This is a genomic window from Candidatus Edwardsbacteria bacterium, assembly GCA_031082425.1.
Taxonomy (GTDB): domain Bacteria; phylum Edwardsbacteria; class AC1; order AC1; family EtOH8; genus UBA2226.
In genome coordinates this window covers 1-47,183 of record JAVHLB010000013.1, presented here as the reverse complement: position 1 = coordinate 47,183, position 47,183 = coordinate 1, and the positions used below count along the sequence as shown (strand labels likewise).

Genomic DNA, 47,183 nt, shown 5'->3' with positions numbered 1-47,183 from the left:
CTGCTGAAAAAAATCCTGAAAAAATCACTGCCCATAGCCCTTACCGGTATCGCCTTATATATCTCCAACTGGTTCGGAGTGATTTATCTTACCACGACTGGCGTCAGCCAGGACCTGACCTATTATTTTTTAGCGGGAAAGTTCGCCGGGGCTCATTTAATTTTGATATCCATGTTGTACTTTGCCTATATCCCAGCCTTATCAAAAATGGACCATCCCCGGCTTGAAATTTTATTTAAAAGGTGGCTTTGGGTTGTGCTATTATACGTCGTGTTGTCATCCCTGACTGTAATTTATATATTACTTCCTTTGATCACCAAGTTTTGGGGACCTGAATACCAAAGGGTACAGATCTATTATATAAATTATATTCCCTGGATACTTTTTTCCTGCATCAGCTATTATTCCGGAATGTTCATCTATGCCCGGGGTTTGGTATCTATTATAGGCAAATTTCAGATAATATTGGCAATTTTCACCTCTTTTAACATCATTTTGGGGTATAGTAAATGGGGGTCAATTTCCCTGCCATTGGCTGAAGCTTTGGCAATGCTGATTGCAGGAATAGGTCTATATGTTTTTTGGCAAAGACACTGCAGAAATGTAACTTAAAGAAACACAATGTATTAAATGACAGGGACCCGCGCTCTTTATTTTAATGATAAAGAGCGTTTTTTTATTGTATTTTATTCTTAAAATTATAAAATATTTTCATTTATATAACATTTTTTAATCCCTTGACTATGATAAACATTCATGCTAAAATGTTCTTTTAATATAATACTTCACATGAAGTTGCGCTGATTTCAAAGGATATAAAAAGAAAAACAATTAAACTTTCGGGAAAATTGCTTAAGCGGGTTTTGGCGGTTAAAAACAGATCATAAATTAACCAGATATTTCAAATTTGTTAAATCGAGGATGAAATAAGATGCGATCAATCATGAAAAATATAGTTGCCTTGGCGATCCTTTTGTTTTTCCAGAACGCTTCGGCCCAGGATGCAGCTAGGGCAATTACTGATGCCGGGCTAGATGCCGAAGTCAGCAAGGCCGGTTTGACCGTTCCCGATGCGGTGGAAAAGGCCAGAGATGTCGGCTACACCGACCAAGATATCCTTAATGCCATAGAAAAGACCAAAAATGAGGGGAAGGTTGCTGAAGAGGCGGCTTCGGACTCGGAAAAGAAGAAGGCCAAGGAATCTTTGGGCGGGTCTCAAGCCTTTCGGGAAATGCAGCATGCTGTCTTTGAAAGTTATAACATAGTAAAAACACCAAAATATAGGCTGTTTTCCCTGCCTCCTTTCGGGTACGAGATATTCAACAACCCGGCAATAACCTTTGAACCGCTGGACTATGCTCCGGCCGACCCCAATTACCAGATCGGGACCGATGATGAGCTGATGGTCAGTCTCTACGGCGAAGTGCAGTATTCGGGAACCTATAAAGTGGATAGGGAGGGTAAGATCAATCTTCCCGAAGCCGGAATGGTGATAGTCAACGGGCTGACCCTGGCCGAAGCCCATAAGAAGATCGTGGAGCGCCTGTCCCAGATTTACGCCGGCATCAGGTCCAAAGCCATATCGGTGGATGTGACCACCGGAAAATTGAAGAGGATAAAGATCTTCGTCCTGGGCGAGGTCCAGCAGCCCGGCGGTTTCCTCATCTCCAGCACCAGCACCGCTTTTACCGCCCTTTATTACGCGTCCGGTCCCACCAACCAGGGATCGTTGCGAAAGGTCCAGGTGCTTCGCAACAACAAGACGATAGCAACCATCGATCTCTACGATCTGATCCTGAAGGGAAAAAAGGACAGCGATATCCGGCTGCAGAACGGAGACGTGGTGTATGTGCCGCTGGCGCCCAGGAAGGTGGCCATCCCCCGGGGGGTCTACCGCCCCGGCATATATGAGCCCCTGCCCGGCGAGGGATTGAAGGCAGTGCTGGCCCTGGCCGGAGGGCTGCGCCCCGATGCCTATACCGAGATCATCCAGATAAACCGCACCGGCCGGGACGGACTGGTCACTTTGATAGATCTTTCTTACCGTGACATAATGTCAAATCCGGCCGAGTACCAGCTGGAGAACGAGGACGTGATCGGCATATACAAGGTGCCCGAGGGAATAGACAATATCGTCACTATCGACGGGTTCGTCCTGATGCCAGGGCCCTATGAGATCACCGACAATACCACGGTCGGGGAATTGGTAGATAAGGCCGGTGGGCTATTGAAGATCGCTTACCGTCCCAGGGCCGAGGTGTCCCGGATGCTGTTCTACGCCCGGCCGGAATCGACGGTCACCTTCATACTCAACCTGGACAGCGAGACCGACCGGGCCTTTCCCTTAAAATCCCGGGACCGGGTGATCGTCCGCCAGGACCCCGACTACCAGTTCCAGAAAAGGGTGACCATCGACGGCATGGTGTATTTCCCGGGATATTACTCCTTGTCGGCCGAGGGAGAGCGTCTTTCCAGCATCATCAAACGGGCCGGAGGGCTTAAGCCCTTGGCCTATCCCGAAGGCAGCATCTTCAGCCGGGCCGGGGAGGGCCAGATCGATGTGAACCTAGCCAAGGCCCTAAACAGGAACGGCAGTCTGCACGATGTCGTGATGCGGGACGGCGATGTGCTGTCCATCCCAGAAAGGCCGGCTACCGTCAATATCACCGGGGAGGTCCGCTTTCCGGTCAACACCCTCTATGAGCCCAACCACGGGTTCAAACATTATCTGGAAAAGGTGGGAGGCACCACCGAGGATGCCGACCGCAAAAGGATAACCGTCCGGCTGCCCAACGGGCGGAACATGAAGCCCAAAACCTTCCTGGGACTGTTCCAGCGCAATATCCCGCCGGGAGCCTCGATCATCGTACCCAAAAAGAAGGAAGGCGCCGGGGTCAAATGGAGCGAGGTTATTCAGAGCACTACGGCAATATTAACGACAACGGTGGTGATAGTGGTGGGCATCAAACAACTGCAGTAAATTATATACCCTCCTGTTTTAATTGCGTTTAGAAAGATTAATAACACATATAAAGGTTTATTAATGGAAAATCAGATAAGAGAAAATCAGGGCAGCTCTGCCTTAAAGTATATTGATATTATTCTCAGGGACTGGAAGCTGATATTTTTTATAACAGGAGCTATCGGCACTGTTACTCTGGTCCAACTGCTTTTTTTTACCAAACCGATATTTAAGGCCCAATTGACGATATTACCGACGGGAGAGGAGGCCGGGACATTTTCCGCACTGTCGGTAATGGCCAACGAACTGGGGGTGGACATTCCCGGGACCAAGGTCAAGATCAATACTCCCCAGATCTACCAGCGGATCATCGCCAGCCAGCGGATGACCGATTCCCTGGCCCAAAAGGCTTATCAGGGGAGAAAGGACAATGCCCCGCGGACCCTGGCCCAAGTGCTGGGTATCAAGGAGAAGAACCCGGAACTGATGGGGTATTTTCTTCATGAGGCGGTTATGGGCATGATCAAAATGCCCATCTCCATCAAGGAGGGGACCCTGGATATAATGGTGACCTTCAAGGATCCCGACATCGCCTCGCAGATGGCCAATTACATCGTGGAGCAGTTGGACACCTACAACAAATATTTCCGTAAAAGCAAGGCCGGCAACAATCGGAAATACATTGAAGAGCAATTGACTAAAGCCAGAGAGGACCTGAGGAGGGCCGAACAAAACCTCACCTTTTTTAGGGAAAATAATCGCCAGCTGATGTCGTCCCCATCGCTCCAGCAAGAAATGGTCCGCCGGACCAGGGATCTAAGGATTCAGGAAGAAATATTTGTGATCATAACCAAGGAGTATGAAAAGGCCAAGCTCCAGGAGATCAAGGATATCCCGATCATCGACATCGTAGAGAAGGCCCGGCCCCCGGCTGTCAAGAGCAACTCCCGGACCAGGGTGTTGCTGGCCTCCATAGCTTTCGGCCTGTTCCTGGGAATAGCCTTTAGCATCGGCCGGGAATACCTGAAAGAATCAACCATATTGAGGGATATTCAGGCTACCGAGGGCTACCAAATATTTGCCGGCGACATTAAAAAGATCGTCATTAAAATATTCCCCAAGCTCAGAATATGAACATCCTGGCCCTGATCCCGGCCCGCAGCGGGTCGAAATCGATCATCAATAAAAACATCCGGCTGTTGGGCGGGAAACCGCTCCTGGCCTACTCCATCGAACATGCCCGGAGATCAAAAAAGATCACCAGGATCATTGTCAGCACCGATAGCCGACGCTATGCAGCCATTGCCAACAAATACGGAGCCGAGACTCCTTTTCTGCGACCGCGGGAGATGTCAGGCGATCGCTCGACAGACCTGGAAGTATTTATCCATGCCCTGGAATGGCTGCGGCTCAATGAGGACTATCAACCGGAGATCTGTGTACATCTAAGGCCGACCTATCCCATAAGGAATTCCGAGGATATCGATAAAATGGTCCGGATCATTACTGAAAACCCAGGGATCGATTCCGTCCGATCCGTGGTACCGGCCCCCGAGACCCCTTTTAAAATGTGGTTCCGCGACGAAGCCGGAAAACTTTCACCGGTGATCAAAAGCAGCATCAAAGAAGCCTATAATATGCCAAGGCAATCGCTGCCCAAAGCATATCTGCAGAATGCTTCTATCGACGTGATAAGAACGAACGTGATCTTGAATAAAAGATCGATGACCGGCGATGTCATTCACGGGTACGTAATGGACCACTTTTGGGACATCGACCGGCCGGATCAGCTGAAGACCGTCAGAAAGATACTCAAGGCCAAGTGATGGATAAGAAGACATTCTGTTTCGACATTGACGGGATCATCATGTCGCTGGTTCCAGGCAACGATTACTCCCTGGCCCGGCCCCGGCCGGAAACGGTCAGCCTGATAAACCGGCTTTATGAACGGGGCCACCGGATAATATTGTTCACCGCCCGCGGCTATGTGACGGGGATCGACTGGACCGAGACCACCCGGCAACAGCTTGAATCCTGCGGCCTCAGGTACCACCAGCTGATGTTCGGAAAACCGGCGGCGGATTATTACATTGACGACAGGATGGCCAGTCTTGACCAGATAAAATCGATGCTGGATGACCTTGATAAATAACAGTCACTGGAGACGAAATGAAGGATATTTTTAAGAATCTGTACATTTTCGAAATGGCCAACAACCATCAGGGCAGCGTGGAGCACGGACTGAAGATCATTGCCGAGATGGGAGCGATAGCCCGCAAGCACGGCATCCGGGCCGGGGTCAAGCTACAGTACCGGGAGCTGGACAGCTTCATCCATAAGGACCATATCAATTCCGGGGCGAGCAAGCATATCAAACGGTTCCTGGATACTCGGCTGAACGCCAGCCAGTTCCAGCAGCTGGTGCAGGCCATCAAGGAGCAGGGGATGGAGGCCATCTGCACGCCATTCGACGAGCCCTCGGTGGCCCTGCTGGTGGAGCACGGCATCTCCATCATCAAGATCGCCAGCTGCAGCGCCAACGACTGGCCCCTGCTGGAAGAGATATGCCGGACCGGCAAGCCGGTGATAGCCTCGACCGGCGGCCTGACCCTGCCGCAGATAGACAAGATAGCCAGCTTCTGCGGCCACCGGCATGCAAATTTCGCCCTGCTGCATTGCGTGGGTGTCTATCCGGCCAGCAACCAGAACATCAATGCCGGGTTCATCGACAAACTGCGCAAGAGGTATCCCGGCACGGCCATCGGGTATTCCGGGCATGAGGCCCCGGACAACCTGGATGTGGTAAAGATCGCCGTGGCCAAGGGCGCCCAGATCCTGGAGCGGCACGTGGGGGTGGAGACAGATAAAATAAAACTTAACGCCTATTCGATGAATCCGGTCCAGACCGGCAAATGGCTGGAGGCCGCCCTGCTGGCCAGGGCCATTTGCGGCCCCGGAGAGGACAAGCAGGTCACCCGGGATGAGCTGGACTCTCTACGGTCCCTGATGAGAGGGGCCTTTGCCGCCGGCCATGTAAAAAAAGGGGAGGCCTTGTCCCGGGACAAGGTCTATTTTGCCATACCCTGCCTGGAGGGGCAGACCACGGCCTTTGAATATCACGAATCGATGACGGCCGCCGGCGATTACCGGCCCGACCAGCCGATAAAGGAGATACGCGGGGAACGGAGCAAGATCGACCTGGTCCGCAGCGTGGTCCACGAGGTGAAAGGCATGCTTAACGAGGCCAACATAGTGCCGGGCAGCGATGTTTTGATAGAGCTTTCACATCACTATGGGATCGAACGGATCAGGGAATACGGGGCGGTGATCGTGGACATCGTCAACCGGATGTACTGCAAAAAGCTGCTGATAGTCCTTCCCGGGCAAAAACACCCCACCCACCATCACAAAACCAAGGAAGAGACCTTTCACCTCCTATCAGGCGATATTGAGATAAATCTGGGGGACAACCAGCTGGTAAAAATGACGCCAGGGGACACCCTGCTGGTTGAACCGGGCACCAGGCACAGTTTTACCTCCCGCAGCGGGGCCATCATCGAGGAGATATCCACCACCCACATCAAAGGCGATTCTTACTACGATGATGACGAGATCAACAAAAAGGATCTGCTGGAGAGAAAAACCGTGGTGGAGAACTGGTGATATTCTGTATATGTTTAGAAAATTGCTTTCAAATATCTTTCACGGGGTTATAAATACCCTCTCAGATTATTCCAGTCTGCTATTTTCAAAAATAGGGCTTGAACCAATTATTATAACCACGCCATATGCTGCATTAAAACAGTGGGAATCAAAAACGCTCCAGGCAAAAAGGGCGGGGGGGGCGAAGAGGATTGCTATCATGGCAATTCGCAATGGGACCTGGGTGGAATGGGCGGTTTTTGCGGCGCATAAGATATATAACATGGGCTACCAGCCGGTTGTTATTTATGACGAGGGAGATGTGAAAAACATATATTTTCCCAATAAAGTATCCCCCACGGGCATAAATTTCTGGAAAGAGTTCCTATCCCTAGATTACATAGAAAAATATGATTTAAACTTGTATTTTGAAAGTGAGGATAAGAAAGAAATTACAGCATCGTATTTAGACTTTGTAGGCGAATATGCACACACCGTAGCTGCTTATAATTTACGAGTCGAAGAATATGAGTCACATGTAATGGTAGAAGATTATAAAAAGGAGTATGGCAACGCACAAAACATGCTTATGACAGCAGCAGTTGCGTTAAATAATTTGTTAAAAAATATACAGATTGATACTTTTCTATGTCCCTCTGGGTTAATAGATCAGTCGGCCGCTGCTTTGGAAGTAACAAAGCGATTAAATATTAGATCTATTTTCATTGAAGGATGGGCCATGAGGCCAGGGCATTTAATTTGGGCTTTTAATCGGCCAGCCCTCGATTATGATGTCGAGGGGTGGATGAAAGTATTGGGTGAATGGAATTCGGAAAAGGAAAAGGACTCCAACGATTTTAAAAAATTTCAGGAGCGTCTTTCATTGACTCGTGATGATGAGTGGTTAGAGAATTTTCATCCGGTGCAGAGAAGAACCAAGCAAGACAAATATTCCAGAGAACTTGAAGAATTTCTCATGAGACCAGGGACTCTTTTTTTATGCGGAACAAATGTGGTGGGCGACAGTGCCACATTGCGACGGGCGACAATATATAAAAACCAAAAAGAATGGTTATCCGGCTTAGTGGATTATTTTAAGAATCACCCAGAATACCGGTTGTTGATCAGAGCCCATCCTGACGAAGCCTGGCAAAAAGCAAAGGTCAAAATAGGCGATTATGTCGCAGAGTTGAAAAAAGGCATAAATAATATTTATGTAATAAAAGGCGATGAGGATATCAACACCTATTCATTGGCGGAAAGAGCTGATATTGGCTTAGCCTGGCTAAGCAATATTGGGGTGGATATGGTGATAAGGGGCAAACCGGTTATAATGGCTGCGAACCCTAAATACGGAAACCTGAATATTGTTGAGATTCCCAAAACAAGGGAAGAATACTTTAGAAAAATCGAACAAATGGCGGCCAACCCAACCCCACCATCTAAGGATGCAATAAACCGGGCAAAATATTATCAGAGGATCCTTTTCAAAGAAATGTCACTGGAGGCTATTGGTAAAAATTATTCATCCATTGAATACCGATTGGGTAAAAACAGAATACATCCCGATCAGGAAAAATTCTACAGAATATTGGTCGGAGAACTGGATGAAAAAGGCCGCAAAATGGCTTAAACGACGACGGATATCGATTTGAATCAAGAATTTAAAAAATATAAAAACATCTCCCTGTTCACTTCTTCGGCCGTTGTATTAAACATCTCCAGTTTGATCAGCGGGTTTTTGGTCTATCGCTGGATTGATCCCTATTACATCGGCATTTGGCAGACCATGATGCTGATTCAGACCTACAGCGCTTTCCTGCGGCTGGGGGTGATCAACGGGATGAACCGGGAACTGCCGTTTTGTTTAGGAAAGGGCGATACCGGGCAGGCCCATAAATACGCCGAGACAGCCCAGTACTACAGTCTGGCCAACATCATAATATTCGCCGCCCTGGCCATCCCGACGGTGTTCTTGGTCAACTTAAAGGCCGACTGGTATTTCCCGGTGATCAGCATAGGCGTTGTCATCTGCCTGAACTTCTACAATGCCTATCTGGCCGGGACCTTCCGGGCCAATGCCGATTTTGAGAAACTGTCATATATCCAATTTATCGATTCAGCCTTTCGGTTGATCAGTTTGGTTTTGGTTTTTCTTTATGGGTTCAAAGGCTATTGTGTTCGCGAGATCGCCATTACCACATTGATAACCCTGATAACACACTTATGGCGGCCGATAAAGGTTAAGCCGGTGTTTGATGGGACAATATTTAGAACATTGTTGAAAACAGGATTGCCAATATTTACCGGGTCATATTTGTTTGGGTTTTTCAACACCCTGCCGCGCTTGGTCCTTATTAAATTCGGATCGATAGAGATGCTGGGATTATACGCCCCGGTGCTTACCTTGATCGGCGCCATGGGCATAGTTCCCGATTCCATCGGAACATATTTGTATCCCAAGCTGTCTTTTCAGCTGGGGGCGGACAACGACCCCAAACGCATCTGGAGTCAGTCCTTGAGGGCACACCTGGCTTTATTGGCCATAGGGATCCCTTTGGCTGTGGCGGGGTATTTGACCGTCCCGTATATTATCGATAATTTTCTTCCCAAATACATCAGGACCAAAGATATAATAAATCTGGGACTGATGGCCGGGGTGTTCTTCAGTTTTAAATTCGGCTACACCATATTGATCACCCTTAAATCATGGGCCTATATGTCGGTCTATATAATTGCTTTTGGCCTTTGCCAATACTTTTTGCCTTTGGCGATGCTGAGATATCACGATCCGCTCAAGGCCGTGGTCCTGGGGCAGATGATATCGTTTATGGCAATGTATATGATGTCTTTAATTATAAATTACCTTGCTACCCACAAAAAAATATAATCTAAAACCTGTCATAATAGTTTGTTTATGCCAATTGTTGACGTATTAATAAAGGGGGAGAAGTGACAATAAAGAGAAAACTTCATAAAATAATGAATGGGTTTGGATTTGATATTGTTAGATACCAACCAAACTCAACTCCTGATGAAAAACTTCTTCAATTATTGACCTACTATAAAATAAATACAGTTATAGATATAGGAGCAAGCAATGGGGGATATGCAAAAAGATTGAGGGGATTGGGATACCGTAATAAAATAATATCCTTTGAACCTTTACGGTCTCCTTACGCAGAACTTGTTAAGTATTCCGAAAGAGATCCGTTATGGTATGTTCATAATTACGGATTTGGTAATACTAATATGTCATCTATCATTAATGTTGCAGAAAATTCTGACAGTAGTTCTTTGCTTGAGATGCTTCCAGCACACGAGGTGGCTGCCCCGCACGCTAAATATGTTGGAAAAGAAGAAATCAAGATAAAAAAATTGGATACTGTGTTTTCGGAATTTATAGGACCGAATGACATTGTTTATTTGAAAATTGATGCCCAGGGTTATGAACATATGATCTTAAAGGGCGGAAATAATTCGCTAGAAAAAATAAACACCATACAAGTAGAACTATCTCTTATTCCTTTGTTTAAAGGACAATTGACCTTTGATAATCTTATTGATTTATTAAAACAAAAAGGTTACACCATGGTATCAGTAGAACCGGGTTTTAGAAATAAACTCACCGGGCAATTATTACAGTTTGATGGCATATTTCACCGTTATTAAAACATTGATCGAGTTTTATGAACCAGGTTAAAGATAAAAAAGACGGATGGGTGTTTATATCTCTTGGAATATCATTCGCAATTTACGCTATTTTTCATTCATCTTTGTTTTTTGAAGCGCTCCTCGTGCCAGCACCCGGAAGAATAAGCATGACGGTTATTGGGTTGGGGTTTTTTTGTTTTGCGGTGTACTTAAGTACGCTTATTAGCAAGGGAGAGGGGGGATTAATTCCTCAGGAAAATCAAAAGTGGATTGTGCTTTTTATTCTGTCTTTTTTAATGATGCTGGCTGTTGGTCTTTATCTCAATAATCCAAAATATACTTTTTACACTGACATTGAAGGGGTAATAATTCTTTTTGGATCTATAATATTGGGAGTTAGAAGGAAAAACTGGGAACATTTAGATAAACTGTTTTTGTTTTTGTTGGCGTATGGAATAATTCTGAATGTGGCCTCACTGCCCATGATTGAATCGGTCGCCAGAGTCGATACAGAACATTCAGTGACCAACAAACTCCAAGTATTGATTTATCCGGTGCTGTTCTATATTTATTTGTATAAATATAGAAAAAATCGGTTTGATAAGATAATAATCATGAGCGCGTTCCTTCTTTTCATAATAGAACAGATCTTGTTTCAGAAAAGATTACCCAGCGCCAGGATAATATTCACTCTTTTTTTAATGACCTATATACAAAACTTGACCGTTAATCCTAGTTTTTGGACATTTTTCAAGAATACAATTAAACGATTTTTGTTGATAATTGTCCCGTTGATGGTTGCTATCCTTATCATCAGTAATATTATTAATTTAAAAATCACCGACTCTTTAAAGTTATACAATGAACGATTAACCGGAAATTATGGATTTGTGCATAATTTAGTTTATGATACAAGGTTATATATTGGCTATGTGGTAGTGGATAACCTGATCACCAGCAACAGTTTTTTATTGGGTAAGGGTTTTGGCGGATATATTCTTGACCCACGTCTTTATTGGACCGTTCAAACAGATGAGGGCACATTTAATGGGGCCGCCCAGATTGAGATAGGCCAGACCTGGCCGGTTTGGAAGGGCGGTCTACTTTTCTGGTTATCGGCAAACGCCCTTTTTATAAGTTTGGCATTTTCATTTCGCAAATATCGTAAAAGCAACTTTAGTCTGGCTTGCTGGGCTTTTATTCTAACCCATTTCATATTTTTGATGGGCGAGAATATATGGACCGGACCCTATCAATTTTATTTGATCATTCTGGGCGTGGCAATCGGTCATTTATTGGGGCGTGATCCTGAACAGGAATATAATATTGGGGGCAGGCTGTTGCTGTAAAAAATATAAGCGGAGTGTAGGGATCATCAGCAGGTGGGTGTGGAAAGCATTGGCACAGAGTCAGGAAAGATTATTTAATATATTTATAACAGTGTGTAGAAATTTCATGATGGAATTGAAAATATTTTAATTATTTGATGTTAAGGGTATGTAGTAATTGCGGGAATATTTTCACAAGGTTTGGTAATAATATAGCAAAAAGAGATTTAGTATTTTGACAAATAAGAAACTTCATATTATTTATTTGGGTTCTTCTGGATTTCCCTATGGTATGGCCTCAATACAGCGGCTAAAGCTCATTTCAAAAGGATTGGTTTATGCTGGTTTTAATGTATCGGTAATCAATAATAGAAGCCCGATTTATAAGGAAGATACCATAATTCTGGCACCGAGGGGGAACATTGAAGGTATCGATTATATTTATACAGCAGGCACTCCATATCGTTCAAATACCTTTGTTAAAAGGAATGCATTAAAGTTATATGGTTTGCTTAACGAATTTATTCTTTTATGCAAGCTTAATAAGAAAAAAGAGCTTGATGTGGCAATTATATCAACCATGAGTTTCTATGCCATACTATATTATTCTATTTTGTCCAAGTTCTTTAAATTTATTGTTTTGCTGAACTATGCAGAATATATTACCGGTAAAAGAGCTGGTGCGGATATGTTGTTAAAATTTAATTACTATTTATTTGACAAATATGGTTTAAAGTTAGTTAATGGATTAATTCCAATAAGCAGTTATTTGGTTGATCACATAGAAAATGCATTGCAGGCAGGCAAATATATTAAAGTTCCAATATTAATTGACAATGATAAGTTTAATTCAAAAACAGATATATTAGAAGAGAAATATTTTCTTTATTGTGGATCGTTGGGGTATTTTGAAGTAATAGAATTTATTTTAGAAGCATTTGCTGTGATAAGTCCCGAAAACAAGGATTATAAATTATACTTGATTGTAAAGGGGACAAGCGAACAATTCGTTCTTTTAAATGATAAAATTGCACAAAGAAGAATCAATGGAAGTGTAATAATATTTACAAATTTACCAGAAAAAGACTTAATTTGTTATTATAAAAATGCAAGGGCATTATTGATACCGATAAGAAAAACAGTTCAGGATATAGCCCGATTCCCTCATAAAATTGGAGAGTACCTGGCATCAGGTAGTCCGGTTATCACCAATTGGGAGGGCGAGATCAAACATTACCTGGAAGATGGATACAGTGCCCTTATTGCGCAGGGCTATGATGTTAATGAGTATGTTGATAAAATGAGGGATGTGATTAAAAATCCCGGAAAAGCTAAAATAATTGGAGAAAACGGGAAAAATATTGCCGGTGCTCAATTTGACTACAGAAAGCAAGGAAAACGTCTAGCGAAATTTATTTCAAGTTTTAAAAAAGATACATGCAGTTCTCAAATATGCTAGTAGGAATATTGACAGATAAATACGGAAGAAAATCCGAAGAATTGAATAGATACAAATCTATTCTTGATTACAACAATATAGACAGTATGTTTTTGGATGTTAGCCAGCCCGATTTCTTCAACAGAGTGGCTAAAACGGATTTATTCATATTTCGCTGGCACCATAATGATGACCACAGGCAACTGGCAGGCACTATTCTGCCGATAATTGAAAAAGAAATGGGTGTAAGATGTTTCCCTGATTCAAACACCTGTTGGCATTATGATGATAAAATTAAGCAATATTATTTGCTAAAACATTACGGGTTTCCCTTCATTGACTGCTGGGTATTCTGGGATAAAAGGGAAGCTTTAAAGTGGGTTGAAACAGCTTCACTGCCGGTGGTTTTCAAGCTGAAGGGCGGGGCCGGCTCCAGGAATGTCATTTTAATCAGCACCAAGCAACAGGCCAGGCGGATCATTAAGAAAATGTTTGGTTCTGGAGTTATGTATGACAGCATTCCGGGTTGGGATAATACAAGATTCAAGGATTTTAGCGTCTACAAATCGATCCACCATATCGCGGGCAATATTCTCAGGAAATCCCGCGGAGAGGATGCCTCCCCGTATTGGCTGAAGCATAAAAATTATTCTTTATTTCAAAAATATATTCCCAACAATAATTATGATACCAGAATAGTGGTGATTGGCGATAGGGCCTACGGTGAAAAAAGATTGAACAGGGAAAATGATTTTAGGGCCTCGGGCGGAGGGAAATTGATATTTGACCCAAGCCACATTGACACAAAGTTTGTAAAATTGGCTTTTGAAATATCCGACAAGTTAAAGTTTCAATCCATGGCATATGATTTTTTATACGATGAAGAAGGGAACCCAGCCTTATGCGAGATAAGTTATACCTTTCCCTTCGATCTGTTTTATTTTAATTGTCCAGGACAATGGGATAAAAATATAAAATGGCAGGAAGGTCGCATCTCGCCTCAATATTTACAGTTGGTAAAAGCACTGGGGCTTAATAGTCTAAAGCATCCGCCATTTGAAAGAAACGGGGAGATGGTATCCAATGGACAATAAAATAACAGTGATTATGCCAACCTACAATAGGGCGAGCACCATTTGCCGCGCTATTGATAGCGTTTTAAATCAAACATATAAAGATATCGAAATATTAGTGATTGACGATGGCTCTAAAGACAACACTTTGGAAATAATTGGCAAATATAAAGACAATAGAATTAAGATAATCAAACACAATACAAATAAAGGCGTGATATCCGCAAAAAACACCGGACTCGATAAGGCAACGGGCAAATGGGTAACCCATGTTGACAGCGATGATGAAATAGTTCCCGAATGTTTCGCAATATTATTGGATGCACTAAAGACCGACCCGAATATAAATCATATAAATTGTAATGTTGTAAATTATGAAACCGGAAAATTAATGGCATCGGGACTTGAGGCAGACATGTTTCTGGATGAAAACAAATTAATGACAAAAGTAAAAGGTCCGTTGTGGGGTATCATAAAAACCGAGTTGTATGGTGATAAAAGATTTGCCGAGGGTTTGCCGGAAGGTGTTCTTGGTGTTCAAATTGGGGATCTGTCTTTGAGATATTATATTAACAAAGGATTATATATCTACCATCTTGAGGGAAATGATCGGGTATGCAAAGCCGTTTATACAAAAGAAAAAAATATTAAAACATATCGGGCATTATTAAATGAAACATATTACCTAAATAAAATTAAGAAATATCAGCCGGGCGAATATTATGCCATCTGCTTGAAAGGCATAATAAATATAAATACCCAGAAAGGCGAAAGGGAAAATATTAATAACTACTATCGAATGCTTAAAGAAAGCGATGCGCCAAAAATAATTAAAATCTCCGGTTTTGTTTTAACCAAATTAAGCCCACGTGTCATAGAATGGTTGATCAAGTTAAAGAATCTACTGCGGGACATGCAATATAAAGTTAGATTAAAGCAAATAAAAAATAAGATCATATAATGTTGGTTTTGAGTTGACTAAACAGTAAATACTTAGTTCGAATTATAAAAACAAGATGCTTTGCTGCCTAAAATATCTGTAAAATTGTTAAACAAACGGCAGGTATTGGTATGATAAAGGATGAAATCAAAGTTATATATATTGTGAAGGAGTGCTGTCTTTGCTGGCAAAGGATTCCACTATCATAAAGGTTCTGCTGTCAATTGATTCTTTGATGGTGGGTGGAAAAGAAAGGCAGCTGTTAGAACTGGCAAAGGGCCTGGCTCAAAGGCCCGGCATCAACTGCCAGGTGCTGGCCATGTCCGAAGAGGATCAATATACCGACCTGCAGGATTCGGGGATAATAGTTCACCGGTTGGTGCGCAGGGTCCGGCATGACTGGGCCGTATTTCTCCGGGTGTATGGGCTGTTGAAAAAACTGCGCCCCAATGTGGTGCACTCCTGGGATTACATGACGGCCATCTACGCCCTGCCGGCCTGCAAGCTGCTGGGAATAAAGTTCGTCAACGGGGCCATCAGATATTCATCCAGCAAGCTGGAACCCATAATAAAGGCAAAAGCCGCCGTAACCTTTCCTTTCTCGGATACCATAGTCTCGAATTCTCAAGCCGGCCTAAGGGCCCACCAGCTGTTGAAAAGCTCCAAAGCCTGCGTAGTTTACAACGGAATTGACCTGAGCCGGTTTGCCGGAGTGAACAACGGCCATAAGATGGAATTGGGGATCACCACCGAAAAAGTTGTCGGGATGGTGGCTACCTTTTCGGAGTATAAAGATTATGAGACATATTTAAATGCTGCCCAGCAATTAGTGAAATCGCGCAAGGATGTAACCTTCGTGGCTGTTGGCGGGGGGCCCTGCCTGGAAAAGATGAAACAATTGGTTTCTCCGATTTATCAGGACAGGGTGATTTTCACAGGGCAACGACGTGATGTAGAACCGTTGATAAACATATTCGACATCGGGGTCCTATGCTCCACTAAATTGGGCGAGGGCATCTCAAATTCGATCATGGAATACATGGCTTTAAACAAGCCCTGTATAGCCTCTGACGTCGGAGGAACCCCGGAATTGGTTGTAGATGGAGAAACCGGCATCTTGGTCGATTGCGGGGATGCTGAACAGTTGGCGCAAAAAATCGAATATCTGCTGGATAATCCTGTCGTAGCAAAACAAATGGGATTGGCGGGGCGGAAAAGGCTGAACGACCAGTTCAACCTGGAAAAAATGGTAAGCAATTATATCGATTTGTACCATAAAACTTTAAATTTAAATAGATGCTAGTGGCCGTCCAACATACAAATGCCGTTTATCCCAAAGACCCTCCGTACCATCCGGACAACAATTATCCGGAGTACCTTTTTGGGATGGAATGCATCTCACCCGCCAAAAATTATGTTTATGAGGCGGTCAGAGAAGCACTGCTGAATTTGGGATTGGATAAGGCTAATTACGGGACTGCCAAATGGAATCCCTTCGGCGATATGATCAGGCCGGACAGCCAAGTGATAGTCAAGCCCAATTTCGTCAATCACCGCAATTTTCTTTCCGATGAGGAAAAATATTTCAATGCCCTGGTCACACATAGCTCTGTCATACGGGCTGTTCTGGATTTTATCATCATTGCCGGGGGGAAGACGGCCAGAATAACCATTGCTGACCTGCCCATGCAGGGGGCAAATTTTGACAAATTGATCGAGCGTAACGGGCTGGATGTGATCCGGACATTTTACAAGCAGAGGGGATTTGAAAACATTGGCTATTTGGACCTGCGAAAATATTTTCTGGATGTCAATAATGACGGGTCGATAAACGGGAAGGTGAACCTGCCTGGGGATCCCCTGGGTTACATAAAAGTGAACCTGGCAAAAGAGAGCAGCCTGGTTCCGATAGAAAAATTCGCCGATCTATTCGTAGCCCCGGATTATGACGGCCCGGAAACCGTGCGGTGCCACAGCAATGGTGATCACCGGTATGTTATCCCCAAATCAATTTTAACGGCCGATGTTTTCATCAACCTGCCCAAATTAAAAGTTCATAGAAAAGTGGGGGTGACCCTTTCATTGAAAAATCTGGTTGGCATCATCGGCGATAAAACATGTCTGCCGCATTGGCGAAAAGGCGATCCGGCCCACAACGGAGATGAATTTGCCCTGAGCACCAAGGCCAAGATGCTGGAAAGCAAATACAGCTTTATGCTGAGGAAATCCGGGAAAATAATCTGGAAAACCTTCAGACCGATAGGCCGGCTTCTCAAATGGCTTGATAGGGCTGTTCTGTTCGGGAAACCTGAAGGGGTGGCGGAAATATCACACGGCGATTGGTATGGCAATGATACGATTTGGAGAATGGTGCACGACTTGAACAAGATAATAATATTTGCCGATGCAAAGGGAAGCTTGTCGGAAGAAAAGCAAAGAAAATACTTAACGCTGATAGATGGGATAGTCGGCGGACAGGGAGAGGGCCCGTTGAAGCCAGAGCCGGTTAATACGGGTTATATAATTGCCAGCACAGATCCACTTATTGCCGACATTACAGCCGTCAAAATGATCGGTTTCGATTGGAGAAAGATACCGCAGTACTCCCAGTATGCCTGCGGCCAAAAATATGGCTTTTCTGATTTTAAAGGAAACGAAAACAAGGTTTCGATCAGTTATTCCGGCAAGAAAACATCATTGGCTGATATAAATAAAGAATATTGTTTTAGCCCCTCCAAGGGATGGCTGGGACATATTGAAGCGCGGTGACTATGGCCATGAACAATGAGATAATATTACTAACGGACTACAGAAACTATTTCTACAGTTCGCAAAAGCATAAAGATGCCAGCATGAATCTGGCCGCTTTAAATAAATATTTTTTAGCGCATGGCTATAGTTTGAATATTAAAAGATATTCCGTTATTGATCTCCGGAAGGAAAATTATAACGGCAAGTTCATATTATATCAATCTTCTGAGGACCGGGATTTGTTTTATAAAAGTTATATAGAGGATATTTTGCTAGGGATCCAATTACAAGGGGGTATTCTTATACCAGATTTTTATAAATTTAGAGCTCACCATAATAAAGTTTTTATGGAAATATTGCGGGATATTAGTGATAATGAGGAAATAAAGAACATAAGATCTAAATATTTTGGTTGCTATGAAGAATTCAAAAATAAAATTGACGAAATACAGGTGCCGATTGTAGTTAAACCGGCTGAAGGAGCAGTTAGCAAGGGAATACGTCTCTTTAATGGCATCGTTAGTTTGAAAAAATATACTGAAAAATTGAGTCGATCATTTAATGCATTGGATATAGTCAAAAACGAAATAAAATCAATAACAAGAAACTATCATGTGCGACAATCAAATCATAGAAGAAAATTTATAATTCAAAATTTTGTCAGTGGATTAAAAAACGATTATAAGATCGTCATATATGGTGCCAAGTATTATATTCTTTTCCGAAAAAACCGCAAAAATGATTTTAGGGCCAGCGGCAGCGGATTATTTGAGTTCAAGAAAGAACTGCCCGGGGGGTTATTAGATTACGCCCAGAGAGTTTTTTTGAATTTCCATTGTCCCTATATTGCAATGGATGTGGGCTATGATGGGCATAAGTTTTATCTGATAGAGTTCCAATTTTTGCATTTTGGAACGTTTACTCTTGAAAGCGCTCCGTTTTATTTCTTAAAAGAAAATAACGAATGGAAGATTATACAAGAGAAAACAATTTTAGAACAAGAATTGGCAAATAGCGTAGATGCGTATATAACAAACATAAAAGGGTAATAAATGAAATATTTAGTTACCGGCGGGGCAGGTTTCATCGGTTCCAATCTTACTGCCGAATTGCTTAACTCGGGAGCGCAGGTCAGGGTGCTGGACAATTTCTCCACCGGAAAAAGGGAGAACCTGCTTCCCTTCAAGGGTCATCAGAACATGGAGCTGATCGAGGGCGATCTCAGAAGTTTTCACATAGTCCGGCAGGCGGTAAAAGGGATTGACTACGTTCTTCACCAGGGGGCGCTGCCTTCGGTTCCTCGGTCCATTGCCGATCCCATCACCACCAATGACGTAAATATATTGGGGACCCTGAATGTACTGGAAGCGGCCAAAGAATTCGGGGTAAAAAGAGTGGTCTATGCTTCGTCTTCCTCGATATATGGGGACAGCCCCACCTTGCCCAAAACCGAAGATATGCCGGTACGCCCGTTATCTCCGTATGCCTTGTCAAAATATACCGGTGAAAGATACTGTCAAATATACCATCGGGTCTATGGATTGGAGACAGTCTGTCTGAGGTATTTCAACGTTTTTGGTCCCAACCAGGATCCCACCTCGCAATACAGCGCCGTCATTCCAAAATTCATTAAATCTATACGGGAAGATCGCCAGCCGATCATATATGGCGATGGTACCCAATCGCGGGATTTTACCTATGTGGCAAATGTTGTCTTTGCCAATATTTTGGCTTGCAGGGCATCAAATGTTTCCGGGGAAGTTTTTAATATTGCCTGCAGTGAAAGCCATAATTTAAATGATTTGGTGGGGGAGGTAAATAAAATATTGGGAAAAAATATAAAACCTATTTATCAAACAGAAAGGTCCGGTGATGTCAAATACTCTCTGGCAGATGTGAAGAAAGCCCGGAAGATTTTAAACTATACTCCCAAGGTAAATTTTATGCAGGGGTTAATGCTACTTATCGAGCAAAACATAAATGACAAATAATCCTATCAAAGTGCTTTTTAACACACCCCCTCATAACCTGCAGGGGGGGCCATCTCAGCACCTGCCGTTTTTAGAGAACGAATTAAAAGCAAAAACACCATTAATGACATTTGAGTATGGGCGAAAGTCCGACAATGAAAATATAATAAGTAAAATATTCGGAAGGTTGAAAGATCTTGTTGTATTTCAATTAAAGATCTGGAGTTTCAGCCCCGATGTAATCCATCAGAATACTGCATTTGATGCCAAGTCAATAATCAGGGATGCCCCGCTAATATGCCTATCGAAGATCAATAAAATCCCCATAATGATCAAGGTGCATGGCAGTCATCAGGAATCATTTGGAAAAATGTTGTGGCCTGTTTCAATATTGCGGTCCTATGTTGTCAAGAACGCAGATTGCATCGCCGTATTGTCCTCCCGGGAGAAAAAGGAATTTATTGAGATTTGGCCCGGGTTAACGAAAAAAATAAAAGTTGTAAAAAATATTATTAAACCAGAATTTTTCGAAGCTCGGCGCGAAGAAGAAAAAAAGCCGAAGATATTGTTTGTTTCAAGAGTAATCAAAAAAAAGGGGGTTATTGACCTATTGGAAGCAATGCCGCGGATTTTGAAAGAAATTCCGGAAGCAAAACTTTTGGTCATTGGAAGCGGCGAGGATTCAGGATATTTTGATGCCATGGTGAACAAATCAGAGTTAAAGGGCGCGGTGGAACGTTTGGATAACATGCCCAACACCGGTATTATCCCTTTTTATAGCGGGGCCTGGTGTCTGGCTTTTCCCACCCATTATCCCGAAGGAATGCCTATGGTGGTGGCGGAAGCTATGGCAACGGGTTGCCCGATTGTAACAACCAGAACCCGTTTTTCACTTTCTTATATGGAAGATAACAAGAATTGTGTTTATATTAATAAAGGCGATCCGGATTCTCTGTCGGAAGGAATTATCAGCATGCTCAAAGACAGGAATATGAGGAACACAATCTGCGATAATAATCGGGAATTGGCCAAAAACTTTACGGCTGACAAAGTGATGAATGAATATCTGGAAGTTTATAAATGGCTTTGCCAAAATTAAACATCGATATTCCAAATATTGTATTAAAGAGAATGGCTGCCATTGACCATTATGTTTTAACCCAAGGCATAAATTCATACGATCCATACGACGGTCTGTCATCTCCTTTAGCGAAGTATGTTCTTTTTAATAATCAATTATTGTTTAGAATCTGGCAGCAAGCAGTCCGGTTGTTCCCCTTTAACCTCAGGCCGATTTTGGGAATTAAGAAAATTGCCCATACCAAAGCAATTTCCGACCTGGCTTCAGGTTTCGCATTGTTGTATCTCCAGGGCAATAACGCTGAAGACAGGAAAAAGCTGCTCCAGTATCTGGGATTGCTTGAACGGTTAAAACTAATAACCCCCAATGGATATGGATGGGGCCTGAGGTTTCCCTTTGCTACCAGGTTTATTACCGCCGATTCAGGCCAACCCAATATATTTCAGACCATCAATGCCGTACATTCCTTTTTGGACGGTTGTCAGGCCCTGGAGGAAAGGGAGCTTCTGGAGACAGCCCTGAAAGGATTCAGTTATTTGGAAAATGACCTGGGATATATCGAAGAAAAAGATGCCATACGCTGGCGCTACTGGCAGGGAATGGAAACCCCCATACTTAACGTAAACGGATTGATGATAGGCCTGACCGCAAGGTTATGGAAGATAACCGGCCGGAAAAAATACCTGCAGTATTGCCAAAAACTTTACAGATTTATTAGCCGGCATCAGAATGGCGACGGATCCTGGTATTATGCTGCAAATGAGAAGGGAAGGTTCATAGACGGCTTTCACACGGGGTATATACTGGAAGGACTCTGCCGGGCCATCGAAAGCGGAACGGTTGAAAAAGATGAAACGTTGGATAAAGGAGTTAGATTTTATTTGTCTAATTTTTTTACAGCCGATCATCTTCCAAAATATTATCCGGATTCTGTTTACCCGATTGATGCTCAAAACGCAGCTCAGGCTATTCAAACAATGGTCTATTTATCAAGGATAAAAATGGTAGAGCCGGAGGCAATTCAAAAATGTTTTGCATCCGTTGATAAAGCTCTCTGGAACAGCCAGGGTTATTTCAATTACTGGAAAACGAGACAGTGGACATACAAAACCCCAATGCATCGATGGGCAACGGGTCCGATGTTCCTGGCATTGGTATATTTAAAGAACGAACATTCGCAATAGTCTAAAATGACGGCAGTATTATCAACGCCCAATAGCAGCGTTTATCGTAAAGCCATTAATCAGCTGAAGAAACTGGGATTTTTGCTAACCCTGTCGAAAATGCTGAATCCCGGCCGAAGGATAGAAATATTCAGTATCGTAAAGAATTTAGCAAAAAGCAATAATGACATACTTGTTGATGTTGGCTGCGGAGACGGGTATTGGACGTGTTATTTCGGCAAATATTCCGGCAAAGTAATCGGAATAGAACCCTACGGACCAGATTGGGAAAAAGCCAATAAAAATGAAACAGAGAACCGGAGCTTTATCTGCTGCCCGGCGGAAGAACTGCCGTTTAAGGATAATTATTGTCAAACCATTACCAGCGTATGCGTTTTTGAACACCTATATGATGATGGCAAGGCTTTCAAGGAGTTCTATCGGGTCTTAAAACAAGGAGGTATGTTGCTGGCCACCGTTGACAGCCTTGATTCGCCTTACGTATCAGCCGCATTCAGAAAATGGCACATCGCCAATAATTACTGTAACCAATTGTATTCCGCAGACGAGATGATGAATAAATTGTCAGCGGCCGGGTTCAAAAATATTGAAATAAACCACATCATGTGCTCGCCAATTGCTGTATATTGGGAAAAGATGATCGAGAAAATGGGAGGGTTTTCGCTGTTATTGTCGCCGTTATTTTACCCGTTCATTCTATTTGCAGAAAGAAAACCGGGGAAAACCGGGTATAAAATATTTGTCAAAGCTAAAAAATGAAAATAATATCAGCTATAGTTTATTATTTGATCGCCAGCAAACTGCCGGGCAGTAATGTTCCAATGGGAAAAGCATTTGTTTTCATTAGATGCGGAGCCTTGGGAGGGTTTCTCAGAGCATTTGGACATAAGGTAACGGTAGAGCCAAGGGTGTTTTTCGGCAATGGCCGGGATATTGAGATCGGCGATCATACCCAGATAAATGAAGACTGCTGGATCCGCAATGTTAAAATTGGCAGCAATGTTATGATTGCCCCGAGATCAATGATCCTGAATTACGGACACCATACAGAGCAAACGGAGGTACCAATGCTCGAGCAAGGGATCCGTTTTTATCCCCAGACGGTGATCGAAGACGATGTCTGGATAGGGGCCCAGGCGATCATCCTGCCCGGGGTCAGGATCGGGAGAGGGGCAATTGTCGCTGCCGGGGCGGTGGTGACCAAGGATGTCGAACCCTATGCCATAGTCGGCGGAAACCCGGCTAGGCTGATCAAGAGGCGCAAGTAAATGTGCGGCATAACCGGCGTTTTCAACTACAATTCGGACCGGCCGATCGATCCGGAATCATTGAACCGGATGTGCGCCTCGATAGCCCATCGCGGCCCGGACGACCAGGGGATGTTCTTTGACAATGACGCCCGGATAGGGCTGGGACACCGCCGCTTGAGCATCATAGATCTGGCCACCGGGGCCCAGCCGATGTCCAGCGCGGACAAAAACATCTGGATAGTATTCAACGGCGAGATATATAATTTCCCGGAACTTAAAAAGGAGCTGACAGCCGGGGGATTTCGGTTCAAAACCACCTCCGACACCGAGGTGATAATATACCTTTATCAGGCATACCGGGAGAAGGCCCTGGAGAGGTTGAACGGGATCTTTGCCTTGGCCATCTACGACAAAAAAGAGCGCAGCCTGCTGCTGGCCCGGGACAAGTTCGGGGTCAAACCCCTGTATTATCATGACGACGGCCAGAGAATATCGTTCGGCTCGGAGATCAAGGCCATTCTTCAGGATAAGACTTTTACCAGGAACATCGACCTCCAGGCGCTGGATAATTACCTGACTTTCAGGTACAGCCCCTCGCCCCAGACCCTGATCCGGGGCATAAACAAGCTGTCGCCGGGGCACGGCCTCAAGATAATGCCGGGTCGAGAACCCTGGCAGTTCCGGTTCGACAATAAAGCCCCCAAGACCGACCGGACCATAAAAGAAAGCGACGCCGTAGCCAGGTACCAGGAGTTGCTGGAGAATGCCGTCAAACGGCAGATGATCAGCGATGTCCCGGTGGGTCTGTTTCTCAGCGGAGGGGTTGATTCGGCGGTGCTCGGCACCCTGATGCAGAAGAACCATGACGGCAAACTAAAGACCTTCTCCATAGGCTTCAGGGGAAAAGGGGATCACAACGAGTTGGATGATGCCCGGGAAACCGCCCGATGGATAGGATCGGAACACCACGAAATGCTGCTGGAGAAGAAAGATTATCTGGATTTTTTTGCCCGTTCATTTTATTATGTCGAGGAGCCGGTGGCCGAGACCACCATTCCGGCCCTGTATTATGTGTCAAAACTGGCGGCCCGGGACCTGAAGGTGGTGCTGGCCGGGCAGGGGGCCGACGAGCCGATGGCCGGATATCCCAGATATTTTGGCATCAGCCTGATTCTCAAGTATCCCCGGCTCTGGAAGAACGGGCTGGTAAAAAGCCTGATCGCTAGTTTGCCCCGCAACGAAAGGGCCAAAAGAACAATATATGCCGGGGGGTTTGACGACGAGCTGGACCGGTTTTTAGCGGCGCACACCATTTTTACCCCGGAGCAAAAGATTTCTCTGGTCCGGGAACCGCCTGCCGCGGCACGGGCAGATTCCGCCCGAACCTTGATGGCGGATCTCTACGGCCGAACATCATCATTAGGCGATCCTCTTTCCAAACTGCTGTACATCGACGCCCGGATGAACCTTTCCGACGATCTGCTGCTCTTCAACGACAAGATGGCCATGGCCAATTCCCTAGAGATGCGGGTGCCGTATCTGGATCTGGAGCTGATGGACTTTCTGGAATCGCTGCCGGTAAACCTTAAACTCCGGGGCAGAACCGGAAAATACATCCATAAAAAAGCTGCCGGGAAATGGCTGCCCGGGGAGATCATAAACAGAAAGAAACGCGGGTTTGCCACCCCCATGGACCAGTGGCTGCAATCGGGCCTGTCCGATACGGCCAAACGGCTGTTCGCCCTTCCCGATTCGGCCTGCCGGCAATATTTCAATCTGGATTATATCAATGGTCTTATAGACAGCCATATCAAACGGCGCCATAATTATCAAAGGCATATCTTCATGTTACTGTCGTTCGAGATCTGGCATAAGACATTTTTTGAAAACAAGAAAATTGATTTGGTGAGCTAATGAAAATAGCAATATTCGGACTGGGGTATGTGGGCTGTGTGAGCTTAGGATGCCTGGCTCAGCGGGGGCATGATATCATTGGGGTAGATGTCAGCCCGACAAAAGTTGAGCAGATCAACGCCGGCAAAGCTACAATAGTGGAAAAGGACATTGATAGGATAATAGCCGAACAATATCAAGCCGGCAGGGTCAGGGGCACCATGGACTTTAATGTTGCCGTTGCCGGCAGCGACATTGCTATAATTTGCGTGGGCACACCATCATCAGCCAACGGACACCTGAATTTGGAATACGTAATGAAGGTGGCCGGCCAGATCGGCCTGGCACTTCGGGATAAACAGGATGAATATATTGTGGCCGTAAGGTCAACAGTAATGCCGGGAACTATTGATAAACTTGCCGAAGAGGTGGAAAGGGTCTCTGGAAAAAAGAGGGGGGTTGGTTTTTCTGTTTTATCAAATCCGGAGTTTTTAAGGGAAGGGACGGCCGTTCATGATTATTATAACCCTCCCCTGACTCTTATAGGTTCAAATGACTTGGAATCAGCCCAGAAGTTATCCTTGATTTATCAAGGATTGCCCGGGGAATTGATAATTACCGACATTAAAACTGCCGAGATAATAAAGTACATTAATAACAGTTATCATGCCCTTAAGATCGGCTTTGCCAACGAAATTGGCAATATATGCAAGAAATTGGAGATAGACTCACATAAGGTTATGGAGATATTTTCGAAAGATCGCCAATTGAACATATCGCCGTATTATTTCAAACCAGGCTTTGCGTACGGTGGTTCTTGTCTGCCAAAGGATTTAAAAGGACTTCAAACCTTGGCCCATGACCTTTATATTCAGGCACCGATTCTTCAGAGCATAGACAAAACCAACCAATTGCAAATAGAAGCCGGCATTAAACTCATATTGGATCAAAAAGCAAAGAAAATCGGGTTTTTGGGATTTAGCTTTAAGCAAGGTACCGATGATCTGCGCAACAGTCCGGCGGTGGGAGTGATTGAATCATTGCTCGGCAAGGGATATACGATCAAAATATACGATAAAAACGTCCGAATAGCCCATCTTACCGGGACCAACAAGGAATATATCGAAAAACACATCCCTCATTTAGCGAAACTGATGTGCGACAGCTTGGAAGAGCTTATTGATTTTAGCCAGGTGATAGTGGTCACTACAAAAGAGAGTGATTTTGTTGATAAGTTATTATGTTCCACAGGGAAAATCATCATTGATCTGATCCGGCTTGATGAAAGGTTGTTAAGCAAGAAAGATTATCATGGCCTCTGTTGGTAAGCGGCACGTTCTTTTTATAGTCGAAAACCTTTCAGTACCGTTCGATCGGCGGGTATGGCGGGAAGCCCGGGCGCTTAGTCGAAACGGTTATAAGGTCAGCGTGATATGTCCCAAAGGATTGAGGAGCGACATAAAAAGTTTTGAGGTTATTGAGGGTATAGATATACATAGATATAATATACCTCTGACTCAAAATTCCAAGACGGGATACGTCAATGAATATCTCAGGGCCTTTAGCTCAACGTTGTTTTTATTGATAAAAATCAATCTTAAGCACAAAGTTGATGCAATCCATGTGGCCAACCCGCCGGAGATATTTTTCCCGTTGGGGTGGCTTGGCAAGGTATTGGGGTTCAAATTTGTTTTTGATCATCACGATCTCAGTCCTGAAACCTATACCTATAAATTCGGCCGGGGGAAAAACGGACTAATGTACAAACTACTTTTGATGCTGGAAAGGATGACCTTTTTTGTATCTTACCATGTGATCTCCACCAATCAATCTTTGAGGGAGATTGCCCAAAAACGGGGCAAAATATCCGACGAGAGAATAACAATTGTCCGCAATGGTCCGGATAATGCTTTTATTCCGGTCTCTCCGAAGCATGAATTAAAAAAAGGGAAAAAATACCTGGCTGCTTATCTGGGAGTAATGGGGCAGACAGACGGCGTGGAAAATATTATATATGCCGCAGATAAGATAATCAACGAACATCAAAAGAAAGATATACTGTTCATACTTATTGGCTACGGCGATGAGTATCATAAACATTGTGCCTTGGTCAAAAATTTAAATTTGACAGATTGTGTTGATCTGCCAGGACGCCTGCCTGATAAAGAGGTGCTGGATATTTTATCTACCTCAGATTTATGTCTGGCGCCGGATCCGGCCAACGGTCTTAATGAATTTCACACCATGAATAAAATTATGGATTACATGCGCTGCGGCAAGGCAATAGTGTCGTTCGATTTGGCTGAATCAAAGATCTCTGCAGACAGGGCGGCGATATATGTTAATAATAACGATACAAGCAAATTTGCCAGAGAAATCATTCAGCTTCTGGAGGATCCCCAAAAGCGTTTAGAAATGGGTGCTTTTGGGAAAAAACGTGTAGAGGAGCAGCTGAAATGGGAATATTCTGAAAAAATATTTATCGATACATATAAAAATAAAATCTTTGCAAACGATAATAAATGATCTGGCGCTCATCATTAAATAGCAGGATCGCCCAGCTGGTTGATTTTTTAACCGGCATTGCCGGTTTTGCCACCTCATATCTGCTATGGGGCCTGCTGTATGACAAAGATCCGAAATTTTTCCCCCGGCCCTTCTCGGTCGGCGCGGAACATATCTATTGCGTATTGTTCTGCAGCGCTTTGTATGTGGTCCTGTTCGACGGGCAGAAAGCCTACAGCTACCTGCGTTTTACTTCGCTGGAAACCGAGTACAATATCGTGATCAGAGTGGTGGGGTTCGCCATTCTGGTGGATTTCTTTTTCCTGCACATGCTGGGCTACCGCGATATCCCCCGCACCGTTTTCATCCTATCCCTGGCGGTGGCCCTGATTTATTTTGCCATCCAGAAAACCATGTTGTTTTATTTGGCCGCCCTGGCCCGGAGGAGGGGCCATAACCGGAAAAGGGTAATAATTATTGGCACCGGACATCGGGCCCGGATGGTGGCGGAAAATGCCAAGAAACACCACGCCTGGGGGCTGGATATAATAGGACTGTTGACGGCCGACGACGCCAGGGTGGGAAAGGAGTATTTCGGGATCAAGGTCCTGGATAATTACCGGAATATAGAAGAGATCATAAAAAGCCACAACCCTGAAGAAGTAATAGTCACTAGTTCCACCAAGAGCTTTGACCAGCTTAGGGATGTTTTTGACAAATGCGAACTGGCCGGGATCCCGATCCGATTGATCTCTGATTTTTTGGGTTCGAACGCCAGCAATGTCCACATCGACAACGTATACGGCCTTAATGTGATCAGCCTTTATCTGGCCGAGCGGCCGGAATGGAAATTAGCGTTTAAGAGGCTGATGGATATAATCCTTTCGCTGGCGGGGATAGTCCTGTTGCTGCCGTTATATGCCGTCATAGCTTTGATCATTCTGATACAGGATGGCCGGCCGGTGCTGTATGGCTGGAATGTGGTGGGCTATAAGAGGAAACCCATTAAAAGCTGGAAATTTCGGACCATGGTGCGTAACGCCGATGAGCTCAAGAAGAATCTGATGGACCGGAACGAAATGTCGGGGCCGGTTTTCAAGATAACTAACGATCCCCGGATAATTCCCATCGGACATTTCCTTCGTAAATATAGCCTGGATGAGCTGCCCCAGCTTTTCAGCGTGCTCAAGGGAGACCTCAGCCTGGTGGGCCCCCGGCCGCCGCTGCAATATGAATACCGGGAGTTCGATATTTGGCACCGAAGGAAGTTATCAGTGAAGCCCGGTTTGACCTGTCTCTGGCAGGTGTCGGGCCGCAATGATATCGTTGATTTCAACGAATGGGCCAGGCTGGACCTGGCATATATTGACAACTGGTCGCTGTGGCTGGATATCAAAATACTGATAAAGACAATTCCCGCGGTCCTGATGAGCCGGGGGGCAAAATGATCAACCCAGAAATATAAACGGATCAAGATTATGATAATATCACAAACACCTTTAAGGGTCAGCCTTTCCGGGGGCGGGACGGATTTTTATGACTATTATATACATCATGAGGGATTTGTGGTAAGCACCGCCATAGACAAATACGTGTTCGTGGTGGTTAAGGAGCGTTTTGACGATCTGATATATGTCTCCTACACCAAGAAGGAGATCGTGGAGAACATAAACGAAATTCAGCACGATCTGGTCCGGGAGGCGGCAAAAAGAACCGGCATGGACAAGGGTTTTGAGGTCTCCATGATGGCCGATATTCCGTCCGAGGGATCGGGACTGGGCTCTTCCAGCAGCCTGACCGTCGGGCTGCTTAACGGCTTCTACCAGTATAACGGGGTGCAGGTAACGGCCGAGGACCTGGCCCAGCAGGCCTATGAGATCGAGGTCGGCATCCTGAAGCGTCCCATCGGAAAACAGGATCAATATATCGCAGCCTATGGCGGGCTGTCCTCCTTCAAATTCAAGAAGGACGATACGGTTTTGGTGGAAAAACTCAAGGTGGGCAATGAGGTCAAAAGAAGATTGGGGGAAAACCTGCTGCTATTCTACACCAATATCAACCGCCAGTCTTCCACCATACTGACCGAACAGAAGGAAAACATCGGACACAAGCGGGAACATCTGGGAAAGATAAAGCATTTGGCCCACGAGGTTCACGACTGCATCCTGAAAGGGACCCTGGATTGCGTGGGTGAGACCCTGGACCGAAACTGGATATATAAAAAGCAGCTTTCCTCAAATATCTCTAACCCGGTTATCGAGGAAATGCATGAGACCGCCATGAAGAACGGCGCCATCGGAGCCAAGATCTCCGGAGCCGGGGGAGGAGGTTTCCTTCTGGTCTACTGCCCCCGGGAGAAACAGGACCGGCTGCACCGGGCGATGAGGAAATTCCGGGAGATGCCTTTTATGCTGGAACCCCAGGGTAGCCGGATAATTTTCAATTACCGGAGATATGACTGGAAATAGAATGGAGAACTTATGCCCCTGGTTTTAATAACCGGCGGGGCCGGTTTTATCGGCTCCCATACCGCGGACCGGCTGGTAAGCGAGGGCTATCGGGTCAGGATCCTGGATAATCTCCAGAAGCCGGTGCATCTCAAGGGCAAGCCGGATTACCTGAATCCGAAGGCGGAATTCATGCTGGGCGATGTGCGGGATAAGGAAACCATGATCCGGGCGCTTGATGGAGTCGAATATGTGTTCCATTTTGCCGCCTATCAGGATTATCTTCCCGATTTTTCAACTTTCTTTCAGGTGAATTCGGTCAGCACCGCACTGATCTACGAAATTGCCGTGGAGAAAAGCCTGCCCCTGAAGAAAGTGGTGGTGGCCTCTTCCCAATTTGTCCAAGGCGAGGGATTGTATAAAAAAAATGACGGCTCTCTGGTTGCGCCCTACCAAAGACCGCTGGCCCAGTTGGAGGTTGGGGATTGGGAATGGAGGGACCAGGACGGCCGGCCCATGGAGTGGCAATGGACCCCGGAGACCCATGCCAGTCCACCCAATGCCTATGCCATCTCCAAATACTCCCAGGAGCTGATGACCCTGGCCTTTGGGCGCAGATACCAGATACCATCGGTAGCTTTGCGCTATTCGATCGTCCAGGGCTCTCGCCAGTCTTTTTATAATGCCTACAGCGGGGCCTGCCGGATATTCAACCTGCATTACTTTTTCAACAAAGCTCCCACCATCTACGAGGATGGCCTTCAGCGGAGGGATTTTGTCAATATCCATGATGTGGTGGATGCCAATCTGCTGGTCATGCAGGATCCCCGGGCGGATTATAACGCCTATTGCATAGGCGGCGGCCATCCCTACACCATCAGGGAATTTGCCGATATCGTGGCCAAGGTTCACGGAAAGGAACATTTAAAACCCAACATACCCGGCGAATTCAGGCTGGGCGACACCAGGCACACCTGTTCCGATATAGCTAAAATAAAAAAGCTGGGTTGGTCTCCCCGTAGAACGGCGGAGGATTCGGTAAAGGATTATCTGGAATATCTCAAGGCCCAGACCGATATAGAGGATATTCTGGAATATGCCGAAAAGACCATGAAGCAGTTGAACGTGGTCAGAACGGCCAGAAAATGAAGGCCTTCTTGCTGGCGGCCGGCCTTGGCACCCGGCTTCGCCCCCTGACCAACGATCTCCCCAAATGCCTGGTGCCGGTTGCCGGAAAGCCTTTGCTGAGCTGGTGGATAGAACTTTTGGAGGAAAACGGCGTAGACGAGGTGCTGATCAACCTGCATCACCTGCCGGAGAAGGTGGAAGATTTTTTAAAAAAGCAGGACACAAAGATCCGGTTCCGGATATTCTGCGAAGAAAGACTGCTGGGCAGCGCCGGAACCCTTAGGGCCAACCGGGAGTTTGTCTGCCGGGAAAAAGAATTTTACATCCTGTATGCCGATAACCTGACAAATTATAACCTTACTGAATTTTTGGCCTTCCACCGGAGGCAAAAAAGCCTCTTCAGCATGGCCCTGTTTCATTCCGAAAATCCGCAGGCCTGCGGCATCGCCCAGATAGACCAGCATAACACCATAACCAGCTTTGAAGAGAAACCGAAAAAACCTAAATCCAGTCTGGCCAATGCCGGACTTTATATCTCCGGCCCAGCTATTTTGGATATGATCCCGGACCGGGAAACGGCCGATATCGGTTTTGACCTGCTTCCGTTGCTGTCCGGAAAGATGAAAGGCTGGATAACCGACGATTATTTGATAGACATCGGGACCTTGGAGAATCTGCGAAAGGCCGGTGAAGAATGGCCAAAAATAATAGGAGCGAGAGCATGAACTTCGAAAGTTATATCCGGGAACTTAATGAAATACTCTCCAAGATCGACCGGGGGCAGTTGGACGGGCTTATCGACCTTTTGCTGAAAGCCCATCGTCAGGAAAGGACCATCTTTGTTATAGGCAACGGGGGGTCGGCGGCCAATGCCTCGCATTTTGCCCAGGACCTGGCCAAGGGATGCCGGGGGGCATTGGACAGTGAAAAGCGCTTTAAGGCCATCAGCCTGACGGACAATGTCCCGTTCATTACCGCCCTGGCCAATGACGACGGCTATCAATATGTATTTGAACAGCAGCTGAGAACCTTTGCCAAAGACGGGGATGTTCTGGTGGCCATCAGCGGCTCCGGCAACAGCCCGAATGTGTTGACGGCGGTGGACTGGGCCAACCACAGCGGTTTGACGACGGTCGGGGTCACCGGTTTTGATGGCGGAAAATTGAAAGCCTTGGCCGGACACCAGCTTCATGTTCCCCTGAACGACATGTGCACCGCCGAAAGCGTACACTCAATTTTATTTCATTATGTAGTACTGGAGCTGCAGAAGATGCTTGACCTGAGCTGCCGGGGATAGGTTCCGATGCCCGGCAAAATAAAAAACATATTTTTGGACCGCGATGGGACCATCAATGAGATCATCTTCCGGGACTCCAAGGCCACCTCGCCCCGGTCGGTGGAGGAATTCCGGCTGCGGGACGATTTTATAAGATTTCACGAAAGGGCGGCATCCCTGGGCAAGGATCTTTTCATAATCTCAAATCAGCCCGAGATTCCCCGGGGATTGATCGATCGGGGATTTCTGGAGCAGGTCGATCTGATGATAAGGGCGGCCTGCAGGATAAAGGATGCTTCCTACTGCCTGCATGACGACGGAGATGGATGCGACTGCCGCAAGCCCGAACCCGGCATGATCAACCGGATGATCGAAAAACACGCCCTGCTGAAAGATGAAACCATCATGATCGGGGACACCTGGAAGGATGTGGCTGCCGGCAAAGCCGCCGGAGTAAAAACCGTCATGTTGCGGAGGGATTATAACCGTCAGGCCAACTGCCAGCCGGATCACCAGGTTGACCAGCTGATGGATCTATGGGCAACCGGCATCTTCTAATCTTTTAAGAACGCTGTTGATAATATGAGAACGATCAGAATAATAATAGGCCTTATTTGTGCCGCGTTCCTGTTGGTGTCGAACCGGGCCCGGGCCTTCGATTACTCGGTGCCCGATCATTGGGGATACCGTCAACTGCTGGAGGAGCTGGAGATCAGGGGCCGGGCACCGCTGTTGAAGGGATACGGGCCATACAGCTATCAGGAGATAGCGGCGCTGATAGACAATCTGCCGAAGGAGGAATGGCGCTTAAATCACTCCGCAGCGTTGAACGCCTTCAATCCGGGACACGATGCCCTTCTTTTCATCAATCCCCGGGCCGCCGGCAATCTGGGAAGCGATACGCTGGACGGCCGGCTATACAACAGGACCTTCGGCGGGATAAATATCGGGCAGGGGCATTGGTCAATGGCCGGTGCCTACTATATGCTGGCCGGTGAACAGCCCGCCGCCGGCTATTACAAAAAATTATGGAGGGGATTTTCCGGCGGGTCCGATCAGATGTATCTCAGGTACTCCTCATCCCGGGGGTACTTTCAGATAGGCAAGGATCATCTTTCCCTGGGGTCCGGACTGGTATTGTCCGGCCATCAGGCCTTTGAAAAAGGGCAGGCGGAATACCGCCTCAATAAGCACCTCAAAATATTCTTCTTCACCGGACAGTTGGACAAGATGGCGGATTCCCCGGCCGTCTATAACCGATACCTGGCCGGACACCGGGCCGAACTGACCTTCGGAAGGGTACAACTGGGATTCAACGAATTTGCCATATACGGCGGAGAGGGCCGGAACATCGAACCATATTACCTCCTGCCGTTTTACATATTTCAGGCCGAACAGCTGAACAAGTTGTATGTCGACGACAATGTGATATGGGATATGGACATCAAGGCGGTGCTGCCGCCCTTCAGGTTCCGGGCCGAGCTGATGGTGGATGATTTTCAGATCGACAGCGAATCTCCCACCGACAACGAGCCGACCCAGGCCGGGTTCCTGGCCCAGGCCGATTGGGCCGTCCTGGATCGTCCTTTCTTTGCCACGGCTTCGATCAAATACCAGATGGTCACCGACTGGACCTTCAATCAGCCGAATATCTGGAATCGGTTCCTGTTCGAGGGACAGCCGCTGGGGGGTGAATATGGGAACGACTATGACCGCCTGTCCCTGGGGGCCAGCCTGGTGACCGGAAGGGACCGGGGCTCTTTGGAAATATACCACCGGAGGAAGGGGCAGGGAAGCATAGATCAGCCCTGGAACGAGCCCTGGGTCAACGACACCACCTGGCAGGGGAGATTCCCCACCGGAACCGTGGAGAGGGCAATGGGGGCCATATTTGCAATGTCCCATTACCTGGGCCATTGGGACCCGCTGGCTATCGGGGGAGACTACTATCTGGTGGCCGAAACCGGGTGGGAGAGAACCGAGAACCTGCACCATTCAGCCGGCGCCACCGGGACCAGCTGGCAGATCAGGCTTGGCCTGGAGGCAAGCTTCTGGTCCGATGTATTCAGGATAGATTGAACGAACGATGGGGCATAATCCAAGGGTCGCCATAGTCCACGATTATCTGAACCAGTACGGCGGGGCGGAGAGGGTCCTGGAACTTTTGCACCAGATCTACCCTGTGGCGCCGGTCTATACCATAGTGCATGATCCTTCGAAGGTGCCGGCGGCCTACCGCGGATGGGAGATCAGGAGCTCTTTTATAAACCGCCTGCCCGGGGTCAGGGATCATTATGAAAAATATTTCTTCCTGTATCCCCGGGCGGTGGAAAGTTTCGATCTAAGCCGGTTCGACCTGGTGATATCCAGCTCCAGCGCCTGGGCCAAGGGGGCGGTGACCAGCAAGGATGCCTTTCATGTCTGCTACCTGTACAGCGCCATGCGGTTCGTCTGGGACTGGAGGGAGAATGTGCTGCGGGAGCATGGCCCGCTGATCCGGCCAGTGTTGAACCGTATTTTGGAAGCGGTAAAAAAATGGGATATCAGGACCGCCCGTAACCCCGACCTGATAATAGTGGATTCCCAGGAGGTCCAGGGCCGGGTCAAGAGATATTACGGACGGGAAACCCTGGTGCTCAATCCGGCGGTGGACACGGAATATTTCAGGCCCGGCGGAAACGGGCCGGGGGACTATTACCTGGTGGTGGCCCGCCTGAAGCCTTACAAGCGGGTGGATATAGCGGTGGAGGCCTTCAATAAAACCGGCCGCCAGCTGATAATAGCCGGCGATGGGCCGGAGTATAAAGCTTTGCTAAAGGCCGCCAATGACAACATAACCTTCGCCGGCAAGGTCAGCGATTCGCTACTGCTGGAACTGTATCAAAATTGCCGGGCGCTTGTCTTTACCCCGTTGGAGGACTTCGGCATTGTCCCCCTGGAGGCCCAGGCCTGCGGCCGGCCGGTGATCGCCTTCGGCAAAGGCGGAGCCCGGGAGACGGTGATCGACCGGCGGACCGGGCTGTTTTTCCACCGCCAGGATCCGGAATCACTGTTGGAGGCGGTGGAGGAATTTGAGGGATCGGAGTTTTCCAGCGCGGCTATCAGGGAACACGCCGTCCGGTTCGATAAAAAAATATTCATTGAAAAATTCCGGGCCATCGTGGAGCAGGGGTACCAAAAACACAGGGGCGGGCAGCGATGACGATCAAAAAAAACTGGAAGTTCCTCTACTCCGGGATGACGGTGCTGGCCGACCTGCTGTGCGCCTGGTCTGCGGTTCACCTCAGCTGGTGGCTATGGTTCGACCTGATATCGTTTTCGCCGGTCCATCGGCCCAGCGAGCATCCGCTGAAGATGATGGTGGTGGTGGTATTTGGGACGGCCCTGATCTTGGGCGGCGGCTATCGCCGCATATTCAAGAAGGGCATTGACGATCAATGGGTGGAGATATATAAAACAGCCCTGTACAGCCTTTTGATAACCGCTGCCTGGGTGTTCGCCACCAAGGGTTACAATTATTCCCGGGGTTTCATAATCGCCTATTTTTTCATCGTCCCGGCGGTCCTGTCCCTGGTCCGCCTGGCCTTATACCGGATAAGAATTCATCTGATGAAATCCGGCTGGGGGGTCAAGAACGCCCTGATAATAGGGAACAGCCAGACCGCCCGCGATATCATCGACCAGCTGGCCATCCACCACGCCTTTGGCTACAAAATAGTCGGGATACTGACCGAGAACAGCCAAGACCTGAATTTTGCATATCGGGGGATCAAGGCCATAGGGCTATCCCAGGAATGCGACAGGGTGGCCAGGCAATATGACGTCAGCCAGGTGTTCATTCCGGACCTTTCCGGGGAATTGACGGATTATAATTTTCTGATAGCTTCCTGCCGCAGGCTCGATGTCGAAGTTCGGGTGGTATCCCACCAGGCCGATCTTTTGGCCCGGGTGGCCGGGATCTACGACATGGCGGGGATCTCGCTGCTGGAAAGGCGCAGCCGGCCGCTGGCAACCCTGTATGCCGTCCTCAAGAGGGCCAGCGACATCCTGGTCTCCGGGGTAGGCCTGGTGGCATGTTCGCCCCTTTTTGCCGTGATTGCAGCGGTGATCAGGCTGGATTCTCCGGGGCCGGTGTTCTTCAAACAGGAGCGGGTGAAAAAAGGAGGGAAGCCTTTTCAGCTCTACAAGTTCCGCACCATGTTTCAGGGATCCGACGGCATCAAGGATCAAATGTCCGGACAGAATGAGCTGGAAGGACCCATCTTCAAGACCCGCCAGGATCCCCGGATCACCCGGACCGGGCGGTGGCTGAGACGCCTGAGCCTGGACGAGCTTCCCCAGCTGATCAACGTCTTCAAGGGGGAGATGAGCCTGGTGGGCCCGCGCCCCCCGCTGCCTTCGGAGGTGGAGCATTACCAGGAGTGGCACAAATACCGGCTTAACGGCCCCCAGGGCATGACCGGGCTTTGGCAGGTCTCCGGGCGGAGCGAGCTTTCCTTCGAGGAGATGGTTCTGCTGGACATCTATTATCTTGAGTATAGTTCGCCGCTGATGGACCTGGAGATACTGATCAAAACCATCCCGGCGGTGATCAGCGCCAGGGGGGCCTACTGATCGATGACGCTTTACCGATAACATATTACGGATCGATAAATGGAAAGCACCGGGAATAAAAAGATATCGCCCAGCGTGGTCCGGCTGGGGTGGGTCAGCCTGCTGACCGACACCTCCTCGGAGATGCTGTACCCCCTGATCCCCCTCTTTCTGACCACGGTGCTGGGCGCCCCGATGGCGGCCCTGGGCCTGATCGAGGGAATGGCCGAGAGCGCCGCCAGCATCCTGAAGATATTCTCGGGCTGGTGGTCGGACCGGACCGGAAAACGCCGGCCCTTCGTGATCGGCGGCTATTCGCTGTCGGCCCTGTCCAAGCCGCTGATGATCTTCGCCCTGGCGGCCGGCTGGCCGCTGGTCCTGCTGCTGCGGGTGATGGACCGCACCGGCAAGGGCTTGAGGTCATCGGCCCGGGACGCCCTGATCGCCGACCACACCCCGGAATGTTTGCGGGGGCGGGCCTTCGGACTGCACCGGGCCATGGATTCCCTGGGCGCGGTGCTGGGCCCGCTGGCGGCCCTGTTCTTCATCAGCCGGCTGGGGGAGGACGCCGCGGCCTACCGGACGGTCTTTTTATGGGCCTTCGTCCCGGCCATCCTGGGGGTGTTCCTGCTGCTTTCCGTCAGGGACAAACCATTTGTCAGCCGATATGTAAAACCCCAGTTCCGGTGGAGGGCCTTCAACAAGGATTTCAAGATATTCATTTTCATCAACCTGATCTTCGCCATCGGCAATTCCTCGGATGTCTTCCTGATCGTCCGGGCCAAGGAGCTGTTTGCCGTCAATCCGGTGGTGATGTCGCTGCTGGCCTACATGCTGTACAACCTGACCTATTCCCTGGGCTCCTACCCGGCCGGGATGCTGGCCGACCGGATAGGCTCGCGCAGGGTCTTCACCCTGGGGCTGCTGGTCTTCGGGCTGGTCTATCTGGGCTTCGCCTTCAATAACAGCCCGCATATGCTGTGGGCGCTGTTCGCGGTCTACGGGTTCTACACCGCCCTCACCGACGGGGTGGGCAAGGCCTATGCCTCCAAGCTGGTGCAGCAGGAGCTGCGGGCCACCGGGCTGGGGGTGTACCACATGTCCACCGGACTGGCCAGTTTTGCGGCCAGCACCATCGCCGGGCTGTTGTGGCAGACCCTGGGATTCAGGTCCACCTTCATCTTCGGAGCGGCCGCCGCCCTGCTGGCGGTGATCATGTTCGTATTTTTAGTCAAAGGAAAGAAATAAAAAAAGTTCATAGCGTGCCAGAAAACGAACCAAAATATAAAAGAAGATCAATTCGTTTGCCAGAGCATGATTATTCAAAACCAGGTTTATATTTTCTGACAATTTGTGTTAAGGATCATCGGTGTCTGCTGGGAAAGATCGAAAATGGAGATTGCGTTCTATCCCAGGTTGGCCGGATCGTTAAAAAGAACTGGATGGATATCCCAAATGCGTTTTCCGGTGTTATTTTGGACGATTATGTGATAATGCCAAATCATATCCACGGCATAATCATATTGGCCGGGCATGGTAGGGGTTTGATTAATCAAACCCCTACAGGTAACGATGATAAATGGATATTGATGAAAAATCCGAAACAAACCTTGGGGAAAATAGTCCGGCATTTCAAGGCTAAATCGGCAAAGCAGGTCCATGATGCTGGAGGAGCCATATTTAAATGGCAAAGGAATTATTGGGAGCACATAATTCGCAACGAAAAATCATATTATAAAATAAAAGAATACATGTACCAGAATCCTTTATACTGGTCGCAGGACGAAGAAAATCCGGGAAGAGATAGATGCACCCAGTAATTGATGCCATAGGCGTGAACCGGACATTCCCGGCTCCCAAAGGCGACCTCAAGGTCCTGGCCGAGCTGTCCTTCTCCATCGAAAAAGGCGGAACCGCCTCCATCGTGGGGGCCTCGGGCTCGGGCAAATCAACCCTGCTGCACATCCTGGGATGCCTGGACCGGCCCACCGCGGGAAAGATCCTGCTGGGCGGGCAGGACACCTCGCTGCTGTCCGACCACGACCTGGCCGGGGCCAGGAACAAACGCATCGGCTTCGTCTTCCAGTTCCACCATCTGCTGCCGGAGTTCAGCGCGGTCGAGAACGTGGCCCTGCCCCTGCTGGTCGGCGGAATGGGAAGACCTGAGGCCCTGTCCCGGGCCCAGGAGCTGATGGACCAGGTGGGCCTCAAAGAGAGGTGCCTGCACCGGCCCTCGGAGCTTTCGGGCGGGGAACAGCAGAGGGTGGCGGTGGCCCGGGCCCTGGCCAATTCGCCGGAGGTCATCTTGGCCGATGAGCCCACCGGCAACCTGGACAGCCGGTCCGGCGGGGCGGTGGCCGACCTGCTGTGGCGGATGAACCGGGAGAGGAATATCGCCCTGGTGCTGGTGACCCACAATAACGAACTGGCCGGGCGGGCCGACAGGATAATGGAACTGAAGGATGGAAGATTATGGCCCAAGTGAACAACCGCTCCCTCCAGGTCAAGGAGATCTACAAAAGCTACCGCAAGCACCGGGCGGTGAACGGCATCTCCATCGAGATCAACCAGGGGGAGATCGTGGGGCTGCTGGGGCCCAACGGGGCCGGCAAGACCACCACCTTCAACATCATCACCGGGCTGATCAAGCCCGACGAGGGCACGGTCTTTTTGGACGACACCGATATCACCGAGATGCCGATGTACCAGCGGGCCCGGCACGGCCTGGGCTACCTGACCCAGGAGTCCTCGGTGTTCCGCAAGCTGACGGTGGCCCAGAACATCATGGCCATCCTGGAGATGATGCCGCTGAGCCGGCAGCAGCGGCAGGATCGTCTGGAAGATCTGCTGCAGGAGCTGAGCATCACCCATCTGGCCGACAAGAAAGCCCATTCCATCTCCGGCGGGGAGCGGCGCCGGGTGGAGGTGACCCGGGCCCTGGTCACCAATCCGGCCTTTCTGCTGCTGGACGAGCCGTTCACCGGGATCGACCCCATTGCCCGGGCCGACATCCAGCAGGTGGTGGTCAAGCTCAAGGAGCGCGGCATCGGGGTGCTGCTGACCGACCACAACGTCCGGGAGACCCTGGAGATCACCGACCGGGCCTATGTGGTCTACGAGGGCCGGGTGTTCGCCTCGGGCACGCCCCAGGAGATCGTGGACCACGCCGGGGCCCGGGAGAAGTTTCTGGGGGACAAATTCACCCTGTGAGGCCGGATCAAAATCCAATAAGCCAGACAATCATATAAGGAAAATCCCATGGATAAAAATGCCAAGATCTATGTGGCCGGACATGCCGGGCTGGTGGGATCGGCCATGCTGAAACAGCTGAAAGAAAAGGGCTACCATAACATCATTCTGCGGGAGATGGCCGAATTGAACCTGCGGGACCAGCCGGCGGTGGGTGAATTCTTCCAAGCCGAAAAACCGGAGTATGTGTTTCTGGCGGCGGCCATGGTGGGCGGCATCCACGCCAACAACACCTATCCGGCCGATTTCATCTACGACAACCTGCTGATAGAGTGCAATGTCATCCATGCCTCCTACCTCAACCGGGTCAAAAAGCTGCTGTTCCTGGGCTCATCCTGCATCTACCCCCGGGATTGCCCCCAGCCCATGAAGGAGGAATACCTGTTGACCGGCCCGCTGGAGCCCACCAACGAGCCCTACGCGGTGGCCAAGATCGCCGGGATCAAGATGTGCCAGGCCTACAACAAGCAGTACGGCACCAAATTCATCTCGGTGATGCCCACCAATCTGTACGGACCCAACGACAATTACCATCCCCTCAATTCGCATGTCCTGCCGGCCCTGATCCGCCGCTTCCATGAGGCCAAGGAGGCCGGCCAGCCTTGCGTGGAGGCCTGGGGCACCGGCTCGCCCCGCCGGGAGTTCTACTATTCCGAGGATATGGCGGCGGCCTGCATCTTTCTGATGGAAACCTACGACGGCGGGGAAATCGTCAACATCGGCTGCGGGCAGGACCTGACCATCCGGGAGCTGACCGCCCTGGTGGCCCAAACCGTCGGTTATCAGGGCCAGATCCGGTGGGATGGATCCAAGCCCGACGGCACCCCCCGGAAGCTGCTGGACGTCAGCCGGCTGCACGCCCTGGGCTGGACCAGGCACACCCCGCTGGAGGAGGGCCTCAAGCTGGCCTACCGGGATTTTCTGGAGAATCCCAGGATCAGAAAATAATGACAATGCATTCAAATAAATAAACACAAAGACGGAGGAACCGGGATGATCAAAGACCTTTCTGCTTTCTATTCCAAGAATGCCCTGAACATGAAGCGCTCCGAGATCCGGGAGCTTCTCAAATACACCCGCAAGCCGGAGATCATCTCCTTCGCCGGCGGGCTGCCCGCCCCCCAGACCTTTCCCCTGAAGGACATCGAGGATATCTCCTGCCAGGTGCTGAGGGAGAAGGGGAATGTGGCCCTGCAGTACGGCACCACCGAGGGCGAACTGCCGCTGCGCCAGGAGATAGCCAAGTGGATGGCGGCGCACAAGGCGGGCATCAATCCCGATAACATCATGATCACCTCCGGCTCCCAGCAGGGGCTGGACATCATCGCCAAGGTATTCATCGATCCGGGCGATCCCATCATCGTGGAGCTGCCCAGCTATATCGGCGGATTGCAGGCCTTCCAGGCCTACCGGGCCAAGATGATCGGCATCCCCCAGGACAACGACGGGATGAAGGTGGACAAGCTGGAGAAGGTCCTGGCCAAGATGGCCCGGAAGAACAAGAAGCCCAAGTTCATCTACGTGGTGCCCGATTTTCAGAACCCCTCGGGGGTGACCATGCCGCTGGAACGCCGCAAAAAACTGCTGGAGCTGGCCTACCAGTACCAGGTGCCGATCATCGAGGACAGCCCCTACCGCGACCTGCGCTTCACCGGGGACGACGTGCCGCCCATCTACAGCCTGGACACCCAGGACCAGGTGATAGTGCTGGGCACCTTCTCCAAGATACTATGCCCCGGCCTGAGGCTGGCCTGGATGATGGCCCCGGCCGCCTGGACCGACCGGATGATAGTATCCAAGCAGAGCATGGACCTGGCCAGCCCCACCTTCACCCAGCTGATCGTGGCCGAGTACATGAAGCGCGGCCTGCTGCAGCCGCAGATCGAGAGCATCAAAAAACTGTACGGCAAAAAGCGGGAGCTGATGCTGAAGGCCCTCAAGAAGAACATGCCCAAGGGGGTCAAGTGGACCAAGCCGGAGGGCGGGCTGTTCCTGTGGGTCAAACTGCCCAAGAACCTGAGCGCCACCGAGCTGTTCATGAAGGCCATCGAGGAGAACGTGGCCTATGTGATAGGCTCGGCCTTCCACTGCGACGGCAAGGGCCACAACACCATGCGGCTGAACTTCTCCTACGCCTCGGAGGAGCAGATCGAGGAGGGCGTGAAAAGGCTGGCCAATATGATCAGAAAGAATATGTGATCCCGGGATATAAGTAAAAAGGGTATTCAGTATACGGTAGACAGTTAGTAGTTTAAAGGCCGAATCTGTCACCCTGAAAAGGCATCGTTGCCCGGCAGTTTGAATGAGCGAATGCCGTCACCCGTTCAGCCTGGCCTGCGGGAAGAGACCTCAGAGCCTGCACTGAGTTTGGCAAAATATCAAACTTTCGAAGTGGTGACAACCCCAGGGAGCATTGCGGAGAGGTAAGCATGACTAGGCGGGCAAGAATGGTTCTGGCCATCAGCCTGTGGCTATGGCTGTGCGGAGAGGCTGAGGCCCAGCCGGCCTTCAAGCAGCGCCAGCTGGAGCATTCCCGGGTCCGGGCGGCCTTCATCGAAAAGGAGCCGCGGCTCAAAACAAGCTATTCGGAGCAGGGGCTGGCCTATCCGCCGGGCAATATCTTCATCCGGATTTTCAAAAGGGAGAAGCAGCTGGAGGTCTGGGCCGGTTCGGGGCCCGGCGGGTACCGGCTGGCCGGAACCTATGCCATCTGCTCCTCCTCCGGGGAATTGGGGCCCAAGCGGGCCCGGGGCGACCGGCAGGTGCCGGAGGGCTTTTACCACATCAGCCATTTCAATCCGGCCAGCAGTTTCCACCTGTCGCTGGGTCTCAGCTATCCCAACCGCTCCGACCGGATCCTCAAAAGGGGGCGGGATCCCGGGGGATCCATCTACATCCACGGCGACTGCGTGACCATCGGCTGCGTCCCCATCACCGACGACGGGATCAAGGAGCTGTACCTCCTGGCGGTGGAGGCCCGGGCCGCCGGGCAGGCCAGGATCCCGGTGCATGTCTTTCCGGCCAGGCTGGACAGCCTGAACTTCGCGGCCCTCCAAAGGGAATATGCCGGGGATGGGGCGCTGCTAGGATTCTGGGAGAACCTCAAGACCGGCTATGACCGGTTCCAGTCATCGGGCCGGGTCCCCAAGGTCACCATCGACAATAACGGAAAATATCTGTTTGAATAAATACGCCATCTGAGAGGTGGTCAGTTACTCTTTTTGAACGTTTTCAACCTTTTTAACTTTTTAAGAAGGGTGCATTATGCCTGATAAAAGAGAACACTGGGGTTCCAAGCTGGGGGTGATACTGGCGGTGGCCGGCAGCGCGGTGGGGCTGGGAAATTTTTTGAGGTTCCCGGCCAAGGCGGTGCTCAACGGCGGCGGCGCCTTTATGATCCCCTATTTTGTGGCCTTTCTGCTGCTGGGCATCCCCCTGATGTGGGTGGAGTGGACCCTGGGCCGGATGGGCGGACAGCGGGGCCACGGCACCGCGCCGGGCATCTTCGACTCCCTGGACGGGGCCGGCCGGTGGGCCAAATATCTGGGCATCATCGGCATCCTGGGGCCGTTCGTGATCCTGATCTATTACCTGTACATCGAGTCCTGGACCCTGGCCTACGCCTGGTACTCCTTCAGCGGGCACCTGTCCCGGGCGGCCGACCAGGCCTCCATGAAGGCCTTCCTCTCCGGCTACCAGGGGCTGGCCCGCAACCAGTTCTTCTCCGGGCTGGGCCCGGCCTACACCTTCTTCATCATCACCTTCCTGCTGAACTTCTTCTTCATCTACCGGGGCCTGCAGGGGGGGATCGAAAAGCTCTCCAAATACGGCATGCCGGTGCTGGTGGGCATCGGGGTCCTGCTGACGGTCCGGGTGCTGACCCTGGGCACGCCGGACCCGGCCCTGCCGGAGCTGTCGGTGAGGAACGCCCTGGGCTTCGTCTGGAACCCGGACTTCTCCCAGCTGGCCAACGCCCGGGTGTGGCTGGAGGCGGCCGGGCAGATATTCTTCACCCTGTCGGTGGGCATCGGGGTGATCCTGACCTACGCCAGCTACCTGCGGAAGAACGACGACGTGGCCCTGTCCGGCCTGTCGGCCGCGGCCACCAACGAGTTCTGCGAGGTGATCCTGGGGGCCTCCATCATCATCCCGGCGGCCTTCATCTTCTTCGGCGGGAGCGGGGCGCTGGAGGTGGCCCAGAGCGGGACCTTCAACCTGGGCTTCGTCACCATGCCCCTGATCTTCGAAAAACTGCCGCTGGGCGCGGTCTTCTCCGGGCTGTGGTTCCTGCTGCTGCTGATCGCCGGCATCACCTCCTCGGTGTCTTTGATCCAGCCGGCGGTGTCCTTTCTGGAGGACGAGTTCGGTTTCTCCCGCCGCAAGGCCACCCTGACCCTGGGGGCGGCGGCCTTTCTGGCCTGCCAGCCGGCCATCTTCTTTCTGGGCCACGGCTTTGTGGACGAGCTGGACTTCTGGGGCGGCACCTTCTTCCTGGTGGTGTTCGCCACCATCGAGATCATCCTGTTCGCCTGGGTGTTCGGCATCAAGAAGGGCTGGGAGGAGATGCACCAGGGGGCCCGGATGAAGATCCCGGCGATCTACCAGCCCGTCATCAAGTACGTCACCCCGGCCTATCTGCTGATCCTGCTGGGGGTGTGGTCCTACCAGCAGTTCTGGCCGTTCATGGTGATGAAGGGCATAGCCCCGGCCGACCGGCCCTACATGTGGGGGGCCCGGGGGCTGATCCTCCTGCTGGGGGCGGCCCTGGCGGCCATGGTGGCCAAGGCCTGGGGGAAGAGAAAGAAGGCCTGATAAGTTCAAGGTTGAAAAAGTTGAAAATGTTCGAAAGGTTTCATATATAAAAGGGAGATATATCATGAACCTGTGGGGCGCGATATTCATGGCCCTGTCCTGGGGCACCATCCTTTTCCTGGTGATCTTCTCCTTCGGGAGGATATTCACCGAGAAGCCGGAGGACAACAAGGGCGGGCAATAGGGGTTTTCACCGCAGAGAGGCACAGAGGCAATTTAGTTGATAGTTATTGGTGGTTGGCCAATCAAATATAATGGCCCAATATTGCATGTAGGGGAGGGTTTTTGTCATTACCTCCTGATCGGGTAACCAGAAGAACCTTCCTTTACTTTCTCTTGTAACACCTCTCCCTTGCCTGCCTGGCAGAACCTTGCCTTACTTTCTCTTGTAACCAAGAGAAAGTAACAAAGAGAAGTTTTAGGGGACGGCAAACTAACGCAATGCAGCAAAAATCAATTTTCAACCCGCAGAGATATTCTGTTTAAAATGATATGCACCAGCAACGCTGACCGTGGCCGATCCCCTAACACCCTCCTTGACCGGTTCATGCTTCACCGGCCAAGCTAGGTTGGTTGGCTAACGTACCCCCGGTCGCATCAGCTCTGCTGCTGAACTAAGAAGGCCGTTAAGAATTTGGCAGTGTCTGAAGCGCAGCGAGTTTGTCAAATTTAGGCCTTTGGTTTAGGGCCACCGGGCAGAGGTGCAGCGACAGTTCTCTTTGCAACTTTCTCTTCAAAGAGAAAGTGGGGAAAGGGTGGTTTTGGTACTGCAAAATTACCACAGGCGGGGAACGGCCCTTGACAGTTCTTCCGCCACCGCAGGTAAATCCATATAGGCGGACAGGCCCGTCCCGGGTACATATCCACACCCGCCGCAAGCGCGGGATCATATAAAAACAAAAACCATTCAAACCTCAACCCAAGAGGCGCAAATGAAACAAACCTTCACCCCCCGCACCATCATCTTTCTCCTGCTGGCCATCTCCGCTTTCACCCTAACCGCCCATTCCCAATCCCTTCCCGCCGTCAAATACCTGTACTATTATCCCACAGGAGGAATAACCAATAACATCAACCTCAACGACAGCACCAGCGCCAGCATCATAGACCGCTACAATGACTACAACTACCAGACCAGCATCATCAATTCCTTCAAGGACCTGGCGGACCACTATTGCGACCGGATCCGTTTCGAGCTCCAGCTGGGCCCCGGCCTGCTGCACCGGTTCCAGGCCAACGACCCCTACCGTGACTCGGCCTACCTGTTCCTGTCGTTCAAGGTAAATCTGATGAACCCCAAACTGCCCCAGCCCCAATATGTGATCAACAAGTCCCACGCCCTTAAGAACTACCTGGCCGGCCGCCAGTACGTCTACCGCGACGATATGCTTAAGAGGGCGCAGGAGATAGAGGATGCCGTCAACGAGTACCAGAGCCATTTCTGGTGGAAACGGATCTCGCTGGGCATCAGCATTCCGGTCTATGCCAACCACCCGGGCGGGTACGGGGACCTTGAGTGGTACAGCGATCGGGTATCACTGTTCGCCGGGTACGACATCGGCGATATCGGCACATTCCAACTGGGCGTTTCCACCGATCGGTCGGTCTACACCTCCTTGTCGGCAGACGTGTCCACGCCGCTGTACCTGCTGTCGGAGCGGGCCATTTCCACCCTGACCAGGATGCTGGGGGTCAGCCGGGCGGGGTCGCCTTACTGAGGGCTTGTGCAACCCCGCCATTCCTACCCCAACCCCCTCCAGGTACTACCCTTCGATCAGGACCGTTTCACCACAGAAACGCGGAGGGGTTTTCACCACAAAGACACACAAAGACCACAAAGAGACAAAAGGCTTCGTTGGGTCTGAAGAGATAATCTTTGTGAGCTTGGTGTTCTTGGTGTTAAAAATCAAACGTGTCTTTCCCGGCCTGATCGGTATTCGTCGTGTTATTTTGTGTGTTTCCCGCCATTATCAAGTTAGCATCTATAGCCCGCCACCGCAGGGGAGT

The 47,183-nt window shown here is 49.2% G+C and carries 42 protein-coding genes; all 42 read left to right on the top strand.

Translation table 11 applies throughout. The annotated features are described in order from the left end of the window. Positions 1–612 (top strand): hypothetical protein (locus RDU76_11175; GenBank protein ID MDQ7799481.1); only part of this gene is annotated, 612 nt, incomplete at its 5' end. A 331-nt stretch (positions 613–943) separates the two neighbouring features. Beyond that, positions 944–2,980, top strand: coding sequence for an SLBB domain-containing protein (locus RDU76_11170; GenBank protein MDQ7799480.1), 2,037 nt, complete (start codon positions 944–946; stop codon positions 2,978–2,980). A gap of 222 nt (positions 2,981–3,202) precedes the next feature. Further along, the gene (locus RDU76_11165) at positions 3,203–4,096 is read left to right on the top strand and encodes a hypothetical protein (protein MDQ7799479.1); all 894 of its coding nucleotides are present in this window, start codon (positions 3,203–3,205) and stop codon (positions 4,094–4,096) included. Continuing rightward, positions 4,093–4,788, top strand: a complete 696-nt coding sequence (locus RDU76_11160) for an acylneuraminate cytidylyltransferase family protein (GenBank protein ID MDQ7799478.1) — start codon at positions 4,093–4,095, stop codon at positions 4,786–4,788. The genes RDU76_11165 and RDU76_11160 overlap by 4 nt, the downstream gene beginning before the upstream one ends. Then, positions 4,788–5,114 (top strand): hypothetical protein, encoded by a 327-nt coding sequence (locus RDU76_11155; protein ID MDQ7799477.1) that lies wholly within the window; start codon positions 4,788–4,790, stop codon positions 5,112–5,114. The genes RDU76_11160 and RDU76_11155 overlap by 1 nt, the downstream gene beginning before the upstream one ends. Before the next feature lie 17 nt (positions 5,115–5,131). Beyond that, the gene (locus tag RDU76_11150) at positions 5,132–6,625 is read left to right on the top strand and encodes an N-acetylneuraminate synthase family protein (protein MDQ7799476.1); all 1,494 of its coding nucleotides are present in this window, start codon (positions 5,132–5,134) and stop codon (positions 6,623–6,625) included. Then, complete coding sequence (locus RDU76_11145; GenBank protein ID MDQ7799475.1) at positions 6,564–8,237, top strand: hypothetical protein; 1,674 nt, start codon at positions 6,564–6,566, stop codon at positions 8,235–8,237. Before RDU76_11150 ends, RDU76_11145 begins: the two co-directional genes overlap by 62 nt. Positions 8,238–8,255: 18 nt before the next feature. Continuing rightward, positions 8,256–9,494 (top strand): hypothetical protein, encoded by a 1,239-nt coding sequence (locus tag RDU76_11140; protein MDQ7799474.1) that lies wholly within the window; start codon positions 8,256–8,258, stop codon positions 9,492–9,494. Between the two features lie 62 nt (positions 9,495–9,556). Beyond that, complete coding sequence (locus tag RDU76_11135; GenBank protein ID MDQ7799473.1) at positions 9,557–10,276, top strand: FkbM family methyltransferase; 720 nt, start codon at positions 9,557–9,559, stop codon at positions 10,274–10,276. A gap of 17 nt (positions 10,277–10,293) precedes the next feature. Then, the gene (locus tag RDU76_11130; GenBank protein MDQ7799472.1) at positions 10,294–11,607 is read left to right on the top strand and encodes a hypothetical protein; all 1,314 of its coding nucleotides are present in this window, start codon (positions 10,294–10,296) and stop codon (positions 11,605–11,607) included. Between the two features lie 214 nt (positions 11,608–11,821). Beyond that, positions 11,822–13,045: a glycosyltransferase gene (locus RDU76_11125; GenBank protein MDQ7799471.1), complete on the top strand. Its 1,224-nt coding sequence runs from the start codon at positions 11,822–11,824 to the stop codon at positions 13,043–13,045. Then, positions 13,039–14,118 (top strand): hypothetical protein, encoded by a 1,080-nt coding sequence (locus RDU76_11120; GenBank protein ID MDQ7799470.1) that lies wholly within the window; start codon positions 13,039–13,041, stop codon positions 14,116–14,118. The genes RDU76_11125 and RDU76_11120 overlap by 7 nt, the downstream gene beginning before the upstream one ends. Then, a complete protein-coding gene (locus tag RDU76_11115; protein ID MDQ7799469.1) occupies positions 14,108–15,058 on the top strand; it encodes a glycosyltransferase family 2 protein in 951 nt (316 codons plus the stop codon). The genes RDU76_11120 and RDU76_11115 overlap by 11 nt, the downstream gene beginning before the upstream one ends. A gap of 160 nt (positions 15,059–15,218) precedes the next feature. Next, positions 15,219–16,340 (top strand): glycosyltransferase, encoded by a 1,122-nt coding sequence (locus tag RDU76_11110; GenBank protein ID MDQ7799468.1) that lies wholly within the window; start codon positions 15,219–15,221, stop codon positions 16,338–16,340. An 83-nt stretch (positions 16,341–16,423) separates the two neighbouring features. Next, a complete protein-coding gene (locus tag RDU76_11105; GenBank protein ID MDQ7799467.1) occupies positions 16,424–17,806 on the top strand; it encodes a DUF362 domain-containing protein in 1,383 nt (460 codons plus the stop codon). Between the two features lie 2 nt (positions 17,807–17,808). Then, positions 17,809–18,837 (top strand): hypothetical protein, encoded by a 1,029-nt coding sequence (locus tag RDU76_11100; protein MDQ7799466.1) that lies wholly within the window; start codon positions 17,809–17,811, stop codon positions 18,835–18,837. Between the two features lie 3 nt (positions 18,838–18,840). Continuing rightward, on the top strand, positions 18,841–19,779 hold the full coding sequence (locus RDU76_11095) for an SDR family oxidoreductase (GenBank protein ID MDQ7799465.1): 939 nt from the start codon (positions 18,841–18,843) through the stop codon (positions 19,777–19,779). Continuing rightward, positions 19,769–20,857: a glycosyltransferase family 4 protein gene (locus tag RDU76_11090; protein MDQ7799464.1), complete on the top strand. Its 1,089-nt coding sequence runs from the start codon at positions 19,769–19,771 to the stop codon at positions 20,855–20,857. The genes RDU76_11095 and RDU76_11090 overlap by 11 nt, the downstream gene beginning before the upstream one ends. Beyond that, positions 20,839–22,023, top strand: coding sequence for a hypothetical protein (locus RDU76_11085; protein MDQ7799463.1), 1,185 nt, complete (start codon positions 20,839–20,841; stop codon positions 22,021–22,023). The genes RDU76_11090 and RDU76_11085 overlap by 19 nt, the downstream gene beginning before the upstream one ends. Before the next feature lie 6 nt (positions 22,024–22,029). Further along, positions 22,030–22,782 carry a class I SAM-dependent methyltransferase gene (locus tag RDU76_11080; GenBank protein ID MDQ7799462.1) on the top strand — a complete coding sequence of 251 codons (753 nt, stop codon included), beginning with the start codon at positions 22,030–22,032 and terminating at the stop codon, positions 22,780–22,782. Between the two features lie 308 nt (positions 22,783–23,090). Further along, on the top strand, positions 23,091–23,291 hold the full coding sequence (locus RDU76_11075) for a DapH/DapD/GlmU-related protein (GenBank protein ID MDQ7799461.1): 201 nt from the start codon (positions 23,091–23,093) through the stop codon (positions 23,289–23,291). Next, positions 23,292–25,187, top strand: coding sequence for an asparagine synthase (glutamine-hydrolyzing) (gene asnB / locus RDU76_11070; GenBank protein MDQ7799460.1), 1,896 nt, complete (start codon positions 23,292–23,294; stop codon positions 25,185–25,187). Beyond that, on the top strand, positions 25,187–26,494 hold the full coding sequence (locus tag RDU76_11065) for a nucleotide sugar dehydrogenase (GenBank protein ID MDQ7799459.1): 1,308 nt from the start codon (positions 25,187–25,189) through the stop codon (positions 26,492–26,494). Before asnB ends, RDU76_11065 begins: the two co-directional genes overlap by 1 nt. Next, on the top strand, positions 26,478–27,692 hold the full coding sequence (locus RDU76_11060) for a glycosyltransferase family 4 protein (GenBank protein ID MDQ7799458.1): 1,215 nt from the start codon (positions 26,478–26,480) through the stop codon (positions 27,690–27,692). The genes RDU76_11065 and RDU76_11060 overlap by 17 nt, the downstream gene beginning before the upstream one ends. Further along, positions 27,689–29,119, top strand: coding sequence for a sugar transferase (locus RDU76_11055; GenBank protein ID MDQ7799457.1), 1,431 nt, complete (start codon positions 27,689–27,691; stop codon positions 29,117–29,119). The genes RDU76_11060 and RDU76_11055 overlap by 4 nt, the downstream gene beginning before the upstream one ends. A 30-nt stretch (positions 29,120–29,149) precedes the next feature. Further along, positions 29,150–30,139, top strand: coding sequence for a GHMP kinase (locus tag RDU76_11050; protein ID MDQ7799456.1), 990 nt, complete (start codon positions 29,150–29,152; stop codon positions 30,137–30,139). A gap of 12 nt (positions 30,140–30,151) precedes the next feature. Continuing rightward, positions 30,152–31,267, top strand: a complete 1,116-nt coding sequence (locus tag RDU76_11045) for an SDR family NAD(P)-dependent oxidoreductase (protein ID MDQ7799455.1) — start codon at positions 30,152–30,154, stop codon at positions 31,265–31,267. Continuing rightward, a complete protein-coding gene (locus tag RDU76_11040; protein MDQ7799454.1) occupies positions 31,264–31,971 on the top strand; it encodes a nucleotidyltransferase family protein in 708 nt (235 codons plus the stop codon). Before RDU76_11045 ends, RDU76_11040 begins: the two co-directional genes overlap by 4 nt. Beyond that, the gene (locus tag RDU76_11035) at positions 31,968–32,543 is read left to right on the top strand and encodes an SIS domain-containing protein (protein MDQ7799453.1); all 576 of its coding nucleotides are present in this window, start codon (positions 31,968–31,970) and stop codon (positions 32,541–32,543) included. Before RDU76_11040 ends, RDU76_11035 begins: the two co-directional genes overlap by 4 nt. Positions 32,544–32,549: 6 nt before the next feature. Then, on the top strand, positions 32,550–33,080 hold the full coding sequence (locus tag RDU76_11030) for an HAD-IIIA family hydrolase (protein MDQ7799452.1): 531 nt from the start codon (positions 32,550–32,552) through the stop codon (positions 33,078–33,080). Positions 33,081–33,104: 24 nt separating this feature from the next. Next, positions 33,105–34,601 carry a hypothetical protein gene (locus tag RDU76_11025; GenBank protein MDQ7799451.1) on the top strand — a complete coding sequence of 499 codons (1,497 nt, stop codon included), beginning with the start codon at positions 33,105–33,107 and terminating at the stop codon, positions 34,599–34,601. Positions 34,602–34,608: 7 nt separating this feature from the next. Next, positions 34,609–35,724 (top strand): glycosyltransferase, encoded by a 1,116-nt coding sequence (locus RDU76_11020; GenBank protein ID MDQ7799450.1) that lies wholly within the window; start codon positions 34,609–34,611, stop codon positions 35,722–35,724. Then, positions 35,721–37,136 (top strand): sugar transferase, encoded by a 1,416-nt coding sequence (locus RDU76_11015; protein ID MDQ7799449.1) that lies wholly within the window; start codon positions 35,721–35,723, stop codon positions 37,134–37,136. The genes RDU76_11020 and RDU76_11015 overlap by 4 nt, the downstream gene beginning before the upstream one ends. Positions 37,137–37,175: 39 nt before the next feature. Beyond that, complete coding sequence (locus tag RDU76_11010) at positions 37,176–38,363, top strand: MFS transporter (GenBank protein ID MDQ7799448.1); 1,188 nt, start codon at positions 37,176–37,178, stop codon at positions 38,361–38,363. A 14-nt stretch (positions 38,364–38,377) separates the two neighbouring features. Then, on the top strand, positions 38,378–38,935 hold the full coding sequence (locus RDU76_11005) for a transposase (GenBank protein ID MDQ7799447.1): 558 nt from the start codon (positions 38,378–38,380) through the stop codon (positions 38,933–38,935). Next, positions 38,923–39,600, top strand: coding sequence for an ABC transporter ATP-binding protein (locus tag RDU76_11000; GenBank protein ID MDQ7799446.1), 678 nt, complete (start codon positions 38,923–38,925; stop codon positions 39,598–39,600). Before RDU76_11005 ends, RDU76_11000 begins: the two co-directional genes overlap by 13 nt. Beyond that, positions 39,588–40,325 (top strand): LPS export ABC transporter ATP-binding protein, encoded by a 738-nt coding sequence (gene lptB, locus RDU76_10995; protein MDQ7799445.1) that lies wholly within the window; start codon positions 39,588–39,590, stop codon positions 40,323–40,325. Before RDU76_11000 ends, lptB begins: the two co-directional genes overlap by 13 nt. 48 nt (positions 40,326–40,373) lie before the next feature. Beyond that, on the top strand, positions 40,374–41,312 hold the full coding sequence (locus RDU76_10990) for a GDP-L-fucose synthase (GenBank protein ID MDQ7799444.1): 939 nt from the start codon (positions 40,374–40,376) through the stop codon (positions 41,310–41,312). A gap of 45 nt (positions 41,313–41,357) precedes the next feature. Beyond that, the gene (locus RDU76_10985) at positions 41,358–42,563 is read left to right on the top strand and encodes a PLP-dependent aminotransferase family protein (GenBank protein MDQ7799443.1); all 1,206 of its coding nucleotides are present in this window, start codon (positions 41,358–41,360) and stop codon (positions 42,561–42,563) included. Between the two features lie 230 nt (positions 42,564–42,793). Continuing rightward, positions 42,794–43,552 (top strand): L,D-transpeptidase family protein, encoded by a 759-nt coding sequence (locus tag RDU76_10980; GenBank protein MDQ7799442.1) that lies wholly within the window; start codon positions 42,794–42,796, stop codon positions 43,550–43,552. A 76-nt stretch (positions 43,553–43,628) separates the two neighbouring features. Next, a complete protein-coding gene (locus tag RDU76_10975; GenBank protein MDQ7799441.1) occupies positions 43,629–45,176 on the top strand; it encodes a sodium-dependent transporter in 1,548 nt (515 codons plus the stop codon). 932 nt (positions 45,177–46,108) lie between these two features. Beyond that, positions 46,109–46,894, top strand: coding sequence for a hypothetical protein (locus RDU76_10970; protein MDQ7799440.1), 786 nt, complete (start codon positions 46,109–46,111; stop codon positions 46,892–46,894). Positions 46,895–47,183: the final 289 nt, after the last annotated feature.

What these genes read in the sequence shown, in the direction of transcription:
- RDU76_11095 (MDQ7799465.1), top strand. Translation starts at nt 18,841, where the DNA reads ATGAAATATTTAGTTACCGGCGGGGCAGGTTTCATCGGTTCCAATCTT.
- RDU76_11130 (MDQ7799472.1), top strand. Translation starts at nt 10,294, where the DNA reads ATGAACCAGGTTAAAGATAAAAAAGACGGATGGGTGTTTATATCTCTT.
- RDU76_11025 (MDQ7799451.1), top strand. Translation starts at nt 33,105, where the DNA reads ATGAGAACGATCAGAATAATAATAGGCCTTATTTGTGCCGCGTTCCTG.
- RDU76_11015 (MDQ7799449.1), top strand. Translation starts at nt 35,721, where the DNA reads ATGACGATCAAAAAAAACTGGAAGTTCCTCTACTCCGGGATGACGGTG.
- RDU76_11170 (MDQ7799480.1), top strand. Translation starts at nt 944, where the DNA reads ATGAAAAATATAGTTGCCTTGGCGATCCTTTTGTTTTTCCAGAACGCT.
- RDU76_11000 (MDQ7799446.1), top strand. Translation starts at nt 38,923, where the DNA reads ATGCACCCAGTAATTGATGCCATAGGCGTGAACCGGACATTCCCGGCT.
- RDU76_11035 (MDQ7799453.1), top strand. Translation starts at nt 31,968, where the DNA reads ATGAACTTCGAAAGTTATATCCGGGAACTTAATGAAATACTCTCCAAG.
- RDU76_10975 (MDQ7799441.1), top strand. Translation starts at nt 43,629, where the DNA reads ATGCCTGATAAAAGAGAACACTGGGGTTCCAAGCTGGGGGTGATACTG.
- RDU76_11160 (MDQ7799478.1), top strand. Translation starts at nt 4,093, where the DNA reads ATGAACATCCTGGCCCTGATCCCGGCCCGCAGCGGGTCGAAATCGATC.
- RDU76_11080 (MDQ7799462.1), top strand. Translation starts at nt 22,030, where the DNA reads ATGACGGCAGTATTATCAACGCCCAATAGCAGCGTTTATCGTAAAGCC.
- RDU76_11060 (MDQ7799458.1), top strand. Translation starts at nt 26,478, where the DNA reads ATGGCCTCTGTTGGTAAGCGGCACGTTCTTTTTATAGTCGAAAACCTT.
- RDU76_11020 (MDQ7799450.1), top strand. Translation starts at nt 34,609, where the DNA reads ATGGGGCATAATCCAAGGGTCGCCATAGTCCACGATTATCTGAACCAG.
- RDU76_10970 (MDQ7799440.1), top strand. Translation starts at nt 46,109, where the DNA reads ATGAAACAAACCTTCACCCCCCGCACCATCATCTTTCTCCTGCTGGCC.
- RDU76_11100 (MDQ7799466.1), top strand. Translation starts at nt 17,809, where the DNA reads ATGGCCATGAACAATGAGATAATATTACTAACGGACTACAGAAACTAT.
- RDU76_10990 (MDQ7799444.1), top strand. Translation starts at nt 40,374, where the DNA reads ATGGATAAAAATGCCAAGATCTATGTGGCCGGACATGCCGGGCTGGTG.
- RDU76_11120 (MDQ7799470.1), top strand. Translation starts at nt 13,039, where the DNA reads ATGCTAGTAGGAATATTGACAGATAAATACGGAAGAAAATCCGAAGAA.
- RDU76_11145 (MDQ7799475.1), top strand. Translation starts at nt 6,564, where the DNA reads ATGATGACGAGATCAACAAAAAGGATCTGCTGGAGAGAAAAACCGTGG.
- RDU76_11150 (MDQ7799476.1), top strand. Translation starts at nt 5,132, where the DNA reads ATGAAGGATATTTTTAAGAATCTGTACATTTTCGAAATGGCCAACAAC.
- RDU76_11155 (MDQ7799477.1), top strand. Translation starts at nt 4,788, where the DNA reads ATGGATAAGAAGACATTCTGTTTCGACATTGACGGGATCATCATGTCG.
- RDU76_10985 (MDQ7799443.1), top strand. Translation starts at nt 41,358, where the DNA reads ATGATCAAAGACCTTTCTGCTTTCTATTCCAAGAATGCCCTGAACATG.
- lptB (MDQ7799445.1), top strand. Translation starts at nt 39,588, where the DNA reads ATGGCCCAAGTGAACAACCGCTCCCTCCAGGTCAAGGAGATCTACAAA.
- asnB (MDQ7799460.1), top strand. Translation starts at nt 23,292, where the DNA reads ATGTGCGGCATAACCGGCGTTTTCAACTACAATTCGGACCGGCCGATC.
- RDU76_11055 (MDQ7799457.1), top strand. Translation starts at nt 27,689, where the DNA reads ATGATCTGGCGCTCATCATTAAATAGCAGGATCGCCCAGCTGGTTGAT.
- RDU76_11105 (MDQ7799467.1), top strand. Translation starts at nt 16,424, where the DNA reads ATGGAATGCATCTCACCCGCCAAAAATTATGTTTATGAGGCGGTCAGA.
- RDU76_11040 (MDQ7799454.1), top strand. Translation starts at nt 31,264, where the DNA reads ATGAAGGCCTTCTTGCTGGCGGCCGGCCTTGGCACCCGGCTTCGCCCC.
- RDU76_11085 (MDQ7799463.1), top strand. Translation starts at nt 20,839, where the DNA reads ATGGCTTTGCCAAAATTAAACATCGATATTCCAAATATTGTATTAAAG.
- RDU76_11115 (MDQ7799469.1), top strand. Translation starts at nt 14,108, where the DNA reads ATGGACAATAAAATAACAGTGATTATGCCAACCTACAATAGGGCGAGC.
- RDU76_11030 (MDQ7799452.1), top strand. Translation starts at nt 32,550, where the DNA reads ATGCCCGGCAAAATAAAAAACATATTTTTGGACCGCGATGGGACCATC.
- RDU76_10980 (MDQ7799442.1), top strand. Translation starts at nt 42,794, where the DNA reads ATGACTAGGCGGGCAAGAATGGTTCTGGCCATCAGCCTGTGGCTATGG.
- RDU76_11065 (MDQ7799459.1), top strand. Translation starts at nt 25,187, where the DNA reads ATGAAAATAGCAATATTCGGACTGGGGTATGTGGGCTGTGTGAGCTTA.
- RDU76_11045 (MDQ7799455.1), top strand. Translation starts at nt 30,152, where the DNA reads ATGCCCCTGGTTTTAATAACCGGCGGGGCCGGTTTTATCGGCTCCCAT.
- RDU76_11010 (MDQ7799448.1), top strand. Translation starts at nt 37,176, where the DNA reads ATGGAAAGCACCGGGAATAAAAAGATATCGCCCAGCGTGGTCCGGCTG.
- RDU76_11075 (MDQ7799461.1), top strand. Translation starts at nt 23,091, where the DNA reads ATGCTCGAGCAAGGGATCCGTTTTTATCCCCAGACGGTGATCGAAGAC.
- RDU76_11090 (MDQ7799464.1), top strand. Translation starts at nt 19,769, where the DNA reads ATGACAAATAATCCTATCAAAGTGCTTTTTAACACACCCCCTCATAAC.
- RDU76_11050 (MDQ7799456.1), top strand. Translation starts at nt 29,150, where the DNA reads ATGATAATATCACAAACACCTTTAAGGGTCAGCCTTTCCGGGGGCGGG.